This window comes from Variovorax sp. RTB1, assembly GCF_035018765.1.
In the GTDB taxonomy this organism is placed as follows: Bacteria; Pseudomonadota; Gammaproteobacteria; order Burkholderiales; family Burkholderiaceae_C; genus Variovorax.
Genome location: NZ_JASJXG010000004.1, coordinates 168,752 through 223,705 on the forward strand (window position 1 = coordinate 168,752; position 54,954 = coordinate 223,705).

Consider the following 54,954-nt stretch of genomic DNA (forward strand, 5'->3'; position numbering starts at 1 on the left):
ACGGCCGGCGTCTCGGCGCCGCTGGGCAGCTTTTCGATCGGTGCGTATTCGGTCAGTGGCTACACGCTGGTGATCATCGCGGTGGCCGTCGTGCTGTCGCTCGCCATCCGCTTCGTGCTGACGCGCACGCAGTTCGGCCTGATCGCACGCGGCACCATGCAGAAACCCGATATGGCCAACGCACTCGGCATCAGTCCGAGCCGTGTCTACTCCGTCACTTTCGCGGTCGGCGCGGCGCTGTCAGGGCTGGCCGGCGGACTGCTCGCGCCATTGACCGGTGTGGTTCCGACGATGGGCGCCGCCTTCGTGGCCAAAGCCTTCATCACCGTGATCGGCGGCGGACCGGCGATCCTCGCCGGCCTGCTCGGCGCGTCGACGCTGTTCGGCGCCATCAACCAACTCGCCACCTTTGTCACCACGCCGGTGCTGGGCGAGGTGGCGCTGCTGCTGGCCGCCATCGTCATGCTGCGGCTGCTGCCGCAAGGCATCACCGGCCGCTTCTTCAAAGGCTCTTTGTGAACCGTTTCGCCAACTCCTGGGGGAGTGCCGCGTTGTGCCTCGCGATCGGTATCGCGCTGATGTTCGGGTTGCCCGGCGTGATGGACGACTACACGCTGATCGAAGTCACGATCTATGCGGTGATGGCCATCTTGTCGGTGAGCCTGGCCTTCATCTGGGGCTTCGGCGGCATCCTGTGCTTTGGGCAGGCGGCGTTCTTCGGGCTCGGCTCCTACACCTATGCCATCGCGGTGGTGAACATGGGCGATAGCACCGTGCCCTTCTTGCTTGCCATCGTCGTGCCGGCGCTGTTCGCCATGCTGCTCGGCTACGTGATCTTCTACGGTCGGCTGTCGGACGTGTACATGGGCGTGATCACGCTCACCGTCACGCTGATCCTGTTCAACCTGATCAACTCGACGGCCGGTCCGGAGTGGCGAATCGGCAGCGCCCCGCTCGGCGGTTTCAACGGCATTCCTGCGATTCCAACGCTCAATTGGCCCGGACAGCAAGACAACGTGCTGACGCCCAAAGACCTGTTCTACGTCACCTTCACCTGCCTGCTGATGGTTTATCTCTTGTTGCGTGTGCTGATCGCTTCCAAGATCGGGCGCGTCATCGTCGCGGCCAAGGAGAACGAACAACGGGTGCTGCTGCTGGGCTACGACGCACGGGCCTACAAGCTCTTCAGCTTCACGCTCGGCGGCGCCATCGCGGGCCTGGCCGGCTGCCTGTTCGCCAACTGGGGCGCCTTCACCAGCCCCACGATTTTCGGGCTCGCGCAATCGGCGCAGATCATCATTTGGGTCATCGTCGGTGGGCTGGGAACATTGGTGGGCCCGGTAGTCGGCGCGGTCGCGATCCAGTGGCTCACCTCGCAGATCGGCACGCAGCAGGTCTTCAACTCGAACCTGGTGCTGGGCGGCATCCTGGTGGTGTTCGTGCTGCTGGTGCCCAAGGGCATCGTGCCGAGCATCGGCCAGTTGCTCGAGTCCGCGTGGCGTCGCACGCGGCGGCCTGCAGTCACCGCTGCGCAGAAGCCCGCTTCATCGGCTGCGGTCGCAGTCATGACGGCCGAGCCGACCCTCACGCTGACGCCTTCGGAGCAGACGCCATGACGCCGCTGATCGAAACCCGCGGTCTCAACGTGCGCTTCGGCGGCGTGCATGCCACGCGCGACGTCAACTTTTCGTTGGCCGAGAACGAGCTGCGCTGCGTGATCGGTCCCAACGGCGCCGGCAAGAGCACCTTCTTCAAGCTGCTGACCGGCCAGGTCAAGCCGACCTCCGGGCAGATCCTTTTCCGCGGCAAGGACATCTCCAACATGCAGCCGCACGAGCCGGGGCGGCTCGGCATCGGCATCAAGACGCAGGTGCCGAGCCTCTTCAACGGACTCAGCGTGTGGGAGAACGTGTGGCTGTCGGCGCGCCGGCTCAACAGCACCGCGCAGGCCAATCGCATCACCGGCGAAACGTTGGAGCGCGTCGGCATGGCCGCGTACCGCAACGTGCAGGCCGGGTTGCTGGCGCACGGCATGCGACAGTGGGTCGAGATCGGCGTGGTGATCGCGGCCGATCCGCCGCTGATCCTGCTCGACGAGCCCGCTGCCGGCATGAGCGACGCCGAGGTGGCGCGCACGGCCGAACTCATCCTCGAGATCAACCGCCAGCACGCGCTGGTAGTGGTGGAACACGACATGAATTTCATCCGCATGATCGCGCGCAAGGTGACGGTGCTGCACCAGGGCGCAGTGATCATGGAAGACACGCCGGACCGCATCATGAGCGACCCGTTGATCCAGCAGATCTATCTCGGCAAGAAGCCGCACTGAACCGGAGCGACGCAATGCTGGAAGTCTCTGGTCTGCACGCCGGCTACGGCGCTATTCCCGTGCTGCACGACATCTCGCTGCGCATCGCAGCGGGTGAATCGGTCGGCATCCTCGGTCACAACGGCATGGGCAAGACGACCATGCTGCGCACGCTGATCGGCGCACTGCGCGCCACGGCCGGCACGGTCCGCTTCAACGACACCGACGTCACGCGCTACGCACCGCACGCGCGGGCCAAGCTCGGCATGGCCTACGTGCCGCAGGGGCGGGAGATATTTCCGACGCTGAGCGCAATGGACAACCTGCGCATGGGCCTGGTCAAGACCGGCGAGCGCTCGCTCGACACGATCGAGGCATTGCTGCAGGACTTTCCAAGGCTTAAACCGCTGCTCGATCGGCCCGGCGGCTCGCTTTCCGGTGGAGAGCAGCAGTTGCTCGCGTTGGCGCGCGCGCTGGCTGGCAAGCCCACGCTGCTGCTGCTCGATGAGCCGACCGAAGGCATCCAGCCTTCGATCATCGAAGAGATCGCCGAGACATTGGCGTCGCTGCGCGACCGCATGAAACTGACGATCGTGCTGGTCGAGCAGAACCTCGAATTCATCGCCGCAGTGTCGCAACGCGTGCTCGTTATCAAGCGCGGCCAGATCGGCGAGGAGATCCCGCGCGAGCACTTGGGCGATTTCGAAATCATGAGTCAATACACAGGAGTCCACGGATGACCAACGATTTGCATTACCTGGAGCTGGTCGATATCGGCCAGCGCATTCAAAAGAAGGAACTCTCGCCAGTCGAGGTGACGCAGGCGCAACTCGACCGCATCGGCAAAGTCGACGGCGCGCTCAAGAGCTACGTGACCGTGATGGCCGAGCAGGCGATGGCCGACGCGCGCAAGGCCGAGGCCGAGATTGCCAAGGGCGAGATTCGCGGGCCGCTGCACGGCGTGCCGGTGGCGGTCAAGGACTTGTGCTGGACCGAAGGCGTGGCCACGGCCGCCGGCATGACGCTCTACAAGGACTTCGTGCCGACCGAAGACGGCACGGCGGTACGCAAGCTGCGCGAAGCGGGCGCTGTCATTCTCGGCAAGCTGCAGCTCACCGAGAGTGCTTACGCCGACCATCATCCGACCGTCACGCCACCGGTCAACCCATGGAACGCAGCGCACTGGTCGGGCGCCTCGTCGAGTGGCTCGGGCGTGGCCACCGCCGCCGGGCTTTGCTACGGATCGCTCGGCACCGACACGGGTGGATCGATCCGCTTCCCCTCGTCCGCCAACGGGCTCACCGGCCTCAAGCCGACCTGGGGCCGCGTCAGCCGCTACGGCGCGTTCGAGCTCGCCGCCACGCTTGACCACATCGGTCCGATGACTCGCAGCGCAGCCGATGCGGGCGCGATGCTCGGCGCCATCGCCGGGGCCGATCCGAAAGACCCGACCGCCAGCCTGGCGGCCGTGCCCAACTACCTCGCCGGCATGAAGCGTGGCCTGCGTGGCTTGCGCGTGGGCATCGATTCGCGCTGGAACGAGGAGGGCGTCGATGCCGCCACCGCCAAGGTGATGGCCGGCGCGCTGGCTGCCGTGCGCGAGCTTGGCGCCGAGGTGCGCGAGGTCACGTTTCCCGATCCGGCGCAGGTCATCGTCGACTGGTTCCCGCTCTGCGGCATCGAAGCCGCGGTGGTGCACGAGTCGACCTATCCGGCGCGCAAGGAGATGTACGGCCCGGCACTCGCCGGCCTGCTCGACCTGGGCCACGCGCAGACCGGCATGGACTACCAGAAGATCGTGCTCAACCGCCTGGCCTTCACCGGCAAGGTGCGCGCGATGTTCGATGGCATCGACCTGCTACTCATGCCCTCGCAAGGCGTGGCGTCGCCCACGCTCGAACGCATGCTGACCTTCGGCACCGACGCCGAGATGATGTCGGCGATGCTGCGCTACACCTGCCCGCTCGACACCAGCGGCAGCCCGACCATCACGCTGCCCGGTGGCTTCACCGATGCCGGCACGCCGGTCGCTTTCCAGCTCGTTTCGCGCCATTTCGAGGAAGAGTTGCTGGTGCGTGCCGGCTGGGCTTTCCAGCAGGCGACCGACTGGCACCAGCGACACCCGGCACTCTAAGCGTCCGTGCTGGCGAGCCGACCGTCGGCCGACCCGACGCGCAAGGTGCGGCTGCTCGAGGCCGGGCGCGGTGCACTTCGCAACACGGGAGTCGACTGAGCTTTTCGCACCATACCGAAAGCCGGTGCCGCGGCCGGAGCATAGAGTGGCAGCGCGACCGAATTCATCCTGAAAGAAGCACACCGATGACCTGGCTCGACACCTCCATCATGCGAACGCGCGGCGTGGCGCAGGGCCGCGCGCCCGACCTTCACCAGCTGACCGAAGCGACGCAGGGCAAGTACCACTACACCATCGGTCCGTACTCCGACCCGGTGCTGCACGTTCGGCCCGGAGACCGTGTCGTGGTCGAGACGCGCGATGCCTTCGAGGGTGCGATCAAGACCGAGCAGGACCTGCCTTCGCGCGTGCTCACCATGCCCTTCGTGAACCCGCAGAACGGCCCGATCATGGTCGAGGGCGCAGAGAAGGGCGACGTGGTCGCGGTGTACATCGAGTCGATGGCACCGCGTGGTCCCAATCCACGTGGCACCTGCGCAATGATCCCGCACTTCGGTGCGCTCAGCGGCACGGCGTTCACCGCGCTGCTGACCGATCCGCTGCCCGAGATCGTCCGCAAGATCGACCTCGACGAGCAGGGCGTCTACTGGAGCAAGCGCGTCACGCTGCCATACCGGCCGCACATCGGCACGCTCAGTTGCTCGCCCGAAATCGATTCCATCAATACGCTCACGCCCGACCAGCACGGCGGCAACATGGACCTGCCCGACATGGGGCCGGGCAGCATCACTTACCTGCCGGTGCAGAGCCCGGGTGCGCGGCTCTTCATCGGCGACGCGCATGCCTGCCAGGGCGACGGCGAGGTCTGCGGCACTGCCGTCGAGTACCCCAGCACCACCACCATCCAGGTCGATCTCATCAAGGGCTGGCGGCTCGACTGGCCACGGCTCGAGAACGAACGCGTGATCATGGCCATCGGCAGCGCACGTCCGCTCGAAGACGCCACCCGCATCGCGTACCGCGAGCTGGTGCTGTGGATGGAAGCGGAGTACGGATACGACCGCTGGGACGCCTACATGATGCTGAGCCAATGCGGCCAGGTGCGACTCGGCAATTTCGTGGACCCCAAGTACACGGTCGGCGCCGGCATTTCCAAGACCTATCTCGCCCCGGGCTGAAGCCCACAACCAAAGGAATTCACATGGACCTCGGACTCAAGGGACTCAACGCGCTGGTCACCGGTGGCACCAAAGGCATCGGCCGCGCCATTGCGCAGACCTTCGCGGCAGAGGGCACGAACGTGGGCATCTGTGCTCGCAACGCCGACGAGGTGGCGCAGACCGTCGCAGAACTGTCGGCCTACGGCGTCAAGGTGTTCGGCCATGCGGTGGACGTCGGCGACGGGCCCGCGCTCAAGGATTGGGTACTGGCGGCGGGCGACGCGCTGGGCGGCATCGACATCGTGGTCGCGAACGTGAGCGCCCTCGCCATTGCGAACGACGAGGCCGGCTGGCAGCGCGGCTTCGAGGTCGACATGATGGGTACGGTGAGGCTGGTGGACGCCGCGATGCCGCGACTGGAGCACAGCGCGCACGCGGCCATCGTCACCATATCGAGCGTCTCGGGCCGCGAGATCGACTTCGCCGCCGGACCCTATGGCGCCTTCAAGGCCGCGATCGTGCACTACACGCAGGGGCTGGCGCATCAACTGGCGGCCAAGCGCGTCCGCGCTAACTCGGTATCGCCTGGCAACACCTACTTCAAAGGCGGCGTGTGGGACCAGATCGAGCAGGGCAACCCCACGCTCTACGCGCAGGCGCTGGCCCTCAACCCGACCGGACGCATGGGCACGCCACAGGAAATGGCCAACGCTGCAGCGTTTCTCGCGAGCCCGGCGGCGAGTTTCATCACCGGTACCAACCTGGTGGTCGACGGCGCGCTCACGCGCGGCGTTCAGCTTTAGGCGCGACGCCCGTCAATCTCGCGTGGCGCGGCGCTGCACGCAGGCGATATACGCATCGCCATCGGGCGGCCGGCCAGCGCGCTGACTCTCCCACATCATCTGACCGAGGCACTCCATCGCCTCGTGGTGCGCGTCGAGCAACGAGTCGCGCCTTGCCGCCAGCAACTCGACCGCCTGCCGGATGCCGCGCGGCTGGTCGATGGAACATTGCTCGCTGATCGACAGGTGCATCGACAGATGCAGGAAAGGGTTTTCGCGTCCGTTCGCGCCGTCGTAGATGCGCGCCACGGCCGCGTCGGCATCGGCGAGGTCGTCAGCATATTCAGGGTGCGCGTCGATCCAGCCGGCGGCGATGGTTTCGAGCGGCTCCATCGGCAAGCCCTGGCGTTGCTTGGCGTAGACGTCGCAGAAGAAGCGGCGAACTTCTTCCTGAGAGGGATTGAACATGACGCCGAGGCTAGCATTGCCTACCATTCCGCGAACCGATTGCGGTTTTGCAAGGAGACAAGAGCCATGAGACAAACACTATGAAAACGATCAAAGGCCCCGCCATTTTTCTGGCCCAGTTTCTCGGCGATGCCGCGCCGTTCGACACGCTCGAATCGCTCGGCGCCTGGGCTGCCGGGCTGGGTTACAAGGGCGTTCAGATTCCGTGCGATCCACGGCTCATCGACCTCAGGATCGCTGCTGAAAGCAAGACCTATTGCGATGAACTCAAAGGCAAGCTGGCGCGTCACGGCGTCGAGATCACCGAGCTGTCGACGCATCTGCAAGGCCAGTTGGTCGCGGTGCATCCGGCGTACGACGAGCCTTTCGATGCCTTCGCAGCGCCCGAAGTGCGCGGCAATCCGGCGGCGCGCCAGCAGTGGGCGGTGCAGCAACTGATGTACGCGGCGCAGGCCTCGCAGAACCTGGGATTGACCGCGCATGCGACCTTTTCGGGCGCGCTCGCCTGGCCGTACCTGTACTCATGGCCGCCGCGCCCACCGGGACTCATCGAGACCGCGTTCGATGAACTCGCGCGGCGCTGGAAGCCCATCCTCGACCGCTTCGACGATGCCGGTGTCGACGTCTGCTACGAGATTCATCCGGGCGAAGACCTGCACGACGGCGTGACCTACGAGATGTTTTTAGAGCGCGTCGGCAACCATCCGCGCGCCTGCTTGCTCTACGACCCGAGCCACTTCGTGCTGCAGCAGCTCGACTACCTGGCCTACATCGACCACTACCACGAGCGCATCAAGATCTTTCATGTGAAAGACGCCGAGTTCAACCCGACCGGCAAGCAGGGCGTGTACGGCGGCTTTCAGAGCTGGATCAACCGGGCAGGGCGCTTCCGTTCGCTGGGTGACGGGCAGGTCGACTTCGAGGCGATCTTCTCGAAGATGGCGCAATACGACTTTCCGGGCTGGGCCGTGCTGGAGTGGGAGTGCTGCATCAAGCACCCTGAAGACGGCGCGCGGGAAGGCGCGACGTTCATCGCCGAGCACATCATTCGGGTGGCGGACCGAGCCTTCGATGACTTCGCGGCTGGCGATGCAAGTGACAAGTCAAGCAGTGGCGATGGCGCAGGTGCCGCGATGAATCGGCGGATGCTCGGCCTCGGCTGATAGAGCGCGGTGCTGCGATAGAAGCGGCTCAGAGCAAACGCGAAATCTGCTGCGCCGAGGCAAGCAGCGCCGGCAGCATGGTCTCCTGCATCACCTTGGCACTGGTGCGATTGGCCTGCCCGCTGATGTTGAGCGCGGCGACCATGCGGCCAGAGCGATTCACGATGGGCGCGGCGATCGAGATGAGCCCTTCTTCGAGTTCCTGATTGACAAGGCACCAGCGTTGCTTGCGGGCCTGAACCACCTTGGCGAGCAAGGCATCGACATCGGTCACGGTGTGCTTGGTCAGCGCTTCCGGCGGTGCGGCTTCGAGCCGCGCGAGCACTTCGGCATCGTCCAGGTCGGACAGCAGAAGCCGGCCCATCGACGTGCACCAGGCTGGCAGCCGTGAGCCGACGCCCAGGCTGATGCTCATGATCTTTTGCGTGGCCACGCGCATCACGTAGACGATGTCGGTGGCGTCGAGCACGGCGGCCGAGCACGACTCGTGCACCTGCTGCACCAACGCCTCCATCACCGGCTCGGCGCGGTTCCAGATCGGCATCGACGACAGGTAGGCAAAGCCGAGGTCGAGGATGCGCGGCGTCAGCGCGAAGAGCTTGCCGTCGCTCTCGACATAGCCCAAAGTCTGCAGCGTGAGCAGGATGCGTCGTGCGCCGGCTCGCGTGAGCCCGCTGGCCGCGGCGACCTCGCTGAGTGTTTGCCGCGGTGCGCTGGCGTTGAACGACCGAATGACCTCGAGGCCGCGCGCGAACGACTGCACATAGGTATCGCCAGGGCGGGGCGTGTCGGTTTGTTTCGCGGTGGTTGCCATGGCGCAGTGGATCTCCTAAAATTCATTATAAGAACAATTGTTCTATATGCGAACAAGTTGGCAGTCGAACAATGAGCGAACACGCAGACGGATTTCTCGGTAATTTCCCTCACTGTTCCCTAACCCACAGGAGACAAATTCCATGATCAACAAGATCGCCCGCTCCATCGCTGAAGCGATGGCCGGCATCCAGGACGGCTCGACCGTTCTCATCGGCGGCTTCGGCACCGCCGGCATTCCCAACGAACTGATCGACGGCCTGATCGCACAAGGCGCAACAGACCTGACCATCGTCAACAACAACGCCGGCAACGGCGAGGCGGGACTTGCTGCGCTGCTCAAGGCGGGCCGCGTGCGCAAGATCATCTGCAGCTTTCCGCGCCAGGCCGACAGCCAGGTGTTCGATGGCCTGTACCGCACCGGCAAGCTGGAGCTCGAACTGGTACCGCAAGGCAATCTTGCCGAGCGCATTCGCGCAGCAGGTGCTGGCATCGGCGCATTCTTTTGCCCAACCGGCTACGGAACGCAGTTGTCGGGCGACCGCGAAACGCGCGTCATCGATGGCGTTCAGTACGTGCTCGAGTACCCGATTCAAGGCGACGTCGCGCTCATCAAGGCCGAGCGCGGCGACCGCTGGGGCAACCTGGTCTATCGCAAGGCCGCGCGCAACTTCGGCCCGGTGATGGCCATGGCCGCGAAAAAGACAATCGCCACCGTGCACGAGATCGCCGAACTCGGCACGCTCGACCCGGAGACCATCGTCACGCCGGGCATCTTCGTTCACCAGGTCGTCCAGATCGAGCGTGTCGCCACGCAGGCCGGTGGCTTCAAGAAGGCAGCATGATCATGACCACCACAACCGCAACCTACCAACGTCGCACCAAAGACCAGCTCGCTGCCCGCGTTGCACAAGACATCTTCGACGGCGCCGTCGTCAACCTCGGCATCGGCCAGCCGACGCTCGTCGCCAACCACTTGCCTGCGGGGCGCGAAGTCATCCTGCAAAGCGAGAACGGCATCCTCGGCATGGGCCCCGCGCCCGCGGCTGGCGAAGAAGACTACGACCTCATCAACGCCGGCAAGCAGCCCGTCACGCTGCTGCCCGGCGGCTCTTTCTTCCACCATGCCGACAGCTTCGCGATGATGCGCGGCGGCCATCTCGACATCTGCGTGCTCGGGGCTTTCCAGGTGTCGGCCACCGGCGACCTGGCCAATTGGCACACCGGCGAAAAAGACGCGATCCCGGCCGTCGGCGGTGCCATGGACCTTGCCATCGGCGCCAAGCAGACCTGGGTGATGATGGACCTGCTGACCAAGCAGGGTGCGAGCAAGCTGGTCAAGGAATGTACCTATCCGCTGACCGGCATCGGGTGCGTGAAGCGCGTGTATTCCGACCTGGCTACGCTGGAATGCACGCCCGATGGGCTGAAGCTGATCGACAAGGTCGAAGGCCTCGCCCACGATGAATTAGAGAAGCTGGTCGGCCTTCCGATCGCCGCCTGACAACTACCTGAAAGAGACAAGACCATGAGCAAGAACGAAGCCTTTATTTGCGACGCCATCCGCACACCCTTCGGCCGCTACGGCGGTGCTCTCAGCAGCGTTCGCACCGACGACCTTGGCGCCGTGCCGCTGCGCGCCTTGATGGAGCGCAACAAGCAAGTCGACTGGCAAGCCGTCGGCGACGTGCTCTACGGCTGCGCCAACCAGGCCGGCGAAGACAACCGCAACGTGGCGCGCATGTCGTCGTTGCTGGCCGGACTGCCGCTCGAACTCGGCGGCGCCACGATCAACCGGCTCTGCGGTTCGGGGCTCGACGCAGTCGGCTCCGCAGCGCGTGCCATCAAGGCCGGCGAGGCGGGATTGATGATCGCCGGTGGCGTCGAGAGCATGAGCCGCGCACCGTTCGTGATGCCCAAGGCCGAGAGCGCTTTCGGTCGCGCCAACGCGGTGTACGACACGACAATCGGCTGGCGCTTCATCAACAAGAAAATGAAAGAGCTCTATGGCGTGGACTCCATGCCCGAGACCGCCGAGAACGTTGCGACGGACTACAAGATCGAGCGTGAAGCGCAAGACCGCATGGCGCTCGCATCGCAGCAGCGGGCTGTCGCTTCGCAGAAGTCGGGCTTCTTCGACAGCGAGATCGTGCCGGTCACCGTGCCGCAGAAAAAGGGAGAGGCCATCGTTGTGAGCAAGGACGAACATCCGCGCGACACCACGATGGAAGCACTTGCCAAGCTCAAGGGCGTGGTGCGGCCCGATGGCACCGTGACGGCCGGCAACGCCAGCGGCGTGAACGATGGCGCGTGTGCGTTGTTGTTGGCGAGCGAGTCGATGGCGGCCAAGAATGGTCTGATACCCCGTGCGCGTGTCGTCGGCATGGCGACGGCCGGTGTGCCACCCCGCGTGATGGGCATCGGCCCGGCACCTGCCACGCAAAAAGTGTTGGCGCTCACTGGCTTGACGATCGACCAGATGGACGTGATCGAGCTCAACGAAGCCTTTGCGGCGCAGGGCCTCGCGGTGCTGCGGCTGCTCGGCTTGAAGGACGACGACGCACGCGTCAACATCAACGGGGGTGCCATTGCTTTGGGCCATCCGTTGGGCGCCAGCGGCGCGCGGCTTGCAACGACTGCGGTGAACCAGTTGCACAAGGGTGGCGGCCGCTATGCGCTGTGCACGATGTGCATCGGCGTCGGTCAGGGCATCGCGGTCATCCTCGAGCGCGTCTGACCTTTTCGTGTTGTTTTTGTTTCTCGGTGTTATCCCTCGCGCTTTGTGCGGCGTGAAAGGACCATATCGTGTTCTTCACGCCGAGGTTTGAGGCCTTTAGTTTTAATGCGGACGGGCTGCGCCGAAAAGCATACGGGCGAGTTAGCCAAAAGGCGAATAGGAACTCCGCGCGTCACATGTGAGACTCGTTGTTCGACAAATTGCTCATCGGCGTCAGCAACGGAGAAATGACCATGGAACTGTTTACACAAGCGGAGTTTTTCGCAGGGCTTTTCTCTGTCGTCGGCGCCGGAATTTTGATCGTCATAGTGGTCAGCCGGTCGCCCAAGCAATTGGGTGACGAGATGGCGAACCGGGTTCAGGAAACGGTGACGCTGCTGGGCAGGCTCGATGACTCGATAGACACTAACGCGCGCCAGTTCGAAGCGGCCGGCAGCCCGGGGCGCCGAAGCGGATGGACCGGACCGGCCTCGCGCTGAAAAAAGCCACTAACGAAGTCCGCAGCCGCACGATCGCCGAGAGCTGTGGACCGGTGCCGTCCGTGGCACTGTCGGATCCTGAAGCCGCACCCAATGCACCCAGCCTGAGCGACGCATAGCCGAGCGGCGGATTGCCGATCAGCTCGCCGCTGTAACGCGCGCCGGTGGCTTGTGCATGATGGCGCCTTTCCTTTTTCATGCACCGCCGACCCGGAGCTCACCCCATGACCACATCACGTCTCATCATTCTTACCGGTGCCTCGCGCGGCATGGGTCGCGCCATGGCCGGCCGCCTGCTGCAGCCGGGAAACAAGCTGCTGTGCATTTCGCGCCGCAGCGATCCCTCACTCGCGGAGCAGGCGAGCTCACGCGGCACCGGTCTCGAGCAATGGGAGCAAGACCTGGCCGACCCGGTGGCTGCGGCCGAACGCGTGGCGGCGTGGCTCGCGCTGCAAGACGGTCAGGCGTTCGACGAGGTGACGCTCATCAACAACGCAGGCACCATCGGCGATCCGCGTCCGCTGGCCACGGCCGACGTGGCGGTGCTTGCGCAAGCCATGCGCGTCGGCCTCGAGGCACCGTTGCTGCTGACCTCTGTTTTCTTGCATGCGACCAAAGACTGGCGCAGCGTGCGCAAGGTGCTGAACATATCGTCGGGCCTCGGGCGCAACGCGATGGCGAGCCAGGCCTCGTACTGCGCCGCCAAGGCCGGCATGGACCACTTCACGCGCGCCGTGGCGCTCGAAGAAGCCGGAGCGCCGAACGGCGCACGCATCGTGTCGCTGGCACCGGGCGTGATCGACACCGACATGCAGGTGCAGATGCGCGCCACCGATCCTGCCCTCTTCGCAGACCGTGGTCGCTTCGTCGATATGCAGGAGAAAGGGCTGCTCGACTCGCCCGATGCGGCCGCCACCAAGGTGCTGGCTTACCTCGAACGGCCGGATTTCGGCAGCAAGCCGGTGGCCGACGTGCGCGACCCGGCCTGAGACGCGGCCGAGATCGGCGCCGGCGCCCGCTTCAGCCTACAGATAGATTTTCTGTAGCAGCTTGATGAGCGTGTCCCGTTCGCGCGGGGTGAGCCGGGCGCTGGCCTCCAGTTCGAGCTGCACCACGGCCTGCTCGGCTTCGTGCACCAGCTTCTCGCCAGCGGGAGTCAGGTAGAGGCCGACCGCACGGCCATCGCGCGGATGCGGGCGCCGCTCGATCAGCCCGCGGCTGTCCATCGTCGCCACCAGGCTCACCAGGTTCGGCGGCAGGATGTCGAGCGTGCTGCAGAGCTGGCGTGAAGTCGCGCCGGGGTTGTGCCCCAGCAGCGACAGCACTGAAAAATCGACTTGCTTCAGTCCGTACGGCGCCATGCGCTCGGAGAACACCGCGCTGATCATCGACCAGGCGCGACGCGTGTTGTAGCCGACCAGTTCTTCGAGCACCCGGCTGTCGAGGCGATCGGTGCGGTCGTGGCGCGACGCGGCGGCGGCGGCGGCAGCGGGATGCTCGGCTTGCGACATAGCGACCGTTGCTGATTTTTTTCGGGCGGTGGTCATGTGCCGAGCGTAGCGCCGCGATCTGCCTGCGTCACGCGGTCGTCGGAGCGGTCGTCCGCTCGGCCTGCGCCGCGATCACCCCGTCGCACGCGCGCTTGACGATGCCGAGCCGCATGTCGAATTCGGGCAGTACCCAGCGCCGGAATGCCGCTGCAGGTCGCGACCAGCGGCTCGACTCGACATTGGCCACTGCCGCCGCCACGTCGATGCGCGCCCAGGCCCATGCCAGCATCACGATCATGACGACCCGTAGGTAGTCGTCGGCCACCTCGTAAGGCAGGACCGGATCGATGTGGGCGGCCATTGCCAGCGTGGTGGTGAGATAGCGCAACTGGGCGAGACGCCGCTGCACGTCGGCATCGGTTTCGCGCGAGGCCTCGAGCTGGTCACGCATCTCGATCAGCACGCCCGACATGCCCGTGCCGCCGTCGACCAGCACTTTGCGCACCAGCAGATCGATCGCCTGGATCTCGTTGGTGCCTTCGTAGATCATGGTCACGCGCGAATCGCGCACCACCTGTTCGATGCCCCACTCGCGTACGTAGCCATGGCCGCCAAAGACCTGCAGGCATTCGCTCGCGCCGCTGAAGGCTTGCTGTGTACAGGCGGCTTTCATCACCGGCGTGACGAGGGCGCACCAGCGCTGCGCGCGGTCGCGCGTCTTGACGTCCGACGCGTGCTTTGCAACGTCGAGTTGAATGGCGGTGCGGTAGGCGATGGCGCGGGCGCCGTCGATCCAGGCGCGTTGCGTATCGAGGATGCGGCGCATCGCTGGGTGCTCGGCGATAAGGTCAGCCGATTCAGCGCCGCGCGATGCTGGCGCTGCGACGTTCGCTTGCACCGGCGCGCGCATCTGTCGCCGCTCGCTGGCATACGCATCGGCCTTTTGCCAGGCGGCGTCGAGCAGGCCGATGCCCTGCATCGCGCAGTGCAGCCGGGCCGAATTCATCATGACGAACATGGCGGCCAAACCGTGGTTCGGCTCGCCGATCAGCCAGCCTTCCGCGCCGTCGAAACGCATGCTGCACGTCGAGCTGCCATGCAGGCCCATCTTCTCTTCGATGCGGTCGCACTGCACCGCGTTGCGTCGGCCGTCGGGCAACACCTTCGGGATCAGGACCAGAGACAACCCTTTGGGCCCTGCGGGTGCATCCGGCAGCCGGCACAACACCAGGTGAACGATGTTGGTCGTCAGGTCGTGCTCGCCGCCGGAGATGAAAATCTTGGCGCCGCTGACGCGATAGCTGCCGTCGAGTTGCGGCTCGGCGCGCGTGCGCACCTGGCCCAGGTCGCTGCCGGCATGCGCTTCGGTCAGGCACATCGTGGCGAGCCACTCGCCGGTCGCGATCTTCGTCAGATAGCGTTGCTTCAGTTCAGCGCTGGCATGGTGCCTCAGGCATTCATAGGCACCGTGCAGCAAGCCCGGCGCCATCGTCAGGCCGTGGTTGGCACCGCTCAACCACTCGAACACGATCGCTTCCAGCACGCCCGGCAGGCCTTGTCCGCCGTCTTCGATCGCAGCTGACAGGGCTGGCCATCCGCCTTGCTGAAAGCCTGCGTAGGCCTCACGAAAACCGGGCGGCGTGATGACTTCGCCATCGACCAGGCGGCAGCCGATTTCATCGCCCGCACGGTTCACCGGCGCAACGACTTCGGCGACGAACTTCGCGGCTTCGTCGAGTACCTGAATCTGCAGGTCGTCGTCGATCTCGGCGAATGGTGCAAGGGCACGGAGTTGCGGCGTCGCGTCGAGCACGGCGTGCAGGACGAAGCGGACGTCTTCGGGGTTGGGTTGGTAGTTCATGTGATCGCGCTTGCGCTCAGGCCCGCGCAGCGCCCAGATAGGTATCGATGACCCGCGAATCCCCTGCCAAATCGCGCGCCGCGCCTTCGAGGCTCACGCTGCCCATCTCCAGCACATACCCGTGGTCGGCCACTTCGAGCGCAGCGCGTGCGTTCTGCTCGACCAGCAAGATGGTCACGCCGGTGGCACGCAGCGCACTCACCGTGCGGAAGATCTCCTGCACCACCAGCGGCGCCAGCCCCAGGCTCGGCTCGTCGAGCATCAGGAGCGATGGCCGCGACATCAGCGCGCGGCCCACCGCCAGCATCTGCCGCTCGCCACCCGACAGCGTGCCTGCCAATTGCGTGCGTCGCTCCTTGAGGCGGGGAAACAGCGTGTAGACCTGGTCGATCTGGTCGCGCCATTGCCGGTTGCCGATGCGCACCTGCCGGAACGCGCCCAGCACCAGGTTGTCTTCCACCGGCATGGTGCCGAAGAGCTCGCGCTTTTCGGGCACCAGCGCGATGCCGAGCATCACCCGCTCTTCGAGCGACAGCGCGGCGATCGACTGCCCGCGGTACTCGATGACCCCCTTGGCCGGCAGCACCCCCATGAGCGCGTTGAGCAAGGTCGACTTGCCCGCGCCGTTGGGGCCGATCACCGTCACGACGCTGCCCGCGCCGGCTTGCAGGTCGATGCCGTGCAGCACCTCGGCGCGGCCATAGCCGGCATGCAGGTCTCGGATCTGGAGAAGAGGTGTCGTCATCAGTGTTCCGTGCCCAGATAAGCCGCGCGCACCTTGTCGCTGCGCTGCACTTCGCCGGGCGTGCCTTCCATCAAATGCGTGCCGAACTCCATCACCACGATGTGGTCGCAGATGTCCATCACCAGGCCCATGTCGTGTTCGACCAGCAGGATGCTCATGCCGCCTGCACGCAGACCGCGCAGCACCTCGGCCAGCGCCTGCTTCTCCTTGTGGCGCAGGCCGGCGGCGGGTTCGTCGAGCAGCAGCAAGGCGGGGTCGGCGCAGAGTGCGCGGGCGATCTCCAGCAGCCGCTGCTGGCCCATCGCGAGGTTGCCGGCCAGTTCGTTCGTCATGTCGCCCATGCCGACGCGCTGCAGCTGGCGCTCGGCTTCGCGAAACAGCGCGCGTTCTTCACCGCGGTCGGTGCGCAGCATCGCGGCGATGGCGCCCTTGCGGCCGCGCAGATGCGCGCCGAGTGCGACGTTCTCCAGCACCGTCATGTCGGGCACCATCTTCACGTGCTGGAAAGTGCGTGCTACGCCGCGCTCGGCGATCTTGCGGGATGGCAGGCCGCTGATGCGCTCACCGCGGAACTTGACCGTGCCGCCGGACAACCCGAGCACGCCGGTAACCAGGTTGAACGTGGTCGACTTGCCCGCACCGTTCGGCCCGATCAGCCCGACGACTTGCCCGGCGCGCGTCTGAAAACTGATGTCGTTGACGGCCACCAGTCCGCCGAAGGTCTTGTGGATCGCCTGCACGTCGAGCACCAATTCGCCGGCGGCCGGCCGGGTGCGTGTGGGCAACTCGGTAACGTTAGCGCCGTCACCCCAGTCTCGCGCCCGGTGCGGTCGCGGCAGGCGCCGGTCGACGAAGGCCCAAACGCCGTCCGGCAGGTACTTGAGCACCAGCACGATCATGATGCCGAAGACGATGAGTTCGTAGTTGCCGCTGGTGCCGATCAGCCGCGGCAGCAGCACCTGCAACTGGTCTTCCAGCAGCTTGACGATGCCGGCGCCGGCGATTGCGCCCCACACGTGCGCCGCGCCGCCCAGCACGGCCATGAAGAGGTACTCGATGCCCATCTTCAGACCGAACGGCGAAGGGTTCACCGTCCGCTGGAAGTGCGCATAGAGCCAGCCCGACACCGACGCGAACAGCGCCGCCAGCACGAAGATGCCGATCTTGAAGCGCAGCGTGTTGACGCCCATCGCCTCGGCCATCTGCGAGCCGCCGGCCAGCGCGCGGATGGCGCGGCCGCTGCGTGAATCGAGCAGCCGTATGACGGCGAAGGAAGCGATCAGCACCAGCGCCCATACCAGCGCGTAGAAGATCCGCTGCTTGCCGAACTCGAAGCCGAACAGCGACAGGCCCTTGACGCCCAGGATGCCGTCGTATTTGCCGAGCGCATCGAGGTTGCCCATGAGGTAATAAAGCGCCAGCGCCCAGGCGATGGTCGCCAGCGGCAGGTAGTGGCCCGACATGCGCAGGGTGATGACGCCGATGAAGGCCGCACTGAGAGCGGTCAGGCCCAGGCCAATGAAGAGCGTCAACCACGGCGACATGTCCAGGTTCACCGTCAAATAGGCTGTGGTGTATGCGCCGATGCCGACGAAGGCGGCTTGCCCGAAGGAGGTCAGGCCGCCGACGCCGGTGAGCAGCACCAGGCCGAGTACGGGCAACGCGTAGATGCCGATGTAGTTGAGCTGGAGGATCCAGAAGTCGGGCAGCGGCAGCAGGGGCAGCGCGACCAGGACGAGGATGGCGAGCAGCGGCCCCCAGGCCCGCACAACGTTCCTGCGTGCCGGCCCGGTGGGCAGTGAATCGAGAGTGGAATCAAGTGTCATGTCAGTGCTCCTCGTCCGATCCACCGCTCGCCAGCGAGCGCCACAGCAGCACCGGCAAGATGATGGTGAACACGATTACTTCCTTGAAAGCACTGGCCCAGAACGAGCCGAACGATTCGATGATGCCGACCGCCAGCGCACCAAGGAGCGCGCCGGGATAGCTCGACAGGCCGGCGATCACGCCCGCCACGAAACCCTTGAGGCCGATCAGAAAACCGGAGTCGTAGAAGATCGTCGTGGTCGGCCCGATGAGCAGGCCCGACAGTGCGCCGATGAGGCCGGCCATCGCGAAGGTGAGCTGTCCCGCGTTCTGCGTCGAGATGCCCATGAGCCGCGCGCCGAGCCGGTTGACCGCGGTCGCGCGCAGCGCCTTGCCATACAGACTGCGCTCGAAGAAGAGCCACAGCAGCACGATCAACGCCGCCGCCGCGCCGAAGATGATGATCGTCTGCCCACTCAGGTTGAGCGGGCCGAGCGCAAAGCGCACATCCCAGAACGACGGATTGCGAAAGCCTTCGGCGCCGAAGAACAAGAGTCCAAGTCCGGTCATCGCGAAGTGCACGCCGACCGAGACGATCAGCAGAACCAGCGAGCTCGATCCGGCCAGCGATTGATATGCCACGCGGTACACCAGCGGACCGAAGGCGGTCACGATGCAGATCGTGAGTAATCCCTGCACCGCCAGCGGCAAATTGCGCGGGCCGGCCCAGGCCGACACCGCGCAGATCACCGCCGGAATGACGAAGGTCTTGAGTGCCGCCTTGAGGGCGGGCGCTGCGGCTGCAGCGTTGCCGCCACGGTGCCGCCACGTCGTGACCAGCTCCATCAGCGCCGCGACCGCCGCCAGGATGATCAGCAGCCACACCGTGCCCGGCACCTTTCCGGTTTGAAAGATCGCCAGGGTCAGTGCACCGTACGCAACGAACTCGCCCTGGGGAATGAAGATGACGCGTGTGACGGTGAACACGAGCACGATGCCCATGCCCAACAGCGCGTAGATCGCGCCGTTGGTGAGCCCGTCCAGCGTCAGGATGCTGGCGATCGAAAAATCCATAACGTGACGGGCCGGCTTTCTGCGTGTGTGTGTTTACTGCTCGACCTTGAACTTGCCGTCGACGACTTTCAGCATCACGCCGGTTTCGTTGGTGTAGCCCCAATGGTCTGTCGGCGACCAGTTGATGACGCCGTGCGCCAGCACCGTACGGCCCATGGTTTCGAGCGCATCGCGCAGTGCAGCGCGAAACTCCGGCGTGCCGGGCTTGCCCTTCTTAAGCGCGATCGGTACCGCTTTTTCGAGCACGACGAGCGCGTCCGATCCGTGGCCGGCGAACTGGTTGCGCGAGCCCGGCCCGTAAGCCTTCTCGTAGGTTTCGACGAAGGCGATCGCCATCTTCTTCGAAGGATGGCTGTCGGGCAGTTGCTCGGCGATGACGGCCGGGCCGGACACCACGTAGGCGCCATCGGCATCCTTGCCTGCGGTGCGCATCAGGTCTTGCGTGGCGGCGGCGTGCGTCTGGTAGACCTTGCCCTTGAAGCCGCGCTCCATGATGGCCTTTTGCGGCATGCCCGCACCGCTGCCCGAGGCGACGATCAGGATGGCGTCGGGGTTGGCCGAGGTGAGCTTGAGCGCTTGCGCGGTCACGCCGGTGTCGGCGCGGGCGAAGCGTTCGGTGCCGACGATCTTGATGCCGTTCTTCTCGGCTTCTGCCGTGAAGTCTTTCAGCCAGCCTTCGCCGTAGGCATCGGTGTAGCCCAGGAACCCAACCGTCTTCACGCCCATCTTCTTCATGTGGCCGACGACCGCGACCGCCATCACCGCGTTCGATTGCGGCAGGCGGAACATCCACTTGTCCTTGCCGGGCGGCAGCGATGCGGGTGCGGTCGAGATTTGCGGCGTGCCGGATTCGGCAGCCACTTCGGCCATCGGAATCGCTACCGGCGTGGCGGTCGAGCCGACCAGCACGTCGACCTTGTCTTCGGTGATGAGGCGTTGCGTCGCCTTGACGCCGGCCGTCGGGTCGCTCGCGTCGTCGAGCACGATGACCTTGAGGGTTTCACCGGCAATGGTCTTGGGCCAGAGGGCGACCGCGTTCTTGACGGGGATACCGAGGCCCGAGGCCGGGCCGGTCAGGGGTTGCACCACGCCGATGGTGAGGTCGGCGTGCGCGGCCATGGTCATCAGTGCGAACGCGGTAGCGAGGATGGTTTTGGTGAACTTCATCTGACTGTCTCTAAGGGAGCGAATTGGAATGAGAAGCGGGTGGCCGCAATCTCAGCGCGGCGCCATTCGCAACGCACCGTCGAGGCGAATCACTTCGCCGTTCAGGTGGCCGTTGGTGACGATGTGACAGGCGAGCTCGGCGAACTCCGAAGGCTTGCCGAGCCGCGGCGGAAACGGGATCGATGCAGCCAGCGATTTTTGCACTGGTTCGGGCAGTTCCATCAGCAACGGCGTTGCGAACAAGCCCGGCGCGATGGTGCACACGCGGATGGCGTGCTGCGCCAGGTCGCGCGCCATCGGCAAGGTCATGCCGACCAGCCCACCTTTCGATGCGCTGTAAGCCTGCTGGCCGACCTGGCCATCGAAGGCGGCGACGGAAGCGGTGAAGAGCATCACCCCGCGCTCGCCGTTGTCGAGTGGATCGAGCTTGGCGCAGGCCGCGGCGAAGAGCCGCGCCATGTTGTAGCCGCCGATCAGGTTGATATTGACCACGCGCACGAAGTCTTCGAGTGACGCCGGATTGCCGTCCTTGCCGACGATGCGTTTCGCACTGCCGATGCCCGCGACGTTCATCAGGATGCGCGCCGGGCCGTGCGCGGCAGCGGCCTTGTCCAGCGCGGCGGTCACGCTCGCGGTGTCGGTGATGTCGCAGGCGCACGCCACGGCGCAGCCTTCTCCAAATTCTTTGTCGATCTCGGCCGCGACCCTCGCTGCGAGTTCAGCGTTGCGGTCGAGCACGGCGACTTTGGCGCGCAGGCGCGCGAGCTCGCGTGCGGTCGCTTCGCCCAGGCCCGATGCGCCGCCCGTGACCAGTGCGGCTTGTCCTTCGATCTTCATTGCTTGTCTCCTCGGGGTGTCGGTCGCAAGGTGTACGGCAGCGCGCCGGTGTGCAGCGCCTCGATCTCCACAGCGCGATGCTTCAACACCGAGCGCTGGTTGATGGATCCCTTGTCGGTCACTTCGCCCTTGTCGATCGAGGGCGGCACGGACACGAGGTGCGCCCGCGCGATGCGATTGGCACTGCCGGTCGCGTGTTGCGCGAGCGTGTCGACCACGTCTTGAAAGTAGGTCTGCACCGGCGTGCTCTGCAGCACGTCTTGCATCGGCGTATCGGCGGGCAAGCCGGCGAGTTTGCGCACGGCTTGCGTCGGGAAGATCAGCGCGCCTACTTCCTTCAGGTTGATGCCGGTCAGCACCACATCCTGGATGTACGGCGCGCCGGCCGCGATGATCTTCGCGCGCAGCGGGCCGACGCTCACGAAGGTACCCGTCGCCAGCTTGAAGTCTTCGGCGATGCGGCCGTCGAAGCGCAGGCCCTTGTGGATGTCGTCAGGGTCGATCCAGGTCACCGCGTCGCCGGTGCAGAAGAAGCCTTCTTCATCGAAGGCTTCGGCGGTGGCTTCGGGCGCGCGCCAGTAGCCAGGCGTGATGTTCGGCCCGCGGTAGCGCACCTCGGTCTTGCCGTCGACCTCGACGAGCTTCAAGTCGATGCCGGGTGCCGGCAAACCCAGATCGCCGGACGACACCTGCGGACTGGTGATGTAGAGCGCGAAGGGCGACGACTCGGTCATGCCGAGCCCGGTGCCCATCACGATGCGCTCGCCGACTTCGGCTTCCTGCGTGCGATGCAGGCTGTCCCAGATCGGCTGCGACAGCGCGGCGCCGGCATAGAAAAACATTTTCACACGCGAGAGCAGGTTCTTGCGCAGGACGGTGTCGGTTTCCATCGCGTTGGCGATGGCTTCGAAACCGGTCGGCACGTTGAAGTACATCGTCGGCGCGATCTCGCGCAGGTTGCGCAGCGTCTCGGCCATGCCCGACGGCGTCGGCTTGCCGTCGTCGATGTAGAGCGTGCCGCCGTTGGCCAGCACGATGCCGACGTTGTGGTTGCCGCCGAAGGTATGGTTCCACGGCAGCCAGTCGATCAGCACCGGCGGCTCGTCTTCCAGCGCCGGAATCGACTGGCGCAACTGCTGCTGGTTGGCGCACCACATGCGGTGCGTGTTGATGACCGCTTTCGGCAGCTTGGTCGAGCCCGAGGTGAAGAGGAACTTGACGATCGTGTCGGGCCCGGTGGCGCGCATCGCGGCATCGACCGCCGGCGTTGCGACGGTGGCATCGAGCTCGGCGAAAGACAGCGCAGCGCGCCCTTCGATCGAGCCTTCGCCCAGCACGACTTCGGTGTCGGCCGGTACCGCTGCGGTGATGGCGCGGCCGAAGCGTGCCGCATCGCTCGCGAACACCAGGCCGGGCGTCAGCGTGTCGAGCACGTGGCGCAGTTTTTCAAAGTCCTGACTGACGACGGAGTAGGGCGGCGACACCGAGCAGTGCGGCACGCCGACGTAGAGCGCACCCAGCGCGAGGAGTGCGTGTTCGATGCCGTTCTCGCTCAGGATGGCGAGCGGCCGATCGGCGCTCAACCCACGGTCGAGCAGCGCCTGCCCGATGCGCCGCGCATGCTGCAGCGCCTCCGCAAAGGTCACATGACGCCATGCGCCGGTGCTGCCATCGGCCTTGCGCTCCCGGCGCGCGACAAAGGTGCGATCGGGCGCGACTTCGGCCCAATGGACGAGTCGGTCGGTCATGCGTTCTGCGCTTGCCACCAACGGTGCTTCGGCGCTCAGGTAACGCGTACCCGATGCGCCTTCGCGCAGCACCCCGCGCGTGACGCCGAAGGCGAGCGAACGATATCTGGGGGCTGCGCCCGTGCTCATGACTTGGCGACCTTGGCAGCGCGGCCTTCGAGGAAGTCGCGCACGCGTTCCTTGGCTTCGGGTGCGCTCTGTGCAATGCCGGCGATCAGCGCTTCGGTGAAGAAGCCCTGGTCGGCCGGTTGTTCGGCGATACGCGGCAGCGCGTGCATCAGCGCGTAGTTGGTGAGCGGCGCGTTCTTGGCCACGCGCCTGGCGAGTTCGAGCGCCTTGTCGAATGCGGTGCCTTCGGGCACCAGGTACTGCGCGAAGCCGACGCGCTCGCCGTCTTCGGCGTTGTAGACGCGGCCCGTGAGCATCATGTCGGTCATGCGGGCCACGCCGATGAGCTTGGGGATGCGCACCGAGCCGCCGCCGCCGACAAAAATGCCGCGCGAGCCTTCGGGCAGCGCATAGAAGGTCGAGGTGTCGGCCACGCGGATGTGGCAGGCGCTGGCCAGCTCGAGCCCACCGCCGACCACCGCGCCGTGCAGTGCCGCGATGACGGGAACCGGCCCGTATTGCACGCGCTCGAGAGCGGCGTGCCACATGCGCGAATGCTTCATACCCTGGCCGGCATCGCGCTCTTTCAGCTCGCTCAAATCGAGGCCGGCGCAGAAGTGCGGACCTTCGCCGTCGACGACTGCGGCGCGTACCGTGTCGGGCAGGCTCTCGAAGGCGTCGCGCAAGGCCAGGATGAGGCCGTCGGACAGCGCGTTGCGCTTGGCGATGCGTGTGAGGCGAACCACGGCGACGTCGTCGAGGATTTCTAGCTGGAGATCGGGGTGAGTCATGATTGCAATCCGTGTTGGCTTCGATTATGGTTATGCAAGATAACCAATTCAAGGCGCAAAGTCGACCTCGACATTGGGACTTACCCTCAGCCCGACCACAAATAGGAGACAGCGCCATGGACCACGCCAACCTCGTTGCCATCGACACCCATACGCACGCCGAAATCAGCTGCTGGAACCCGTTCGACAACTACGGCGAGGAGTACGACCGCGCCGCAGACAAGTACTTCAAGGCGGGCAAGCGGCCGACCATCCAGGAGAGCATCGACCACTACCGCGAACGCAAGATCGGGCTGGTGATGTTCATGGTCGACGCCGAGTCCAACACCGGTCGCCGGCGCATCCCGAATGAAGAGATCGCCGAGGCTGCGCAGAAGAACAGCGACATCATGATTGCCTTCGCCAGCATCGATCCGCACAAGGGAAAAATGGGCGCGCGCGAGGCACGCCGACTGATCGAAGACTATGGTGTGAAGGGCTTCAAGTTTCACCCGACGATGCAAGCGTTTCACCCGTACGACAAGATGGCGTGGCCGCTGTACGAAATCATTGCTGAGTACGGCTTGCCCGCCGTTTTTCACACCGGTCACAGCGGCATCGGCTCGGGCATGCGTTGCGGTGGCGGACTGCGCCTGGAGTACAGCAACCCGATGCATCTGGACGATGTGGCCATCGACTTTCCGGACATGCAGATCGTCATGGCGCACCCAAGTTTTCCGTGGCAAGACGAAGCATTGAGCGTGGCGACGCACAAGCCCAACGTGTGGATCGACCTGTCTGGCTGGAGCCCGAAGTATTTTCCCAAGCAGTTGGTGCAATACGCCAACACGCTGCTCAAAGACCGGATTCTTTTTGCCAGCGACTACCCGCTCATCACCCCCGACAAGTGGCTGAAAGACTTCGAAGGGGCGGGGTTCAAGCCGGAAGTGGTGCCGGGGATCTTGAAGGGGAATGCGGTGCGGTTGTTGAGGCTGGATCAGGCGGTTGCCAGCTGAGGGCCCCTGTGCGCTGATCGGTCCGCGCAGTCCCGGATCCCTCAGGGCAAGCTCTGCTCTTCCTCCGATTCCAGCTTGCCCCAGTCGACTCCCGACCGCTTCTGCCGCTCCTCGCGTTCCTTCGTCATCTGTTCTTCGAACTGCTGACGGCCTTCCTTGGCCACGGCGATCACCTTGGCCCGGTCCTTGTAGTGCGGATAGGTCGCGTCCATCAGTTTGATGTTCCGGGCGCGAAACCGCATTGCCGTTTCGCGTGCTTCGTACGCCGGCCAGCCGAGCCCTTCAAGAGTGGCGCGCGCGCTGCGCAGGGATGACTCGAACACTTCGCGCTCGATGTGTTCCACGCCGCGATCGCGCAATTGGTACAAGTGCCTGAGGTTGCGTGCGCGGGCCACCACACGGGCTTGGGGAAAGTGCTCGCGCAACAAGTCGACGATGGTGAGCGACTGTTCGATGTCGTCGACCGCCACGACCACCACCCGCGCCGTGGCGGCGCCAGCTGTGCGCAACAGGTCGAGCCGCGTGGCGTCGCCGTAGAACACCCTGAAACCGAACTCACGAAGGCCTTCGACCGTGTCCGAATCGTGATCGAGCACGGTGAGCGGCAGGCCTTGCGACCACAGCATGCGGCCAATGATCTGGCCGTAGCGGCCGAACCCGAGGATCAGCACTTTGGGCTCCTGCTGCTCGGAAATTTCGTCGATCTTCGGCCCTGCGTTCTTCGCGTATTCGTTGTAACGGGGTAGCACCCACTTGTCGATTGCGACCAGCAGCAATGGAGACAACAACATCGACAACGCGACCGCGCCGATGAGGAGCGACGTCACTTCCGGTGGCAACACGTTGGGCCCGGCCGCCTGGAACACCACGAAGGCGAACTCGCCGCCCTGCGCCAGCAGCAACGTGAACACGGGTCGCTGCTGGTACGGGATACCCATCGCCTTGGCGAGCGCGTAGATCACCACCAGCTTGACGACCATGAAGCCGACGACCAGCAAAGCCATCATCAGCGGCTGCGCGATCAACACGCCGAAGTTGATCGACATACCCACTGCGATGAAGAAGAGTCCGAGCAGCAAGCCTTTGAAGGGCTCGATGTCGGTCTCGAGCTCGCGTCGGTATTCGCTTTCTGCCAGCAGCACGCCGGCCAAGAAGGCGCCGAGGGCCATCGACAGGTGGACGAACTGCATCAGCGCCGCGATGGCGACGACCAACAGCAGCGCGGTGGCAGTAAAGATTTCGGGCGTTTTGCTGCGGGCGATCCAGCGCAGCAAGGGGCGCAACGCGAGCCGGCCGCCCAACACGATGCCGGCGATCACGCCGACGATCTTCAGGCCTTCGAAGAGCCGGTCGAGGCCTGTCACTTGCTGTGCACCAGCGGCAGCGCCGGCCAGCAACGGCAGCAGCGCGAGGATCGGAATGGCGGCCACGTCCTGGAACAGCAGGATCGAAAAGCCGGCCTGGCCGCTGCTGGTCTTCAGCAGGTTGCGCTCGCCGAAAACCTGCAAGGCGATGGCGGTGGACGACAACGCGAGCCCCAGCGCGGCGACCAGCGCGACACGCCATTCGGCGCCGGCCAACCAGCCGATACCGAAGAGCACGACGGCGCAGCTCGCGACCTGCGCCAGGCCCCAGCCGAAGATCGGTCGTCGCAAGTTCCAGAGCCGCTTGGGCTCCAGTTCGAGCCCAACCAGAAAGAGCATCAACACGACGCCGAATTCGGCAAAGTGCAGCACGTCCTCGACGCTCGACACCAGTCCGAGTCCCCAGGGGCCGATGGCAATGCCCGCCACCAGGTAGCCGATGATCGAACCGAGGCCCAGCGCTTTGGAAAGCGGCACCACCAATACGGCGGCGCCCAGATAGATGAGGCTGCTCGTCAGCCAGACCGGTGCGTGTTCCATGCTCAGGCGCTTTCTGCCGTGCCGGACATGGCAGCGGGAACATTGCTCAGCGCCTTGCCGAATTCGCGCGACATCGCCGCTGCATCCTCATCCTCTTGCGGCCGGTCGGTCGGCGGTACCACGCAGGTTGGGCAATCGCCGAGCGCGTCGATCTCGGGCCAGTTCGGAAAGCTGCCCAGTCGCTCGGAGAAAGTCTGGACATGCGACTGGACCTCGTCGTCGCTTGCGCTGCGGGCGCCGTGCAATATGAGCGGCGGCAAAAAGCGCATGCCGCAGAGGACGCCGGTCTGCTCATAGGGCGGCAAAAACGCGTCGAAGAAATAGCGGTTGTAGCTCTGCGGGTGGTAGCTCTCTTCAGGGCCGCCGGTGGTGGCGACCAGCCACAAGTCCTTGCCAACCAGCGCGGTGCCTCCGGTGCCATAAGCCCAGCCGTAGCTCAAGACCTCGTCGAGCCAGAGCTTCTGAAGCGGCGGCATCGAATACCAGTGGATCGGATGCATGAGCACGACCAGATCGGCGCGAGCGAGCTTGGCTTGCTCGGCTTCGACGTCGATCGCATAGTCGGGATAGCTGTCGTAGAGGTCGTTGACTTCGACTCCTTCGACGCCGCGGGCGGCTCGCACCAGCTGCCGATTGACGCGCGAGTCGCGCCAGTGCGGATGCGCCGCCAGCAAATAAATGGTGGGCGACTTCGAAGCCGTTGCGGTGGTTGAGCTCATCTCGCGAACATAGCGCAATCGGGGCAAGCCCTGTCACGCTTCAGACAGCCGCGCCGACCGACGCGGCGCTAGAGTGCCGCCATGAAAACATTCCAGACCCTTCAGGATCTTGCCGACTGCGTTGGCCAGGAGGTCGCGGTGAGCGACTGGATCACCGTGACGCAGGAGCAGGTGAATCGGTTCGCTGACGCGACGGGCGACCATCAGTGGATTCACGTCGATGTTGAGCGCGCCAAGGCTGGACCTTTCGGCGGGCCGATCGCGCACGGCTTTCTCACGCTGTCGATGTTGCCGAAGTTCTACGAAGCGGCTTTCGAAGTGACCGAGTCGCGCATGGGCGTGAACTACGGTTTGAATCGCGTCCGCTTCATGGCGCCTGTGCCTGTCGGCGGTCGGCTGCGCGGGCGCATGAAGCTTCTGACATCGGAGCCGATTGCCAACGACGGTCTGCAGATGACCTGGGAAACGACGATCGAGCTGGAAGGCTCGCCCAAGCCGGCGTGCGTGGCCGAGTCGGTGGTGCGTCGCTACAAGTAATGCAGCGCAGATCGGGTTATCTGAACCCGATCTGTCGCCAGGCTTCGAACACGGTCACTGCCACCGCGTTCGATAAGTTCAGGCTGCGCTGGCCTTCTCGCATCGGCAGCCGCAGTCGCTGCGCTTGGGGGAATGACTCGCGCAATCCGGGGTCGAGTCCCTTGGTTTCCGAACCGAACACCAGCCAGTCGCCGTCTGCAAATGCCACCTCATGGACCGGACGGCTGCCGCGCGTCGTGAGCGCGAACATGCGATCGGGCGGTGGTGATTCGCTGTCGAGCAATTGCTGCCAGCCGGCGTAGCGGCGCACTTCGGCGTACTCGTGATAGTCCAGTCCGGCACGGCGCAGCAGCCGGTCATCCATGGAAAACCCCAGCGGCTCGACCAGATGCAGCATGCAGCCGGTGTTGGCGGCAAGGCGAATCACATTGCCGGTGTTGGGTGGAATCTCGGGCTCGACCAGGACGATATGAAACATCCACGCATTGTCGCAACGGGCGCGACACCCGAAGGTCTGCCGATCAGCTAGGCGGATCGGTGCGCGCCAGCACGACGGCCGTGATGTGCGCCGCGCCGGCCGTTCGCAGAACCTGCGCCGCCGAGAACATCGATGCGCCACTGGTCATCACATCGTCGACGAGCACGATGCGCTTGCCTTGCACCGCCGTCGCGCGCAGGGGCTCCAACGCGAAAGCGCCTTGAAGGTTGCGCAGCCGCTCGGCGCGCGTCAGTCCGCTCTGCGCCGTCGTTTCACGCGTGCGTAGCAGCAAGGTCGCGTCGCATTTCCTTTTGGGCGCCAGGCGACAGGCCAGTTCGTACGCCTGATTGAAACCGCGCTCGCGCAGCCGTTCGCGCGACAGCGGCATCGGCAGCACCAGGTCGCACGCATCGAGCGCCGGCTCGACCCAAGGTGTGCTGCGCATCAAGGTCGCGAGCGGAGCAGCCCAGCCGGCGTCTCCTCTGAACTTGAACTGCGCGATGCATTCCGGCCAGGGCCAGACGTAGGCGCACGCAGCCATGCAAGCATCGAGCGGCGGGGCCTGCTTTACGCAGTCGCCGCACTGCGAAAGGCCATCGGGCAGCGGCGACGCACAGGTCCGGCAACGCAGCGTCGGCGGCGCGAAGCGCATCACGCAGTCATCGCACATGCGACGCGACGGCCACGCGCGGCACACCGCGCACTGGCTCGGCAGATGCTCGAGCCAGGCAGGACGCAATGAAGAGATCGGCCGCAAAAGGCCTGCGAGCCAAGGGCCGGACATCGCTCAATATACTGGCCGACCCATGTCCACTGCTCCCGAACGACGCCCGCCGACCATCGACCCCGCGGCGGCAGCACGCTGGTTGCGCTGGGTTCCCGCAGAAGGATCGCCCTGGCTGCATGAAGAAATCGGTCGACGCATGGAGGACCGATTGCAGTGGATCAAGGCGCAGCCCGCGACGTGGGCCGACTGGTCGCCGCTGCACGGTGGGCTCGAGGCGCACGCACTGGTGTCGAAGCGCTATCCCAAGGCGGCTTCCTATGTCGTGGAGCAGGAGCGCGGGCTGGTCGAGCGAACCGCCGCGGCCGTGTCGGTCCCCTGGTGGAACGCGCGCCGCTGGCAGGGCGGCGCCGCGCGATTCGATAGCTTGCCTGAGACTGGCGTCGATTTGCTATGGGCCAACATGGCGCTGCATATGGCGGCCGATCCGCAAGCGCTCATCGGCGAATGGCATCGTTCGGTCGCCACCAACGGCTTCCTCATGTTTTCGTGTTTCGGCCCCGACACGGTGCATGAGCTTCGTGCCCTCTATGCACGCCATGGCTGGCCGCCAGCCGGCCATGAGTTCACCGACATGCACGACTGGGGTGACATGCTGGTCGGCGCTGGATTTGCCGAGCCTGTCATGGACATGGAGCGCATCGTGCTGACTTGGGCCACACCGGAGGCGGCGCTGGCCGAACTTCGCACGCTCGGGCGCAACCTGCATCCTGCGCGGTTTGCACAATTGCGCGGCAAAGGCTGGCGCAGGCGGCTGGGCGATGCTTTAAGCGAATTGCATGGCATCGCCGAAAACGAAGGGCGCATCACGCTGACCTTCGAGATCATCTACGGCCATGCCTTCAAGCCGACTCCACGCGTTTCGCTTTCGTCCGAAAGCGCGGTTTCGTTGCGCGAGATGCGCACCATGCTGCAGCGCGGACGGCCGGGCTGATGGGATTAGCGCACAAACCACCCGCTACAATCCGCCGATGCGTGAACTCGCGGGAATTGGCCCGTGATCGAGGCTAATCGGACATCGGTCTGACAGTCGCGGCGCACCGATTTGCCGAACTCGCCCCTTGACGAATTCCGTGTTTCGATTTGCCACTGTTTCAGGCCAGAGCATCCACTGGTTTTTGAAGCGCAATTGCTCGGTCACGCCGAGCCAGCTCGGCTGGCTCTATGCGTCGCTGTGCGTAATTTCGCTCGGCATCGGCACGGTGTTTTGGGTCAACGGGGCGCCTCTGGTGTTGCCGTTCGCGTGGCTCGAACTGACAGCGGTCGGCGTTGCTTTCATGCTGTATGCGCGGCATGCGACCGACGGAGAAAAGATTGCCTTGCAGGGTGGCCGGCTGGTGGTCGAACTGGAGAACGGCGGCCACTATGAGCGGGCAGAATTTTTGCCGCATCAAGTACGGATCGAGCCGCAGGCGGGCGACCGCTCGCTGATCGAAGTTTCAGGACAAGGTCGTTCGGTCAGGGTGGGGCGCTATGTGCGCCCCGAGCTGCGCGCGGCGCTGGCGCGCGAGATTCGCATGGCATTGCGCAGCGCCTGAATAGGCAGGCGTGCGCAAGCGGGCATCGACATGCGGTCACAGGGTTAACTGGTTTTCAAGAAGTGAACACGATGAAGAGCAATTGGCGCAAAAAGTACAAGCCGGCGAATCTGCTGCTGGCGGCCGGCGCGGCGTTCAGCGGCGCGGCACATGCAGTCAGCGATCTGGCTGGCGGCCCTTCCGTTCGCCAGCTCAATTTGCCGGTCGGCGTGACCAAGATCGCCCAGGAACAGTACTTTCTGCACAACGCAATGATGGTGCTGTGCACCGTCATCTTCGTGGCCGTTTTCGCGATCATGTTCTATTCGATCTGGAAGCACCGGAAAGCGGCAGGACACAAGGCGGCCAACTTTCATGAGTCGGTGGTGGTCGAAGTCATCTGGACTATCGTTCCTTTCCTCATCGTGATCGTAATGGCACTGCCCGCCACCAAAGTGCTTGTCGCCCAGAAAGACACGACCAACGCCGATCTCACGATCAAGACGACCGGCTACCAGTGGAAGTGGGGCTACGACTACATCAAGGGGGAGGGCGAAGGCCTCGCCTTCATCTCGACGCTAGACAGTTCGCACCGTGCCATGTCCAACAACGGCGCCAAGGGCCCGAACGGGGAAGCGCCGCCGGCCGACTATCTGCTGAAAGTCGACAACCCGCTGGTCGTTCCGGTCGACAAGAAGGTCCGGATCATCACGACGGCGGAGGACGTGATCCACGCGTTCGCAGTGCAGTCGCTCGGAATCCAGCAGGACGCAATTCCGGGCTTCGTGCGGGATACGTGGTTTCGTGCGCAAGAGGTGGGCGACTACTACGGGCAGTGTGCCAAGCTCTGTGGCAAAGAGCACTCGTACATGCCCATTCATGTGAAAGTGGTCTCGGCAGCGGACTACTCCACCTGGGTTGCCGGCAAGAAGAAAGAAGCGGCGGCCAAGCTCGACGATCCGACCAAGGTCTGGACCTTGCCCGACATGCTGGCGCGCGGCGAAAAGGTCTACGCGGGCAACTGTGCTGCTTGCCATCAGGCCAATGGCAAAGGCGCCGGCCCGATCAAGGCGCTCGACGGCGACGAAAAGGTGCTGAATCCTGATCACGCGATTCAGATTCAAGTATTGCTGAAGGGTCAGAACAACGGCGCGATGCCGTCATGGGCCAAGCTGAGCGACACCGACATCGCCTCCGTCATCACATACACCAAGAACACCTGGTCGAACAAGACAGGGCAGTTGGTCCAGCCGGCCGAAGTGCTGGCGCAGCGCGGCAAGTAAGCCGGCCGATCCCCGAATTGCCAAGGAAGATTTCATGAGCGCAGTCCTCGATCCCCACGGCCACGCGGCCGGCCACGACGACCATGGGCACGACGAACATCACGGAGCGCCAGTCGGCTGGCGCCGCTGGGTGTTTGCCACCAACCACAAGGACATCGGGACGCTGTACCTGTTGTTCAGCCTGACGATGTTCATGATCGGCGGCGTGCTCGCGCTGCTGATCCGCGCTGAGCTGTTTCAGCCTGGACTGCAGTTCCTTAATCCGGAATTGTTCAATCAGTTCACGACCATGCACGGTCTGATCATGGTTTTCGGCGCGATCATGCCGGCGTTCGTGGGGTTCGCCAACTGGATGGTGCCACTGCAGATCGGCGCTTCGGACATGGCCTTCGCGCGCATGAACAATTTCAGCTTCTGGCTGCTGATCCCTGCCTCGCTCATGCTGGTCAGTTCCTTTTTCATGCCGGGTGGAGCGCCGTCGACCGGTTGGACTCTGTACGCGCCACTGACGTTGCAGATGGGCCCATCGATGGACGCCGGCATCTTCGCGATGCACATCATGGGTGCCTCTTCGATCATGGGATCGATCAACATCATCGTGACGATTCTCAACATGCGCGCCCCCGGCATGACGCTGATGAAGATGCCGATGTTCTGCTGGACGTGGCTCATCACGGCCTACCTGCTGATCGCCGTAATGCCTGTGCTGGCCGGCGCGATCACCATGACGTTGACCGATCGGCACTTCGGGACAAGCTTCTTCAACCCCGCTGGCGGCGGTGATCCGGTGATGTACCAGCACATCTTCTGGTTCTTCGGTCACCCCGAGGTCTACATCATGATCTTGCCGGCCTTCGGCATCGTCAGCCAGATAGTGCCGGCTTTTGCCCGCAAGCGGCTCTTCGGTTACGCCTCGATGGTGTACGCGACCTCGTCGATCGCCATCCTGTCGTTTATCGTGTGGGCGCACCACATGTTCACTTCGGGCATGCCGTTGACAGGGCAGTTGTTCTTCATGTACGCGACGATGTTGATCGCGGTGCCGACAGCGGTCAAGGTGTTCAACTGGATCGCGACCATGTGGCAGGGCTCGATGAGCTTCGAGACACCGATGTTGTTCGCGGTCGGCTTCATCTTCGTCTTCACGATGGGCGGTTTCAGTGGGCTGATCCTCGCGGTCGCCCCCATCGACATCCAGCTTCACGATACGTACTACGTCGTTGCGCATTTCCACTACGTTCTCGTGGCCGGCTCCTTGTACGCCATGTTCGCCGGCTTCTATTACTGGAGCCCGAAATGGACAGGCGTGATGTACAGCGAGACGCGCGGCAAGATCCACTTCTGGTGGTCGCTGATCTCGTTCAACGTTACCTTCTTCCCGATGCATTTTCTCGGTCTCGCGGGCATGCCTCGACGCTATGCTGACTACCCGATGCAATTCGCTGATTTCAATGCTGTGGCGTCGGTCGGTGCATTCTTCTTCGGTTTTGCGCAGGTCTACTTCTTCTTCTTCGTCGTGCTGCCTGTCATGCGCGGCAAAGGCGAGAAGGCCACGCAAAAACCGTGGGAAGGCGCTGAAGGACTCGAGTGGGAAGTGCCTTCTCCTGCGCCATTCCATACCTTCGAAACGCCTCCGCGGCTTGATCCGACCGCCACCCGCATCTTGGCCTGATCTGTCCGCACCATGACGCCTGAACAAAAGAAGAACAACCGCAGGATGGGCCTGACCCTGGCCTCCATCGCGGTGCTTTTCTTCGTGGGTTTCATCGTTCGCATGGTGTGGTTCAGCCGCTGAAGGACGTATGGGCTTGCCGCTACGCACCCGCCGCGAAAATGCACGTATGGTCGGCAAGCTGGCCGTGATCGCAGTTGGCATGTTCGCGTTCGGCTATGCACTGGTGCCTTTGTACCGAACGATCTGTGAGGTCACGGGAATCAACGTGCTGGCAGTCGCCGAACTCAGGGTTCCCGGTGGCGCCACTGGAGGCGCCGACGTACGCTTGCCCGACAATACGCAGGTCGACAAAAGCCGCACCATCACGGTCGAGTTCGACGCCAACGCGCGAGGACTGTGGGAATTCAAGCCCGCACTCAATTCACTGGTGGTCCATCCGGGTGAATTGAACACTGTGATGTACGAGTTCCAGAATTCGCAAAACCGGCGTATGGCTGCGCAGGCTATTCCAAGCTATGCGCCACAGCAAGCGGCCCAGTATTTCAACAAGCTCGAATGCTTTTGCTTCAATCAGTACACGTTGGAGCCGGGCGAAAAAAAGCAATGGCCAGTCGCTTTCGTTATCGATCCGAAGATCTCGAAGGACGTGAAGACGATCACGTTGTCCTATACCTTCTTCGAAGTGGGTGGCAAGACGCCACCTGCACCGGTGGCTACGGCCCCCATTTCGCTGGGGCCCAATTCGTGAAAGCACCGCCGCAGCCGCGTAAAGGTTCACTCCTGGGCACCATCAAGGCGGTGGGTTGGTCATTCTTCGGCGTTCGGAAGAACAGTGCCTACCAGGAAGATTTGGCCAAGCTGAACCCCTTGCACATCATCGTCGTGGCCTTTGCGGGCGTGATCGTCTTTGTCGGCGGCCTGATCTTGGTGGTGCGCTTCGTGGTCGCGCCCTGAGGCGCCACTTTCATAAGAATTTGAATCGAGAGAAAAAGCCAGGACCTGATATGAGCTCAACCACGCACGGCACCACGCCCTACTATTTCGTGCCCGGGCCTTCGGGCTATCCGGTCATGGCCTCACTCGGCCTGCTGTTCGTGATCTTCGGCGCGACGCAATGGATCAACAGCCATGAGTGGGGCGCTTACGTCCTCGCCATGGGCATGGTGATCTGGTTGGCCACGCTGTTCGTCTGGTTTCGCGAATCCATCGCGGAGAGCGAAAGCGGCCAGTACGGCCACAAGGTTGACTTGTCCTTCCGCTGGAGCATGAGCTGGTTCATTTTTTCGGAAGTGATGTTCTTCGGCGCTTTCTTTACGGCGCTGTGGTGGGCGCGCACGCACGCGCTTCCGGCGCTGGGCAGCTTGGACAATGCGCTGCTGTGGCCTGACTTCAAAGCGGTGTGGCCCAGCATGGCTGCGGGCGCAACCGGCGCTCCTGCCGATCTCGTCGAGCCTTTTCAGACTGTCGGGCCGTTCTGGCTGCCCACGATCAACACCGCGCTGCTGCTGACTTCCGGCGTGACCCTCACCATCGCCCACCATGCGTTGCGCGCCGGTCATCGCGCCCAATGCATCCGCTTCATGTGGGTAACGGTGCTGCTCGGGGTGCTGTTCCTGGGCGTGCAAGGCTACGAGTACCACCATCTGTATACCGAGCTGAACCTCAAGCTGAGTTCCGGCGCCTATGGCTCGACTTTCTTCATGTTGACCGGTTTTCACGGGCTGCATGTTTTCATCGGCATGTTGATGCTGCTGTTCATCACGCTGCGCCTTCGCTCAGGGCATTTCACGCCAGAGCGCCATTTCGGCTTCGAGGGCGCCGCTTGGTACTGGCATTTCGTGGACGTTGTCTGGCTGGGCCTCTACACGTTGGTCTATTGGCTTTGACGGGTAACGACGGCACAGCAAAAAAGCGCCGCAAGGCGCTTTTTTCATGGGCGTGGTGTATCAACAGCGGCGATGCTCGCCGGCAAGACCTACTTGCCGACCGGCAGTCCCCCTGGCTGGATGTACCCGAGTTTCCAGGCAATCAGAATGCACAGGAACAAAACCACCGAGAGGCCGATCCGAACAGTCAGGGCGCGCACCATGCCGCCCCCCTTGGCTCTGCCGTCGCGACCGTCCTTCAGCATGAAGAACAGCGCAAATCCCAAGCTCGCCAGGATGCCCACGAACGCCAAGGCGATGACATATTTCATGACTCACATTATCGGCCGACCAGCCCTTCTCCCGTGCTGAACGGCGATCCAGACCACGATGCCGATATGCGCGGGCAGACTAGCGGTCGCGCTGCCCCCACCCGCTCCAGCGAGGAGTGGAAAGGCGCACGGAGAGGCCGTTTCTGGGTCATCGCCATCGCAGCCATCCTGACCATTGCCGCGACGGCGTCGCTCGGGCGCTGGCAACTGTCGCGCGCAGCGCAAAAAGAAGCGATGCAGGCCGAAAGCGAGGCGCAGAGCCGGCGCCCAGAGCTCGATCAACAGACGTTTCTGTCGACCGACAAGGGTTCTGACGAGATGCTGCGGCCCGTGCGGTTGCGCGGCCTGTGGCTCGGAGCCCAAACCGTCTATCTCGACAACCGGCAGATGCACGGCGTGCCTGGCTTCTATGTGCTGACACCTTTTGCATTGGAGGGCAGCAATCAGACAGTCATGGTGCAGCGCGGCTGGATCCAGCGCAACTTCCAGAACCGTACGCAACTGCAGCCAGTGCAAACGCCTGCCGGCCTGGTGGAAGTGGTCGGGCGCATCGCGCCGCCGCCGTCGCATTTACTGGAACTTGGCAAGAGCGCTGTTGTGGTGCCACCTGATGCGGCCGCTTCGTCTGCTGCGGCCAGTTCAAGCGCTTCCGGTACCGCATCGGCTGTCGCCTCCCCATCGGTTGCCGCCGCTGCCATGGCAGCGCCCGAAGGGTCTTATGCGATCCGGCAGAATCTAGATCTTGAAGCGTTTCGCGTCGAAACCGGGTTGCCGCTCCGCACCGATCTCTCGCTGCAGCAGTCCGGGTCGGCTTCCGAAGGATTGCAGCGCGATTGGCCGGCGCCGGCGCTGGGAATCGAACGGCACTACGGCTACGCATTTCAGTGGTTCGCCCTTTCGGCCCTTGTCGCACTTCTCTATGTCTGGTTTCAACTCATCGCCCCCTGGCGCAAAACCAGTCGTGCACCGCATGGCTGACGAACCGTTGTCGCTCACCGTGCATTCGATGCCTTCGCCGCAGCAGCCGGAAGGCGACGGCGCGCGCCGCACGGTCAAGGGGCGCTGGAAGATGATCGCAGTCATGCTGTGCTGTGCCGCACCGATCGTCGCGTCTTACTTCACTTATTACGTGGTCCGGCCGGAAGGCCGTAGCGTTTACGGCGAACTGATCGATCCGCAGCAGCCGCTGCCTGCATTCAGTGCAACCGGGCGTGACGGTGCGCGCGTCGACCTGCAGACTCTCAAGGGGCAGTGGTTGCTCGTTGCCGTGGCTGATGCAGCGTGCAATTCTTTGTGCGAGCAGCAGCTCTACTTGCAACGCCAGATGCGCGAAGGCCTTGGTCGCGAAAAAGACCGCCTCGACCGGGTTTGGCTCGTGAGCGATACGGCGCCGATTCCAGAGCGTCTCGACAATGGACTCCGCGGCGCGACGGTTCTTCGCTTGCCCGCCGCCGAGCTGGCGCAATGGCTGGTACCGGGTGCCGGGCATGGCTTGAGCGAGCATCTTTACGTAGTCGATCCGATGGGCAACTGGATGATGCGTTTTCCGGCGAGCATGGATACGCAAGGCGCCACGCGTGCCAAGCGCGATCTCGATCGGTTGCTTCGCGCCTCTGCTTCCTGGGATGAACCCAACCGCTGACGTGATGACGTCGATGCCATGAACACCCAAGCGCTCTACGACCTCACACCGATCGTCTGGCTGATAGTGGCCGGCGCGCTGCTTGCGTTGGGTCCCTTGCTGTGGATTTGGCGTCGCAACGCCAGCGCGGGCGCAGCGCGGCGGTTGCACGCGCTCACCGTCCTCACGCTGTTTCTCACCTTCGATCTGACGCTGTTCGGTGCGTTCACCCGATTGACCGATTCCGGCCTGGGGTGCCCCGACTGGCCCGGTTGCTACGGCAATGCCAGCCCGGTCGGTGCGCGACATGACATCGCAGCAGCGCAGGCTGCGCAACCCACCGGACCGGTCACGCACGGCAAGGCGTGGGTCGAGATGATTCATCGCTACGGTGCCACAGGCGTGGGAGCGCTGATCGTCGCTTTGGCCTTGGCGACATTGATGGCGCGCAGGCGCCAGCGTCTTTCGCTGCGTGTCACGCGGGCATCGGAGGCCACGATGCCGTTGCACGAAACTGCTCCGCTCAGCACCGTCTGGCCGGCGGTCACAGTGGTATGGGTCTGCATGCAGGGCGCGTTCGGGGCCCTGACCGTGACCTGGAAGCTCTACCCGGCCATCGTCACACTGCATTTGCTCGGGGCCATCGGGTTGCTTGCCATGTTGTGCGTGCAGGCTGTGCGCTACCAGCAAATCGCTTCCGGGCGCACGCCGACAGCCCTTGGTCGAACGCTCCGCATCGGGTTGATTGCGACGACCGCCCTGCTGGTGCTGCAGATTGCGCTCGGCGGCTGGGTTAGCACCAACTATGCAGTGGTCGCCTGTCTGCAGTTCCCTACCTGCCAAGACAGTTGGTGGCCCGCGATGAATTTTGCGCAGGGCTTTGAAATCTGGCGTCACCTCGGCATGACATCGGACGGGGTGCCGATCGAATTCGCCGCGCTCACGGCCATTCATTACGTGCACCGCCTGATGGCTTACGTGGTCTTCGGTGCGATCGGCATTCTGGCGTGGCGCCTGAATCGCATCCCCGCGCTGCGGCCACAAGGCCGTTGGCTGGCGGGGCTCGCGCTGCTGCAGTTGGCGACCGGGCTTGGCAATGTGCTGCTGGGCTGGCCATTGGCAGCCGCCGTGCTGCACACCGGCGGTGCGGCCGCGCTGGCGGTCGTCCTGACATGGACATTGTGTGAAAGCAAGCCCGAAACGGCTACCGCGCCTGCGCGTTCCGATGCGGACCTGCACCCTCAGCCGCGGGTATCGAACAACGGCCCAGACTGGGAGGCTGCATGAGCACCCCATTGCCCCTGGAGCAGACCAGCACTGCCAACGTGTTCCGCCAGTTTTACGCGCTGACCAAGCCGCGGGTGGTGCAACTCATCGTTTTCTGCGCGCTGATCGGCATGGTGCTGGCGGTTCCCGGTGTGCCGGGCTGGGGCGATCTGCAGCGCGGCGTGCTGGCGTGTGTCGGCATCTGGCTGGTGGCCGGTGCGGCCGCGGCCTTCAACTGTCTGGTTGAAAAGGGCATCGATGCCAAGATGAAACGCACCGCATGGCGCCCGACGGCTCGCGGTCAGCTCAGCGACCGGCAGGCGCTGATCTTTTCGGCGGTGTTGTGTGCAGCGGGCTCTGCAGTACTGTGGTTTGCCATCAATCCGCTGACCATGTGGCTGACCTTCGCCACCTTCGTCGGCTATGCCGTGATCTACACGCTCATCTTGAAACCGCTGACGCCTCAAAACATCGTGATCGGTGGTGCCTCGGGCGCGATGCCGCCGGTGCTGGGCTGGGCTGCGATGACCGGCGAAGTCAGCGCCGATGCGCTCATTCTTTTTCTGATTATTTTCTTGTGGACGCCGCCGCACTTCTGGGCGCTCGCGCTCTATCGCGTCGAGGACTATCGCAAGGCCGGTCTGCCGATGCTGCCCGTGACGCACGGCAACGAGTTCACGCGGCTGCAGGTCCTGCTCTATACCTGCGTGTTGTTCGCCGCCTGTCTCATGCCGTTCATCTACGGCATGAGCGGCTGGCTTTATCTTGCGGTGGCCATTGCGGTCAGCATCGGTTTCACTGGCTATGCCTTCGCGCTGTGGCGCAACTATTCGGATGCGTTGGCGCGCAAGACATTCCGCTTTTCGTTGATCCACTTGAGCGTGCTGTTTGCGGCGCTGCTGGTCGATCACTACCTGATTTAAACGGACCCTTTTCATGAACAAGCGCAACGCGCTCAAAGCGATCGCACTGGCCGCGGCGTGGACCGGTGTGACGATGGCTGCAGGCGTTGGCATTTCAGGTTGCACCGAGGAAGCCAAGCAGACATTCAATGCGGTCGACATGACCGGCGCTGACTATGCCAAGGACTTTTCGCTGACCGACGCGGATGGCAAGGTGCGCACGTTGGCCGACTTCAAGGGCAAGGTTGTCGTGCTGTTCTTTGGTTATGCGCAGTGCCCCGACGTCTGCCCGACGACCATGACCGAGATGGCGCAGGTGAAGCAAGCGCTCGGTGCCGATGCCGACAAGTTGCAAGTGCTCTTCATCACGGTCGATCCGGCGCGTGACACGCCGACCGTCATGAAGGCGTACATGGGCGCGTTCGATCCAAGCTTCGTCGCGCTGATTCCTACTCCCGAGCAGCTCGCCGTGACGGCAAAAGACTTCAAGGCTTATTACAAGAAGGTCGACGGAACCACGCCGACCAGCTATTCGATGGACCACTCGGCTGCGAGCTACCTGTACGACCCGCAGGGCCGGCTGCGCCTCTATGCGCGCTACGGCTCGGGTGTTCCGGCGATGGTGGCCGACGTGAAGGCTTTGCTGAAATCGTCTTGAGCCTGTCGGGTTGCTCTCATGGCCGCCCCCGATTGAAAGCCAAAAAAAAGCCCGACACCGTCGGGCTTTTTGCTTTGTGAGGGCAAGAAGATCAGGCGTAAGCCACCAACGACTTCTTCATCTTTTTCATCGCCGCCACTTCGATCTGGCGAATGCGCTCGGCGCTGACACCGTACACCGCAGCCAAGTCATGCAGCGTCATGCCGCCAGAACCGTCGTCGTTGACCTTGAGCCAGCGCTCCTCCACGATACGTCGGCTGCGTTCGTCCAGCGCTTCGAGCGCGGTCGAGATGCCGTCGCTCGACAGCCGGTCGCGAGCCCGCGATTCGAGCTGCGCCGTCGGTTCCTGTGTCGCGTCGGCCAAATAGGCGATCGGGCCGAACTGGTCTTCGCCATCGTCCGACGGACTCGGGTCGAGCAACACGTCGCCGCCCGAGAGACGCATTTCCATCTCGAGCACTTCTTCGCGCTTGACGTTCAGCTTCTCGGCCATTTGCGTGACCTGGCTTTCAGTTAGCGTCGCGCGATGTGTGTCGCCATTGGCGGCTGCATCGTTGGCCTTGTAGGCCTGCTTCATCGAGCGCAAGTTGAAGAACAGCTTTCGCTGGGCCTTGGTCGTCGCGACCTTGACCATGCGCCAGTTCTTCAGGATGTACTCGTGAATCTCGGCCTTGATCCAGTGCATGGCATAGCTCACCAGCCGCACACCTTGGTCAGGGTCGAAGCGCTTCACCGCTTTCATCAAGCCGACGTTCCCTTCCTGGATCAGGTCGCCGTGAGGCAAACCGTAGCCGAGGTATTGGCGGGAAATAGACACGACCAAGCGCAGATGCGAAAGAATCAAGGCACCGGCCGCCTCGAGGTCGTTGTTGTCGCGCAGCTTGCGCGCGAATCCCTGCTCTTCCTCGAGTGTGAGCAGCGGCAGCCGGTTGGCTGTAGAAATGTAGGCGTCCAGGTTACCCAGCGGGGGCACCATCGACCATGGGTTGGCGACGGCGAGCTGGTTTGCTGCAGAGGCTCCAGACAGTGTTGTCATTTGGGGAAACTCCTTCGTAAAAACCATATTAGCACTCGGTTAGAGCGAGTGCTAACGTAAGGGTTCCCACTAGTTTCTACCTCCCTTATGGCGTCTGGCTGTCGGGTAACAGGCCGTCTTGGCCGTGGGCCAGGGCACGGACGCATTTCTTGTCCATCAGCTTTTGGGGCTCCCGCTGTTCGACCGAACCGACGACCGATTTATTTCACGTTCGAGTCAAATGGTTGAGCAGCGTTCGGTAAAAACGCCGTCCTCGTCGAATTTGCACTTTTGTACTAAGGTCGGCAGCGTCACATTAGCCCTGCCAGCCAACGCGCTGAGCATGCTCAACAACCAACGAGGGCGAAACGATGGCCAAGGTGATCCTGATCACGAGCGACGGACGTGCGAGACAAATCGAGCTGGAATCGCCGCAGATCACGGTCGGCCGGTCGGACCAAAGCGACATCGTGCTGCAGGGCACTCAGGTCAGCCGTGCGCATGCGCTGCTGTCCTATGATCACGGAGTTTTCTCTGTCCGCGACCTGGAAAGCAGTAATGGCACGTTCGTCAACGGGCTCAAGGTGCAGCGCCAAAAGTTACGCCATCAGGATGTGATCCGCATCGGCGACTACGAACTGCGATTTCTCGAACGCGACGTGACCGCCTTCAGTGGCCAGGTCTTGTCGCTCACTACCGACTGAGACAGCTGACTCAGCGGCTGCTAACCGAGCAAAGCCTGCGCGAATTCGCGGGCGTCGAACGTTTCAAGATCTTCCAGTTTTTCGCCAACGCCGATGAAATAGACCGGAATCGGCCGCTCCCGCGCAATGGCACACAGCACGCCGCCTTTGGCCGTGCCATCGAGCTTGGTCACGATCAAGCCCGTCAAACCGAGTATTTCGTCGAAAGCCCTCACCTGCGCCAGAGCGTTCTGGCCCGTGTTGCCGTCGATCACCAGCAGGACCTCGTGCGGTGCCGTCGCATCGGCTTTGCTCACGACGCGTTTGATCTTTTTTAACTCGTCCATCAGGTGCAGTTGGGTCGGCAACCGGCCTGCGGTATCGACCAGCACCACGTCTTTGCCCCGCGCCTTGCCCGCTTTGACGGCATCGAAGCTCACGGCGGACGGATCGCCGCCCGCGTTACTGACGATCTCGACCGTGTTGCGATCGGCCCATACCAGCAATTGTTCGCGCGCCGCGGCCCGAAAGGTATCCGCCGCAGCCAGCAAGACGGACGCGCCTTCGCTGGCAAGGTGCTTGGTCAGCTTGCCGATCGACGTCGTCTTGCCGGCGCCATTGACGCCCGCCACCATGATCACCGTGGGTGTGTGCTGCCCGATGACCAACGGCTTTTCGAGTGGCTTCAGCAGGTCGGCGATAGCGTCGGCCAGCAGCACTTTGACTTGCGCTGCATTGCTTGGCATGGAGCTTCTCACCCGGCGGCGCAAGTCTTCCAGAAGATATTCTGTGGCTTTGACGCCGGTGTCGGCCATCAGGAGTGCCGACTCCAGTTCCTCGTACAAGGCGTCGTCGATCTGCGCATTGACGAAGGTCGCGGCGATGCTGGTGCCCGTCTTGCGGAGGCCGGACTTGAGCTTGTCCATCCAGCCGGCGCGGGAGGCGGGAGCGGCGGGGAGCGCTACCGTTGCCGCTAGAGCGGAGACGGGCGTTGGCGCTACCACCGGCTGAGGCGCAGGAGCGACCACCGGTGGTGTCGTGGGCACGGCAACCGGCGGCGGCGCCACCGGAACTTCTAACGCCGTCTCGCCCTTGAACCATGTCGAGGGCGCAAAAACCGAGCGCGCCGGCGCTGCTTGAGCAGGCGATTCGGCAGGCTTTTCCAGCGCGGGAGGGGCAATGGGTGCCGCAGGACTTTCGACCGCAGGCTTTTTCTTGAAGAAACTGAACATTCGGGAGGTTTTTACAATCCGACCCATTCTATGAAACACCCCTCGCCACGCCGTGCTGCGTCCGGTGCGGTGCTGACGATGGCGCTCATGGCGCTGTGGACGGCACCTGCACAGGCTCAAACCCAGCCCTCACCCTCTGTTCCCACCGCGACCGCCACCCCCGCATCAACGTCGACGCAGCCTCAGCAATTCACCCTCTCCAACGGCATGACGCTGATCGTGCAGCCCGACCGGCGCGCGCCGACGGCGGTACAGATGGTCTGGGTGCGGGTCGGGTCGATCGACGAAGTCGACGGCACTTCGGGCGTGGCCCATGCGCTCGAACACATGATGTTCAAGGGCACCAAGACGCTCAAGCCCGGCGAATTTTCACGCCGCGTGGCAGCCCTCGGTGGCCGCGAAAACGCCTTCACCACGCGCGATTACACCGGCTACTACCAGCAGATCCCTGAAGGCAAGCTCGAAGACGTGATGAAGATCGAGTCCGACCGCTTCGCCAACAGCCAGTGGGTCGACGACGAGTTCAAGCGCGAGATCGAAGTGGTGAAAGAGGAGCGGCGGCTTCGCACCGACGACCAGCCGCGTGCCTTGCTCGGCGAACAACAAAACGCCGCCATCTGGACCGCGTCGCCGTACCACCGCCCGATCGTCGGCTGGATGAGCGATCTCGAAGCGATGACGCCCGATGACGTGCGCAATTTTCATCAGCGTTGGTACGTGCCCGCTAACGCGGCCATCGTGATCGCCGGCGATGTCGACGTGGCCCGTGTTCGTGCATTGGCCGAGAAGTACTACGGCAGCATTCCGGCGCGCGCCGTGCCAGTGCGCAAGCCTCGCACCGAGCCCGAACAAAAGGGCGTTCGCCGCGTCGAGTTCAAGGCACCCGCCGAGCAGTCTTACGTGTCGCTCGCGTTTCGTTCGCCACAAATCACCAGCCTGGACGCCGAAAGCGACGTGTGGGCGCTGGTCGTGCTGTCGGCCGTGCTCGACGGCTACTCCGGCTCGCGTCTCGACCGCGCGCTCACGCAAGGCCCCGATCGCGTCGCGGACTCGGCCGGTGCATCGGCCGGCTTTGTCGGTCGCGGTCCGCAGGTCTTCATGCTCGACGGTGTTCCGGCAGCCGGCAAGACACCCGAGCAGGTCGAGGCCGCGTTGCGCGCCGAAATTGCGCGCGTGGCACGCGATGGCGTGGGCGCCGCCGAGCTGGCGCGCGTCAAGACGCAATGGGTCGCCAGCGAAACCTACAAGCTCGATTCGGTGATGGCGCAAGCGCGTGAGCTGGGCAGCAACTGGGTCGAGGGACTGCCGCTCGATGCCAGCGAAAAGATCATCGCGCGTCTGCAGGCGGTCGCGCCGGCGCAGGTGCAGGCGGTCGCCGCCAAATACTTCGGCGACGACCAACTCACGGTCGCGACGCTCCGGCCGCTGCCGGTCGACAAGAACCGGCGCCCGCGTGCGCCCGCCGTGCCTGCGGGCGAACTGCGCTGAAAGAAATGCAACCCATGTTGACCTTCAAGAAGATCGCGGCTGTGGCCGCCATGACCGCATTGACCGCCGCTGCGACGCTTTCCGTTTCGAGTGCACAGGCCGCCATTCCGATCCAGCACTGGACTTTGCCAAACGGCGCCAAGGTGTACCTCGGCGCCGTCAGCACCTTGCCCATCGTCGATGTGCAGCTCGACTTCGATGCAGGCAGCCGCCGCGACCCGGATGCGCAAGCGGGCCTGGCCGGCGTTACTGCAGACATGGTCGAAAAGGGCATTCGTGCCGTGGACGGTGCACCTGCCATGGACCAGAACGCGCTGGGCGAAGCCTGGGCCGATCTGGGCGCCGAGTTCAACGTCGGCGCCGGCGGCGAGCGCACGAGCTTCGCGCTGCGCAGCCTCTCCGATCCCAAGTTGCTCGACAAGGCCGTTGCGCTGGCGGCACGCGTCATAGGCGAGCCGGCGTTCCCCGACGACGTCTGGCAGCGGGAGCGAGAGCGCCTCAGCGCGGCCATCAAGGAGGCGAACACCAAGCCCGGCGTTGTCGCGGCACGCAACTTCGCGCATGCGGTGTATGGGTCCAATCCGTTGGGCCAGGAGACCGACGAGACCACGCTGGCGCGCATCGACGTGGCGACCATGCGCGCGCGATACGCGGCGCTCATGCAGCCGTGCCGCGCCAAGCTGAGCATTGTCGGCGCAGTGACGCGAGCGCAGGCGGACGCCATTGCGACCGCATTGCTGGCTCGCTTGCCGCAAACGGCGACGTGCGCCGCACTGCCGATCATTCCGCAAGTCGCTGCGCTCACGGCACCGAAAGTGGAGCGCATCCCGTTCGAGTCCGCGCAGGCGCAGGTCGTTATTGGCCAGCCGGGCTACCGGCGCGACGATCCCGATCACTTCGCGTTGAACCTCGGCAACTACGTGCTGGGCGGCGGCGGCTTCGTCTCGCGTTTGACGGAGCAGGTGCGCGAGAAGCGTGGCCTGACTTACAGCATCTACAGCGGCTTTGCGCCGGGGCTGGAGGCCGGCGCTTTTCGCATCGGCTTCCAGACGCGGCCCGACCAAGCAGACGAAGCTGTGAAGGTGTCCCGCGAGGTACTGGCGAGGTTCGTCGCCGACGGTCCGACAGACGCCGAACTCAAGGCCGCCAAGGACAACGTGATCGGCGGTTTCCCCTTGCTGCTCGACAGCAACAAGAAACTGCTCGGCAACATCGCCAACATTGCCTGGTACGACCTGCCTTTCGACTACCTCGACACCTGGACCGCGCGCATGAACGCGATCACTGCGGCCGACATCAAGGCCGCGTTTGCCCGCAAATTGCAGCCAGAGCGCATGGTCACGGTTATCGTCGGCGCCAAGCCATGAAAAAACCAGACAAGACCAAAGCACGCGTTCAGCCGACTGGCCGCGCCGACAAACGACCGCATGAGGTCCGCATCATCGGCGGCCAGTGGAAGCGCACGCGCCTCGCCGTCGCCGACAAACCGGGGCTGCGTCCGACGCCCGACCGGGTTCGCGAGACGTTGTTCAACTGGCTCGCCAGCCTTGCGGGCGCTTCATCCGGCGCTACCGGCGGCGCTCTGCCCGGCTGGCACTGCATCGATGCGTTTGCCGGCACCGGAGCGCTTGGGCTCGAAGCGGCGTCGCGCGGTGCCGTCAGCGTGCTGCTGGTCGATCAGGAATCTGCTCTCGTCGACCAGTTGCTCAAGCTCAAGACCAAGCTTGCGGCCGAGGCGGTGCGCATCGAGCGCGGCAACGGCGTCACGGCACTCGAGCGCACGACGGCCAACTCAATGCACGCGGTGTTTCTCGACCCGCCTTTCGAAAGCCCGGCGCTGTACGAGCCGGCGTTGCGTGCCGCGGCGCGTGCGGTACACGACGATGGCGCGGTCTATCTCGAAGCCGCACGTCTCTGGAACGACGAAGAGCTGGCGCCGCTCGGTCTTCATGTCTACCGCCACCTGAAGGCCGGCGCGGTGCACGCCCATCTGCTGCGAAAGGGCCCGGCCAGCGCTGCATAATCCGCCGACCCGGCCGCAAAGGCCGAAGGAGTGGAGCCCATGACCAGCAACGTGATCGCGGTTTACCCCGGCACCTTCGACCCCATCACTCTCGGCCACGAAGACGTGGTTCGACGTGCCACCCAGCTTTTTTCGAAGGTGATCGTCGCGGTTGCTGCCGGCCATCACAAAAAGGCGCTGTTCTCGCTGCAAGAGCGCATCCAGATGGCGCAACAGGCCGTCGAGCCCTACAGCGACCAGGTGACCGTGGAAAGTTTTTCGGGCCTGTTGCGCGACTTCGTGGTGGCGCGCGGCGGCAAGGCAATGGTGCGCGGCCTGCGCGCCGTCACCGACTTCGACTACGAGTTCCAGCTCGCAGGCATGAACCGCTCCCTCATGCCCAACGTCGAGACCGTGTTCCTCACGCCGAGTGACAAATACCAGTTCATCTCCAGCACCTTCGTGCGCGAGATTGCGATGCTCGGCGGTGAAGTCGACAAGTTCGTTTCGCCCAGCGTGCAGACCGAACTCATCGCCAAAGTCCGCAGCCTGGGCCGCGAATAGATCGTGATGTCGGCCGAGCCGCCCCGCCTGCACGCGCTCGGCGATGCAGCCTTGCTCTGCGAGCTACCCGCGCCGGCCACGCTGGCGCAGCAACAGAAAATCTGGGCGCTGGCCAGCGAAGCATCGCGCTGGCGCGGTGTGCATGAAGTGCTGCCGGGCATGAACAATCTGACCCTGCTGTTCGACCCACTCGAGATCGAGGCTTCCGAGCTCGAGATACAGGTCTTCGCTGCGTGGCCGCAACTCACCGCCACGGCCATCGAAGGCCGGCAGATCGAGATTCCGGTGCGCTATGGCGGCGAAGACGGTCCCGACCTGGCCGACGTCGCAGCTCACACGGGCCTCACGCCGGCCGAGGTGGTGCAGCGCCATGCGGCTGCCGACTACATCGTTTACTTCCTCGGGTTTTTGCCCGGCTTCGCATTCATGGGCGGCCTGCCGACATCGCTTGCAACGCCGCGTCGCGCAGAGCCGCGGACCGCGGTGCCGGCACGCTCGGTCGGCATCGGCGGCGAGCAGACCGGCATCTATCCGCTGGTGTCGCCCGGCGGTTGGCAGCTGATCGGCCGCACGTCGCTCGAGCTGTTCGACCCGAAGAACGAACCGCCGACCTTGCTGCGTCCCGGTGATCGCGTGCGCTTCGTCGCCGAAAGCGTGCAACCATGATCGTCGTCGTGCGGCCCGGCATGCTGTCGTCGGTGCAGGATTTGGGGCGCTACGGTCATAGGCAGTTCGGCATCTGCCCGGGCGGTGCGCTCGATGCGCTGGCGTTGACGCTGGCCAACCGGCTGGTCGGCAACGACGACAACGCGGCCGGGCTCGAATTGACGATGGGGCGTTGCGAATTTCGTTTCGAGACCGGCACACGCATCGCACTGGCGGGTGACGATTTCGGTGCGACGCTCGATGGCGTTCCGCTCTGGCCGAACTGGAGCGTGCCGGTGTCCGCCGGGCAGACCTTGGTGCTCGCCGGCGCCAACGCCAAGAGCGCCAAGCAGGGCCTGCGCAGCTGGCTCGCAGTGGCCGGTGGCATCGACGTGGTGCAGATACTCGGCTCGCGCAGCACCGATCTCAAGGCCGGGTTCGGTGGTCATCAGGGCCGCGCATTGAAGAAGGGCGACCGCTTGCCGATCGGCGTTTCGACGTTGACCCCGGCGTTGTTGAGGCGTCGCGCTTTTGGGTTGCGCGCGCCGGGCTGGGGTATCGACGGCCATCACGTGAGCGCCAATGCGCCGATCCCGTTGCGCGTGATGCCCGGCCCCGAGTTCGATCAGTTCACCGTCGCTTCGCGCGAGTTGCTATGGAGCGCGACATGGCGCGTGACGCCGCAGAGCAACCGCATGGGCAGCCGGCTCGATGGACCCGAACTCAGGCGCAAGCGCAACGTCGACATGCTGTCGGCGGGCGTGATTCCGGGGACTATTCAGGTGCCCCCGTCGGGCAAGCCGATCATCCTGATGGGCGATGCGCAAACCACTGGCGGCTATCCGCGCGTCGGCGTGGTGATTCGCGCGGACCTGTGGAAGCTGGCGCAGGCGCCGCTCAACGGCCAACTGCAGATGGTGCGAGTCGATGCCACCGAAGCGCTGGCGGCGTGGGATGGACAGCAACGCTATCTGGCGCAGGTCGATCAAGGCCTCGCTTCTGCAGGCTGGCCGGTGTCGTCCCAGAATGCGGTGGTCGAACCATTGCCCCGAGAGGTGATCGAAGGAACAAGCCATGCAGATTGATTTGAACGCCGACCTTGGCGAAGGCGCCGGCAGCGATGAAGCGCTTCTCGCGCTGGTGAGTTCGGCCAACATCGCATGCGGCTGGCATGCTGGCGACGCAAAGACCATGCAGCAATGCGTGCGCTGGGCCATCCGGCACGGCGTCGCGATCGGCGCGCATCCGAGCTTCCCCGATCGAGAGAACTTCGGCCGCAGCACCATGCACTTGCCGCCAGACGAGATCACCGCTGGCGTGCTGTATCAGATCGGCGCGCTGGCTGCGATCGTCAAGGCCGAGGGCGGCACGCTGGCCCACGTCAAGCCGCACGGCCAGCTCTACAACCAGGCGGCGAAAGAGCCCGAACTCGCCGCCGCCATTTGCGAGGCGGTGCGCCGCTTCGATCCTTCGCTCAAGTTCTTCGGGCTGGCGGGCAGCGGGATGATCGATGCGGCGCGAAAGGCCGGCCTGACGCCGGTCGAAGAAGTCTTTGCCGACCGCGGCTACCAGCCCGATGGCAGCTTGGTGCCGCGCAGCCAGCCCGGCGCGCTCATCGAAGACGAAGCACAGTCGTTGGCGCAGACCCTTTCGCTGGTGCGCGACCACCAGGTGACGGCCATCGACGGCAGCATCGTCGCGGTCAATGCGCAGACCGTGTGCCTGCACGGCGATGGCGCGCATGCGCTGGCGTTTGCCAAACGCATCCGCGAGCGGCTGCTCGAAGAAGGCATTGCCGTGCACGCCTGATGGCGTGTTCAGGCTGCGCTGACGCGTTCGAGCCAGTCGACCAGGGCGGCGTTGACCAGCGCCGGCTTTTCCATCGTCAGCATGTGGCCGCATTGCGGCACCCAAACCACCTCTGCTTGCGGCACCAACGCGGCGATTTCGCGTGAGCAGGCAGGCGGCGTCAAGGTGTCGCTGTCACCGCACATCACCAGCACCGGGCAGCGCAACGAAGGAAGGTGCGTGCGCGCATCGGGCCGCTGCATCACGGCGCGGTTCTGGCGGATGAGTTGCACGGCGCCCGCGTCCAGCACGATTTGCAGGTACCGCTGCGTGAGTTCGCGGTCGGTCGCCTGTGCCCGATGAAAAGCGAACACGATGTTCGGCTCGATCACGTCGCGCACGTCGCCGCGCTCGAACAGTTCGATGGCCGCTTCGCGCAATGCATAGGTTTCAGCGCCTTCAGGTTGTGCGTTGGTGCCGAGCAATGCCAGCCCGACGACGCGCTCGGGCGCTTGTCGCGCGGCTTCCATGGCGATCATTCCGCCCATCGAGGCACCGCACAAAATGAGCAGGCCGGCGTTCTCGCGGAGCACTGCGGCGGCCATCGAGGGGATGGTGCCGTATCGCGTCGCGGCATCGCTGACCTTTGTTTCGAGCGCCGCCGGCAACGCGGGAAGTTGATCGCGCCACAAGCGCGCATCGCAGGCAAGACCGGGAAGAAGAACAAGGCGAACGGGGCGGGTGAGCGAGGTCATCAGACGATTTTCGGTGAAGCGGCGGCGTGCCATTGGCGGTCGATAGAGCATGCCGATGAAAGTCGTCGAAGTCCTCGGAGAGGCGCAACACGGTCGTCGCAGTTGCAAGGGAAAATAGACGTCCATGCCAACGCCCATCACCGCATCTTCTTCCGCCACCGAAATAATCCTCATCCGCCACGGCGAGACCGACTGGAATCGTGAGTTGCGATTCCAGGGTCATATCGACGTGCCGTTGAACGACATGGGGCACGAGCAGGCGCGTCGTCTCGGCCTGCGACTGGCAGGCGAGACGGTGCAGCATCTGCTCAGCAGCGACCTCATGCGAGCGCAGCAAACGGCTGCGCCCGCCGCTCAGCAACTGAGCCTGCCCGTCGTGACGCGTGTCTCGCTGCGGGAGCAGAACTTCGGCCTAGTCGAGGGCATGCGTGCCGATGAAATCCAGAACCTGCATCCGCGTGCATGGGAGCAGTGGCTGGAGTTTCGCGAGGACCACGCAATGCCCGAAGGCGAGAATGCGCGCGATTTTCATGCGCGCATCATGGGCGCGCTTGGTGACATCGCGGCGCTCCATGCGGGCCAGCGCGTGCTGGTCGTGACCCACGGTGGCGTGCTCGACATGGTGTGGCGCACCGCCAATGGCCTGAGCCTGAGCGGGCCGCGTCGCAGCGATATTCCGAATGCCGGGTTCAATCGTGTTCGCATCGCCGATGCGGCGGTGCCGACAAGCATCGAGATTCTCGACTGGGCCGACACGCGTCACCTCGACGATCTGCCGGCGCAGCCGACATACGACCAGACGCGGCACCTGCCCAAGCGCTAGCAGCACCAGGACTCGCTAGCTGTCCGGTGCGGTGACCATCGTGTCCAGGCCGAGGCGCCCGTACACCACCGCTGTCTGCCGGCGCAACCGGAGCGATTCGGGTTGTCCATTGAGCTGCTGTTGCAGCACGCCTTGCGCACCTGTCAGCGTGGCCTCGGTGCCGCAACACACCAGTGCGTCGAGATAAACCTGTTCGAACAGATCGCGCTGCGCATGGCTGCCGCCGATCTCGATCAGTCGCGGCAAAGCCTGGCCGAGTTCTTCGATGGCCGTCACGAAGTCGCCGCGTGCGTGCGCCATCAAGCCCATGGCGGCCGGCACGCACACGCGTTGCCATGCTGAGCGCGTCGACGCCGGCGCGTGTGGTGCAAAGGCTTCGATGTTGCGCAGCAGCGTGTCGGCTTCGGGGCGATCGGCGCGTGCCAGGCCGTACAGGTATTGCAGGTCCAGAAACGGCAGCACGTGGTCGTCGAGCCGGCGCGGCAGGTAGCCGGCCACATCGTTCCACCGATGGCCGACGTCGATGCCCGCGAGTTCGAAGCGGGCCAGCAGGGACACCGCACCGATCTGGTCCTGCGAGTAGTCCTTGGCTACCCCCCACACTTGCCGGTCGTAGATATCCAGTGCCTCGGCATCACGGCCGAGATCGATGAGGAACAGCGCCACGTGCCACCAGTTGTGCGTGACCATGAACGAGTTGAGACCGGTCCAGGTGTCGCTCACGTCCTGCATGAACGCCAGCCCTTCGGTGAGCCGGCCCTCGGTCAGCATGACGTGCCCCAGCGCGTGATGTGCCCAAGGCTCCTTGCGGCACATGGCGATGGCTCGGCGCGCACTCGCCTCGGCCTCCCGCATCAGGTGGCACTGCTCGTAGCCGAAAGCGGCCATGCCGTGCATGTACGGAATATCGGCCGCAACGGGCAGGGCAGCCAGTGCCAGCCGCAGCATGCCGGGGCCGTCGCCGGTGTTGAAGCAGTGGTATTGGCCGAGCTTGAGCGACACGAGGTCGCGTGGATGCTCGCGCGCCTGCTCGGTGTGCAGCGCGATGGCGCGTGCGATGTCGCCGGCAGCCCATGCTTCGACGGCTGCGATGTAGCGGCGCTCGCGCGGTGTGGCGCGTGCATTGTCGATCGCACCCGCCTTCGCCCGGTCGAGGTACGGCGTCGCGTTGGCGACCGCATCGCGCGACTCCGCGAACAGATGCAGCGTCGCCGCATACGCCTGCACGATCGGGCTCAGGTCGGCGTTGGCGATGGTCAGCAAGTTGACGGCGCGGCCCTCGGTCGAGATGAAGCCCATGACGAAGTCGTCGACCGAGGCCCGGCTGGCCTCGTCGTCGAGGGTCAACGGGTTGCCGAGACTGTCTGTCGTGAGCATGTGCGTGCGAGTCGCGGAATCGACCGGTTCTCAGTTTTTAGGCGGTTGCGGCCATGCGCGTTGCGGCTCGCGAATCAGCTCGAAAGCGCGCGACACCTTGAGCACGCCCAGGTCGTCGAAGCGTTGTCCGGCAATCTGCAGCCCGATGGGCAAACCCGCCGCGCTGTAGCCGCAGTTGATCGATGACGCCGGCTGCTCCGACATGTTGTACGGCACCGTGAAGCCGATGTGCTCCAGCGGCCGCAACGGATCGTTGGTCGGCGATGCATGGTCGGCAGGGGCCGGCATGTTGGGCGAAACGGGCGAGATCACGTAGTCGTACTTCGCACAGGCATCCACCGTTGCCACGCGGGTCGCATGGAACTGACTGAGGGCACGGAACACATGTTCGCCGCTGAACCCGGCGGCGCTCTCGGCCCACTGGAGAATGTACGGTAGCACCTTGGCGCGTCGCTCAGGCGGCAGCGTCTTCATGTCCACAAGCGAGCGCATGCGCCACAGGTGATCCATACCGTCGAGCATGGCCTGCGACATGAAGGGCTGCATCGGCTCGACGATGGCGCCGGCTTGTTCGAAGAGACGTGCTGCATTTTCGATGGCCGCCTTGATCTCGGGCTCGACCGCCAGGCCGCAGCCGGCATCGAGCAGCAGGCCGATGCGAAGTCCCTTCAAGTAGTCGACAGCGACTTCGCTGGAAGACCATGCGATGTCTTGCGCCGGCAAGCTCATGCTGTCGCGTGCGTCGGGCAGCGCCAGCACTTCCATCATCAACGCCGCATCACCGACGGTGCGCGTCATGGGACCGGCCGAGCGACCCATGTACGGCGGGTCGATCGGAATACGGCCCAGACTCGGCTTGAGCGTGAAGATGCCGCACCAGCCGGCCGGCAGGCGCAACGATCCGCCGATGTCGGTGCCAACGTGAAGCGGTCCGTAGCCAGCGGCTGCGGCAGCACCTGCGCCGGCGCTTGAGCCGCCCGGCGTCTTGCTCAAGTCCCATGGGTTGCGCGCCAGCGTATGAAAGCTCGACAGGCCCGACGACAACATGCCGTAGTCGGGCATCGTCGTTTTCGAGACGATGACTGCGCCGCTTTCTTTCAGGCGGGCCGAGGGAGGCGCGTCTGCGGGGGCGGGGCGCAGCTCGACAGCCGCCGTGCCGGCCGGCAGCGGATCACCGCGCGTCGCGATGTTTTCCTTGATCGTGGTCGGCACACCGTCGAGCGGGCCGAGCGGTGAACCGTTGCGCCAGCGCGTTTCCGATGCACGCGCCTGCTCGAGCGCGGACTCGGGACGCAGCAGGTACGTCGCCTGCAGGTGCGGCTCCCAACGCTCGACGTGCGCGAGCACCGCCTGCGTCACCTCGACCGGCGAAAGCGCGCGATCGCGATAGGCGTCGACCAGCTCGCGCGCAGTCAGTTCGTTGAGTGCCTGGCTCACGACCAGCTCAGTGCCGACAGATCGTTGACGGAAATCGGCATTTCTTTCCACAGTCCCTTCACGCCCTTCTTGGCGATGGTGGGGAACTGCGGCTGGTACATGAAGCCGTTGGCGGCATCGGTCGCCAGCATCTTTTGCGCTTCGCCCAGAAGCTTGAGGCGCTCGGCCGCGTTGCCGGTGCTCTTGATCTTGTCGAACAGCGTGTCGAAAGCCTTCGACTGGTAGCCCCAGTAATAGTCTGGCTTGGCGTAGTTGCCGATGTCGAACGGTTCGACGTGCGAAATGATCGACAGGTCGTAGTTGTGCGGGCCGCCGTAGGTGTTGCTGAGCCACTGCGCCCACTCGACGTTCTGCACCTTGACGACGATACCGATCTTGGCGAGCTGAGCCACGACCACTTCTCCGCCCTGCCGCGCATAGGGCGGTGGCGGCAAGGTCATCGTCAGTTCGAGCGGCGTCTTGACGCCGGCTTCGGCCAGCAGTTTCTTGGCCTTTTCGATGTCGAACGGGTTGATGCCAGTGGTGTCGATGTAGCCCGCCGCGCCCGGCACGTAGTGGCTTCCGATCGGCACGCCAAAGCCATCGGCGGCGCCTTCGATAAAGGCTTTGCGGTCGAGCGCAGCCAGGATGGCGCGGCGCACGCGCACGTCGTCCAGCGGCTTCTTCTTGTTGTTGATGGCGACGATGGTCTTGGCGCGCGAGCCGCCGAGGATCACCTGGAATTGCGGGTTGCTCTTGAACTGCGGAACGATGCGTGTGCCGGCGCGCGGGAACGCATCGACGTCGCCGGCCAAAAGCGACGCCGCCTGCGCGGCGGTGTCGGCGATGAAGCGGAACGTGACCTTGTTGATCTTGGCGTTGCCGGGGCTGCGAAAGCCTTCCCACTTGGTCAGAACGAGCGACGAGCCCTTGGCCCAGCTCTCCAGTTTGTAGGGGCC

At 64.3% G+C, this 54,954-nt stretch carries 59 protein-coding genes (2 of these 59 only partly in view); 37 read left to right on the forward strand and 22 right to left on the reverse strand.

Going from position 1 to position 54,954, the window contains the following annotated elements:
* The 7 genes from QN397_RS04685 to QN397_RS04715 form a co-directional block, all read left to right on the forward strand.
* Positions 1–519: the 3' portion of a branched-chain amino acid ABC transporter permease gene (locus QN397_RS04685; protein WP_323495670.1), read on the forward strand. Its footprint begins 348 nt before the window's first position; the window shows 519 of its 867 coding nt (coding positions 349–867); its start codon lies off the left edge, out of view; its stop codon occupies positions 517–519.
* Positions 516–1,616, forward strand: coding sequence for a branched-chain amino acid ABC transporter permease (locus QN397_RS04690; RefSeq protein ID WP_323500199.1), 1,101 nt, complete (start codon positions 516–518; stop codon positions 1,614–1,616). Before QN397_RS04685 ends, QN397_RS04690 begins: the two co-directional genes overlap by 4 nt.
* Positions 1,613–2,329, forward strand: a complete 717-nt coding sequence (locus QN397_RS04695; RefSeq protein ID WP_323495668.1) for an ATP-binding cassette domain-containing protein — start codon at positions 1,613–1,615, stop codon at positions 2,327–2,329. Before QN397_RS04690 ends, QN397_RS04695 begins: the two co-directional genes overlap by 4 nt.
* Before the next feature lie 14 nt (positions 2,330–2,343).
* Positions 2,344–3,048 (forward strand): ABC transporter ATP-binding protein, encoded by a 705-nt coding sequence (locus QN397_RS04700; RefSeq protein WP_323495667.1) that lies wholly within the window; start codon positions 2,344–2,346, stop codon positions 3,046–3,048.
* The gene (locus QN397_RS04705; protein WP_323500200.1) at positions 3,045–4,442 is read left to right on the forward strand and encodes an amidase; all 1,398 of its coding nucleotides are present in this window, start codon (positions 3,045–3,047) and stop codon (positions 4,440–4,442) included. The genes QN397_RS04700 and QN397_RS04705 overlap by 4 nt, the downstream gene beginning before the upstream one ends.
* A gap of 185 nt (positions 4,443–4,627) precedes the next feature.
* On the forward strand, positions 4,628–5,620 hold the full coding sequence (locus tag QN397_RS04710) for an acetamidase/formamidase family protein (RefSeq protein ID WP_323500201.1): 993 nt from the start codon (positions 4,628–4,630) through the stop codon (positions 5,618–5,620).
* A gap of 23 nt (positions 5,621–5,643) precedes the next feature.
* Positions 5,644–6,405 (forward strand): SDR family NAD(P)-dependent oxidoreductase, encoded by a 762-nt coding sequence (locus tag QN397_RS04715; protein ID WP_323500202.1) that lies wholly within the window; start codon positions 5,644–5,646, stop codon positions 6,403–6,405.
* Positions 6,406–6,417: 12 nt separating this feature from the next.
* On the opposite strand, the gene QN397_RS04720 is transcribed toward QN397_RS04715, so the two are convergent.
* The gene (locus QN397_RS04720; protein WP_323500203.1) at positions 6,418–6,852 is read right to left on the reverse strand and encodes a DUF1841 family protein; all 435 of its coding nucleotides are present in this window, start codon (positions 6,850–6,852) and stop codon (positions 6,418–6,420) included.
* Between the two features lie 80 nt (positions 6,853–6,932).
* Between QN397_RS04720 and QN397_RS04725 the strand changes: the two genes are divergently transcribed.
* A complete protein-coding gene (locus QN397_RS04725) occupies positions 6,933–8,015 on the forward strand; it encodes a sugar phosphate isomerase/epimerase (RefSeq protein WP_323500204.1) in 1,083 nt (360 codons plus the stop codon).
* Positions 8,016–8,043: 28 nt separating this feature from the next.
* Here QN397_RS04725 and QN397_RS04730 read toward each other — a convergent pair whose 3' ends face one another.
* Positions 8,044–8,829, reverse strand: coding sequence for an IclR family transcriptional regulator domain-containing protein (locus tag QN397_RS04730; protein ID WP_323500205.1), 786 nt, complete (start codon positions 8,827–8,829; stop codon positions 8,044–8,046).
* A 142-nt stretch (positions 8,830–8,971) separates the two neighbouring features.
* On the opposite strand from QN397_RS04730, the gene QN397_RS04735 reads away from it, so the two are divergent.
* The 5 genes from QN397_RS04735 to QN397_RS04755 all read left to right on the forward strand — a co-directional run bounded on the left by QN397_RS04735 (position 8,972) and on the right by QN397_RS04755 (position 13,033).
* Positions 8,972–9,673 carry a 3-oxoacid CoA-transferase subunit A gene (locus QN397_RS04735; protein ID WP_323495660.1) on the forward strand — a complete coding sequence of 234 codons (702 nt, stop codon included), beginning with the start codon at positions 8,972–8,974 and terminating at the stop codon, positions 9,671–9,673.
* A gap of 2 nt (positions 9,674–9,675) precedes the next feature.
* Entirely contained in the window at positions 9,676–10,332 is a 657-nt protein-coding gene (locus QN397_RS04740) for a 3-oxoacid CoA-transferase subunit B (RefSeq protein ID WP_187053029.1), read from the forward strand.
* A gap of 24 nt (positions 10,333–10,356) precedes the next feature.
* A complete protein-coding gene (pcaF, locus tag QN397_RS04745) occupies positions 10,357–11,565 on the forward strand; it encodes a 3-oxoadipyl-CoA thiolase (protein WP_323500206.1) in 1,209 nt (402 codons plus the stop codon).
* Positions 11,566–11,765: 200 nt separating this feature from the next.
* Entirely contained in the window at positions 11,766–12,044 is a 279-nt protein-coding gene (locus QN397_RS04750) for a hypothetical protein (protein ID WP_323500207.1), read from the forward strand.
* A gap of 224 nt (positions 12,045–12,268) precedes the next feature.
* Positions 12,269–13,033: an SDR family NAD(P)-dependent oxidoreductase gene (locus QN397_RS04755; RefSeq protein WP_323500208.1), complete on the forward strand. Its 765-nt coding sequence runs from the start codon at positions 12,269–12,271 to the stop codon at positions 13,031–13,033.
* A gap of 36 nt (positions 13,034–13,069) precedes the next feature.
* Here the strand turns inward: QN397_RS04755 and QN397_RS04760 are convergent, their stop codons facing one another.
* The 9 genes from QN397_RS04760 to QN397_RS04800 form a co-directional block, all read right to left on the reverse strand.
* On the reverse strand, positions 13,070–13,555 hold the full coding sequence (locus QN397_RS04760) for a MarR family winged helix-turn-helix transcriptional regulator (RefSeq protein WP_323500246.1): 486 nt from the start codon (positions 13,553–13,555) through the stop codon (positions 13,070–13,072).
* Positions 13,556–13,622: 67 nt separating this feature from the next.
* A complete protein-coding gene (locus QN397_RS04765) occupies positions 13,623–15,395 on the reverse strand; it encodes an acyl-CoA dehydrogenase family protein (RefSeq protein WP_323500209.1) in 1,773 nt (590 codons plus the stop codon).
* Between the two features lie 16 nt (positions 15,396–15,411).
* Positions 15,412–16,140, reverse strand: coding sequence for an ABC transporter ATP-binding protein (locus QN397_RS04770; protein ID WP_323500210.1), 729 nt, complete (start codon positions 16,138–16,140; stop codon positions 15,412–15,414).
* The gene (locus QN397_RS04775) at positions 16,140–17,966 is read right to left on the reverse strand and encodes a branched-chain amino acid ABC transporter ATP-binding protein/permease (protein WP_323500211.1); all 1,827 of its coding nucleotides are present in this window, start codon (positions 17,964–17,966) and stop codon (positions 16,140–16,142) included. Before QN397_RS04775 ends, QN397_RS04770 begins: the two co-directional genes overlap by 1 nt.
* A 1-nt stretch (position 17,967) precedes the next feature.
* Positions 17,968–19,020 carry a branched-chain amino acid ABC transporter permease gene (locus QN397_RS04780; RefSeq protein ID WP_323500212.1) on the reverse strand — a complete coding sequence of 351 codons (1,053 nt, stop codon included), beginning with the start codon at positions 19,018–19,020 and terminating at the stop codon, positions 17,968–17,970.
* 33 nt (positions 19,021–19,053) lie between these two features.
* The gene (locus QN397_RS04785; RefSeq protein WP_323500213.1) at positions 19,054–20,187 is read right to left on the reverse strand and encodes an ABC transporter substrate-binding protein; all 1,134 of its coding nucleotides are present in this window, start codon (positions 20,185–20,187) and stop codon (positions 19,054–19,056) included.
* Between the two features lie 51 nt (positions 20,188–20,238).
* The gene (locus QN397_RS04790) at positions 20,239–21,024 is read right to left on the reverse strand and encodes an SDR family NAD(P)-dependent oxidoreductase (protein WP_323500214.1); all 786 of its coding nucleotides are present in this window, start codon (positions 21,022–21,024) and stop codon (positions 20,239–20,241) included.
* Complete coding sequence (locus QN397_RS04795) at positions 21,021–22,901, reverse strand: feruloyl-CoA synthase (RefSeq protein ID WP_323500215.1); 1,881 nt, start codon at positions 22,899–22,901, stop codon at positions 21,021–21,023. The genes QN397_RS04790 and QN397_RS04795 overlap by 4 nt, the downstream gene beginning before the upstream one ends.
* Positions 22,898–23,671: a crotonase/enoyl-CoA hydratase family protein gene (locus tag QN397_RS04800; RefSeq protein ID WP_323495648.1), complete on the reverse strand. Its 774-nt coding sequence runs from the start codon at positions 23,669–23,671 to the stop codon at positions 22,898–22,900. The genes QN397_RS04795 and QN397_RS04800 overlap by 4 nt, the downstream gene beginning before the upstream one ends.
* Positions 23,672–23,787: 116 nt before the next feature.
* Between QN397_RS04800 and QN397_RS04805 the strand changes: the two genes are divergently transcribed.
* A complete protein-coding gene (locus tag QN397_RS04805) occupies positions 23,788–24,666 on the forward strand; it encodes an amidohydrolase family protein (RefSeq protein WP_323495647.1) in 879 nt (292 codons plus the stop codon).
* A gap of 41 nt (positions 24,667–24,707) precedes the next feature.
* On the opposite strand, the gene kefC is transcribed toward QN397_RS04805, so the two are convergent.
* The gene (kefC, locus tag QN397_RS04810; protein WP_323495646.1) at positions 24,708–26,570 is read right to left on the reverse strand and encodes a glutathione-regulated potassium-efflux system protein KefC; all 1,863 of its coding nucleotides are present in this window, start codon (positions 26,568–26,570) and stop codon (positions 24,708–24,710) included.
* 2 nt (positions 26,571–26,572) lie between these two features.
* On the reverse strand, positions 26,573–27,289 hold the full coding sequence (locus QN397_RS04815) for an NAD(P)H-dependent oxidoreductase (RefSeq protein ID WP_187053014.1): 717 nt from the start codon (positions 27,287–27,289) through the stop codon (positions 26,573–26,575).
* 81 nt (positions 27,290–27,370) lie between these two features.
* Here QN397_RS04815 and QN397_RS04820 point away from each other — a divergent pair, with 81 nt between their 5' ends.
* Complete coding sequence (locus QN397_RS04820; protein WP_323495645.1) at positions 27,371–27,826, forward strand: MaoC family dehydratase; 456 nt, start codon at positions 27,371–27,373, stop codon at positions 27,824–27,826.
* A gap of 16 nt (positions 27,827–27,842) precedes the next feature.
* On the opposite strand, the gene QN397_RS04825 is transcribed toward QN397_RS04820, so the two are convergent.
* Both QN397_RS04825 and QN397_RS04830 read right to left on the reverse strand, forming a co-directional pair.
* Positions 27,843–28,304: a tRNA (cytidine(34)-2'-O)-methyltransferase gene (locus tag QN397_RS04825; protein ID WP_323495644.1), complete on the reverse strand. Its 462-nt coding sequence runs from the start codon at positions 28,302–28,304 to the stop codon at positions 27,843–27,845.
* Between the two features lie 43 nt (positions 28,305–28,347).
* The gene (locus tag QN397_RS04830) at positions 28,348–29,088 is read right to left on the reverse strand and encodes a ComF family protein (RefSeq protein WP_323495643.1); all 741 of its coding nucleotides are present in this window, start codon (positions 29,086–29,088) and stop codon (positions 28,348–28,350) included.
* Between the two features lie 22 nt (positions 29,089–29,110).
* Between QN397_RS04830 and QN397_RS04835 the strand changes: the two genes are divergently transcribed.
* From QN397_RS04835 to QN397_RS04870, 8 genes are all read left to right on the forward strand, one after another.
* Positions 29,111–30,022, forward strand: a complete 912-nt coding sequence (locus QN397_RS04835; RefSeq protein ID WP_323495642.1) for a biotin synthase — start codon at positions 29,111–29,113, stop codon at positions 30,020–30,022.
* 127 nt (positions 30,023–30,149) lie between these two features.
* Complete coding sequence (locus QN397_RS04840) at positions 30,150–30,626, forward strand: DUF2244 domain-containing protein (RefSeq protein WP_187053009.1); 477 nt, start codon at positions 30,150–30,152, stop codon at positions 30,624–30,626.
* A gap of 71 nt (positions 30,627–30,697) precedes the next feature.
* Positions 30,698–31,888, forward strand: a complete 1,191-nt coding sequence (coxB, locus tag QN397_RS04845; RefSeq protein ID WP_323495641.1) for a cytochrome c oxidase subunit II — start codon at positions 30,698–30,700, stop codon at positions 31,886–31,888.
* A gap of 34 nt (positions 31,889–31,922) precedes the next feature.
* Complete coding sequence (ctaD, locus tag QN397_RS04850; RefSeq protein WP_187053007.1) at positions 31,923–33,560, forward strand: cytochrome c oxidase subunit I; 1,638 nt, start codon at positions 31,923–31,925, stop codon at positions 33,558–33,560.
* Between the two features lie 12 nt (positions 33,561–33,572).
* Positions 33,573–33,683 carry a cytochrome oxidase small assembly protein gene (locus tag QN397_RS04855; RefSeq protein WP_222620422.1) on the forward strand — a complete coding sequence of 37 codons (111 nt, stop codon included), beginning with the start codon at positions 33,573–33,575 and terminating at the stop codon, positions 33,681–33,683.
* Between the two features lie 7 nt (positions 33,684–33,690).
* Positions 33,691–34,311 carry a cytochrome c oxidase assembly protein gene (locus QN397_RS04860; protein ID WP_416352143.1) on the forward strand — a complete coding sequence of 207 codons (621 nt, stop codon included), beginning with the start codon at positions 33,691–33,693 and terminating at the stop codon, positions 34,309–34,311.
* Positions 34,308–34,517, forward strand: coding sequence for a DUF2970 domain-containing protein (locus QN397_RS04865; protein WP_323495639.1), 210 nt, complete (start codon positions 34,308–34,310; stop codon positions 34,515–34,517). Before QN397_RS04860 ends, QN397_RS04865 begins: the two co-directional genes overlap by 4 nt.
* A gap of 50 nt (positions 34,518–34,567) precedes the next feature.
* Positions 34,568–35,449: a cytochrome c oxidase subunit 3 gene (locus QN397_RS04870; protein WP_323495638.1), complete on the forward strand. Its 882-nt coding sequence runs from the start codon at positions 34,568–34,570 to the stop codon at positions 35,447–35,449.
* An 89-nt stretch (positions 35,450–35,538) separates the two neighbouring features.
* Here QN397_RS04870 and QN397_RS04875 read toward each other — a convergent pair whose 3' ends face one another.
* Positions 35,539–35,760, reverse strand: coding sequence for a twin transmembrane helix small protein (locus QN397_RS04875; RefSeq protein WP_323495637.1), 222 nt, complete (start codon positions 35,758–35,760; stop codon positions 35,539–35,541).
* Between the two features lie 66 nt (positions 35,761–35,826).
* Here QN397_RS04875 and QN397_RS04880 point away from each other — a divergent pair, with 66 nt between their 5' ends.
* The 5 genes from QN397_RS04880 to QN397_RS04900 are packed head-to-tail and all read left to right on the forward strand — an operon-like array spanning position 35,827 to position 40,207.
* The gene (locus QN397_RS04880) at positions 35,827–36,738 is read left to right on the forward strand and encodes an SURF1 family protein (RefSeq protein ID WP_416352304.1); all 912 of its coding nucleotides are present in this window, start codon (positions 35,827–35,829) and stop codon (positions 36,736–36,738) included.
* The gene (locus QN397_RS04885) at positions 36,731–37,402 is read left to right on the forward strand and encodes an SCO family protein (RefSeq protein ID WP_187053002.1); all 672 of its coding nucleotides are present in this window, start codon (positions 36,731–36,733) and stop codon (positions 37,400–37,402) included. Before QN397_RS04880 ends, QN397_RS04885 begins: the two co-directional genes overlap by 8 nt.
* 18 nt (positions 37,403–37,420) lie before the next feature.
* Positions 37,421–38,668, forward strand: coding sequence for a COX15/CtaA family protein (locus tag QN397_RS04890; RefSeq protein WP_323500216.1), 1,248 nt, complete (start codon positions 37,421–37,423; stop codon positions 38,666–38,668).
* The gene (cyoE, locus tag QN397_RS04895) at positions 38,665–39,570 is read left to right on the forward strand and encodes a heme o synthase (RefSeq protein ID WP_323495635.1); all 906 of its coding nucleotides are present in this window, start codon (positions 38,665–38,667) and stop codon (positions 39,568–39,570) included. Before QN397_RS04890 ends, cyoE begins: the two co-directional genes overlap by 4 nt.
* 13 nt (positions 39,571–39,583) lie before the next feature.
* Positions 39,584–40,207, forward strand: a complete 624-nt coding sequence (locus QN397_RS04900) for an SCO family protein (RefSeq protein WP_323500217.1) — start codon at positions 39,584–39,586, stop codon at positions 40,205–40,207.
* A 91-nt stretch (positions 40,208–40,298) separates the two neighbouring features.
* Here QN397_RS04900 and rpoH read toward each other — a convergent pair whose 3' ends face one another.
* Complete coding sequence (rpoH, locus tag QN397_RS04905; RefSeq protein ID WP_323500218.1) at positions 40,299–41,243, reverse strand: RNA polymerase sigma factor RpoH; 945 nt, start codon at positions 41,241–41,243, stop codon at positions 40,299–40,301.
* A gap of 350 nt (positions 41,244–41,593) precedes the next feature.
* On the opposite strand from rpoH, the gene QN397_RS04910 reads away from it, so the two are divergent.
* Entirely contained in the window at positions 41,594–41,926 is a 333-nt protein-coding gene (locus QN397_RS04910) for an FHA domain-containing protein (RefSeq protein ID WP_323500219.1), read from the forward strand.
* 20 nt (positions 41,927–41,946) lie between these two features.
* Here QN397_RS04910 and ftsY read toward each other — a convergent pair whose 3' ends face one another.
* On the reverse strand, positions 41,947–43,137 hold the full coding sequence (gene ftsY / locus QN397_RS04915; RefSeq protein ID WP_323500220.1) for a signal recognition particle-docking protein FtsY: 1,191 nt from the start codon (positions 43,135–43,137) through the stop codon (positions 41,947–41,949).
* 30 nt (positions 43,138–43,167) lie between these two features.
* Here ftsY and QN397_RS04920 point away from each other — a divergent pair, with 30 nt between their 5' ends.
* From QN397_RS04920 to pxpA, 7 genes are read left to right on the forward strand one after another with little or no spacing between them, the layout of a single operon-like run.
* Positions 43,168–44,625 (forward strand): pitrilysin family protein, encoded by a 1,458-nt coding sequence (locus QN397_RS04920; protein WP_323500221.1) that lies wholly within the window; start codon positions 43,168–43,170, stop codon positions 44,623–44,625.
* A 5-nt stretch (positions 44,626–44,630) separates the two neighbouring features.
* Positions 44,631–45,992 (forward strand): M16 family metallopeptidase, encoded by a 1,362-nt coding sequence (locus QN397_RS04925; protein ID WP_416352305.1) that lies wholly within the window; start codon positions 44,631–44,633, stop codon positions 45,990–45,992.
* The gene (locus QN397_RS04930) at positions 45,989–46,648 is read left to right on the forward strand and encodes an RsmD family RNA methyltransferase (protein WP_323500222.1); all 660 of its coding nucleotides are present in this window, start codon (positions 45,989–45,991) and stop codon (positions 46,646–46,648) included. Before QN397_RS04925 ends, QN397_RS04930 begins: the two co-directional genes overlap by 4 nt.
* A gap of 39 nt (positions 46,649–46,687) precedes the next feature.
* Positions 46,688–47,191 carry a pantetheine-phosphate adenylyltransferase gene (gene coaD / locus QN397_RS04935; RefSeq protein WP_187052993.1) on the forward strand — a complete coding sequence of 168 codons (504 nt, stop codon included), beginning with the start codon at positions 46,688–46,690 and terminating at the stop codon, positions 47,189–47,191.
* Positions 47,192–47,197: 6 nt separating this feature from the next.
* Entirely contained in the window at positions 47,198–47,857 is a 660-nt protein-coding gene (gene pxpB / locus QN397_RS04940) for a 5-oxoprolinase subunit PxpB (protein WP_323500223.1), read from the forward strand.
* On the forward strand, positions 47,854–48,921 hold the full coding sequence (locus tag QN397_RS04945; RefSeq protein ID WP_323500224.1) for a biotin-dependent carboxyltransferase family protein: 1,068 nt from the start codon (positions 47,854–47,856) through the stop codon (positions 48,919–48,921). The genes pxpB and QN397_RS04945 overlap by 4 nt, the downstream gene beginning before the upstream one ends.
* Positions 48,911–49,645 carry a 5-oxoprolinase subunit PxpA gene (gene pxpA, locus QN397_RS04950; RefSeq protein WP_323500225.1) on the forward strand — a complete coding sequence of 245 codons (735 nt, stop codon included), beginning with the start codon at positions 48,911–48,913 and terminating at the stop codon, positions 49,643–49,645. The genes QN397_RS04945 and pxpA overlap by 11 nt, the downstream gene beginning before the upstream one ends.
* An 8-nt stretch (positions 49,646–49,653) precedes the next feature.
* Here pxpA and QN397_RS04955 read toward each other — a convergent pair whose 3' ends face one another.
* Positions 49,654–50,379 carry an alpha/beta fold hydrolase gene (locus tag QN397_RS04955; RefSeq protein ID WP_323495624.1) on the reverse strand — a complete coding sequence of 242 codons (726 nt, stop codon included), beginning with the start codon at positions 50,377–50,379 and terminating at the stop codon, positions 49,654–49,656.
* 124 nt (positions 50,380–50,503) lie between these two features.
* Here QN397_RS04955 and QN397_RS04960 point away from each other — a divergent pair, with 124 nt between their 5' ends.
* Positions 50,504–51,202, forward strand: coding sequence for a histidine phosphatase family protein (locus QN397_RS04960; protein ID WP_323500226.1), 699 nt, complete (start codon positions 50,504–50,506; stop codon positions 51,200–51,202).
* A 15-nt stretch (positions 51,203–51,217) separates the two neighbouring features.
* On the opposite strand, the gene QN397_RS04965 is transcribed toward QN397_RS04960, so the two are convergent.
* The 3 genes in view from QN397_RS04965 to QN397_RS04975 are tightly spaced (at most 30 nt apart) and all read right to left on the reverse strand, a layout consistent with a single transcriptional unit that may run on beyond the window.
* On the reverse strand, positions 51,218–52,579 hold the full coding sequence (locus QN397_RS04965; protein ID WP_323500227.1) for a tetratricopeptide repeat protein: 1,362 nt from the start codon (positions 52,577–52,579) through the stop codon (positions 51,218–51,220).
* Between the two features lie 30 nt (positions 52,580–52,609).
* Positions 52,610–54,016: an amidase gene (locus QN397_RS04970; RefSeq protein ID WP_323500228.1), complete on the reverse strand. Its 1,407-nt coding sequence runs from the start codon at positions 54,014–54,016 to the stop codon at positions 52,610–52,612.
* On the reverse strand, positions 54,013–54,954 hold the 3' portion of the coding sequence (locus QN397_RS04975) for an ABC transporter substrate-binding protein (RefSeq protein WP_323500229.1). It continues 552 nt past the right edge of the window; the window shows 942 of its 1,494 coding nt (coding positions 553–1,494); its start codon lies off the right edge, out of view; its stop codon occupies positions 54,013–54,015. Before QN397_RS04975 ends, QN397_RS04970 begins: the two co-directional genes overlap by 4 nt.

Coding starts and splice junctions, on each gene's coding strand:
- coaD (WP_187052993.1), top strand. CDS start 46,688: ATGACCAGCAACGTGATCGCGGTTTACCCCGGCACCTTCGACCCCATC.
- ftsY (WP_323500220.1), bottom strand. CDS start 43,137: ATGTTCAGTTTCTTCAAGAAAAAGCCTGCGGTCGAAAGTCCTGCGGCA.
- QN397_RS04795 (WP_323500215.1), bottom strand. CDS start 22,901: ATGAGCACGGGCGCAGCCCCCAGATATCGTTCGCTCGCCTTCGGCGTC.
- QN397_RS04725 (WP_323500204.1), top strand. CDS start 6,933: ATGAAAACGATCAAAGGCCCCGCCATTTTTCTGGCCCAGTTTCTCGGC.
- coxB (WP_323495641.1), top strand. CDS start 30,698: ATGAAGAGCAATTGGCGCAAAAAGTACAAGCCGGCGAATCTGCTGCTG.
- QN397_RS04780 (WP_323500212.1), bottom strand. CDS start 19,020: ATGGATTTTTCGATCGCCAGCATCCTGACGCTGGACGGGCTCACCAAC.
- QN397_RS04835 (WP_323495642.1), top strand. CDS start 29,111: ATGTCCACTGCTCCCGAACGACGCCCGCCGACCATCGACCCCGCGGCG.
- QN397_RS04735 (WP_323495660.1), top strand. CDS start 8,972: ATGATCAACAAGATCGCCCGCTCCATCGCTGAAGCGATGGCCGGCATC.
- QN397_RS04955 (WP_323495624.1), bottom strand. CDS start 50,379: ATGACCTCGCTCACCCGCCCCGTTCGCCTTGTTCTTCTTCCCGGTCTT.
- QN397_RS04755 (WP_323500208.1), top strand. CDS start 12,269: ATGACCACATCACGTCTCATCATTCTTACCGGTGCCTCGCGCGGCATG.
- QN397_RS04815 (WP_187053014.1), bottom strand. CDS start 27,289: ATGAGCTCAACCACCGCAACGGCTTCGAAGTCGCCCACCATTTATTTG.
- QN397_RS04770 (WP_323500210.1), bottom strand. CDS start 16,140: ATGACGACACCTCTTCTCCAGATCCGAGACCTGCATGCCGGCTATGGC.
- rpoH (WP_323500218.1), bottom strand. CDS start 41,243: ATGACAACACTGTCTGGAGCCTCTGCAGCAAACCAGCTCGCCGTCGCC.
- QN397_RS04825 (WP_323495644.1), bottom strand. CDS start 28,304: ATGTTTCATATCGTCCTGGTCGAGCCCGAGATTCCACCCAACACCGGC.
- QN397_RS04900 (WP_323500217.1), top strand. CDS start 39,584: ATGAACAAGCGCAACGCGCTCAAAGCGATCGCACTGGCCGCGGCGTGG.
- QN397_RS04760 (WP_323500246.1), bottom strand. CDS start 13,555: ATGTCGCAAGCCGAGCATCCCGCTGCCGCCGCCGCCGCCGCGTCGCGC.
- QN397_RS04920 (WP_323500221.1), top strand. CDS start 43,168: ATGAAACACCCCTCGCCACGCCGTGCTGCGTCCGGTGCGGTGCTGACG.
- QN397_RS04730 (WP_323500205.1), bottom strand. CDS start 8,829: ATGGCAACCACCGCGAAACAAACCGACACGCCCCGCCCTGGCGATACC.
- QN397_RS04695 (WP_323495668.1), top strand. CDS start 1,613: ATGACGCCGCTGATCGAAACCCGCGGTCTCAACGTGCGCTTCGGCGGC.
- QN397_RS04855 (WP_222620422.1), top strand. CDS start 33,573: ATGACGCCTGAACAAAAGAAGAACAACCGCAGGATGGGCCTGACCCTG.
- QN397_RS04910 (WP_323500219.1), top strand. CDS start 41,594: ATGGCCAAGGTGATCCTGATCACGAGCGACGGACGTGCGAGACAAATC.
- QN397_RS04880 (WP_416352304.1), top strand. CDS start 35,827: ATGCGCGGGCAGACTAGCGGTCGCGCTGCCCCCACCCGCTCCAGCGAG.
- cyoE (WP_323495635.1), top strand. CDS start 38,665: ATGAGCACCCCATTGCCCCTGGAGCAGACCAGCACTGCCAACGTGTTC.
- QN397_RS04775 (WP_323500211.1), bottom strand. CDS start 17,966: ATGACACTTGATTCCACTCTCGATTCACTGCCCACCGGGCCGGCACGC.
- QN397_RS04890 (WP_323500216.1), top strand. CDS start 37,421: ATGAACACCCAAGCGCTCTACGACCTCACACCGATCGTCTGGCTGATA.
- QN397_RS04965 (WP_323500227.1), bottom strand. CDS start 52,579: ATGCTCACGACAGACAGTCTCGGCAACCCGTTGACCCTCGACGACGAG.
- QN397_RS04800 (WP_323495648.1), bottom strand. CDS start 23,671: ATGACTCACCCCGATCTCCAGCTAGAAATCCTCGACGACGTCGCCGTG.
- QN397_RS04860 (WP_416352143.1), top strand. CDS start 33,691: ATGGGCTTGCCGCTACGCACCCGCCGCGAAAATGCACGTATGGTCGGC.
- QN397_RS04715 (WP_323500202.1), top strand. CDS start 5,644: ATGGACCTCGGACTCAAGGGACTCAACGCGCTGGTCACCGGTGGCACC.
- kefC (WP_323495646.1), bottom strand. CDS start 26,570: ATGGAACACGCACCGGTCTGGCTGACGAGCAGCCTCATCTATCTGGGC.
- pxpB (WP_323500223.1), top strand. CDS start 47,198: ATGTCGGCCGAGCCGCCCCGCCTGCACGCGCTCGGCGATGCAGCCTTG.
- QN397_RS04785 (WP_323500213.1), bottom strand. CDS start 20,187: ATGAAGTTCACCAAAACCATCCTCGCTACCGCGTTCGCACTGATGACC.
- QN397_RS04930 (WP_323500222.1), top strand. CDS start 45,989: ATGAAAAAACCAGACAAGACCAAAGCACGCGTTCAGCCGACTGGCCGC.
- QN397_RS04820 (WP_323495645.1), top strand. CDS start 27,371: ATGAAAACATTCCAGACCCTTCAGGATCTTGCCGACTGCGTTGGCCAG.
- QN397_RS04790 (WP_323500214.1), bottom strand. CDS start 21,024: ATGAAGATCGAAGGACAAGCCGCACTGGTCACGGGCGGCGCATCGGGC.
- QN397_RS04870 (WP_323495638.1), top strand. CDS start 34,568: ATGAGCTCAACCACGCACGGCACCACGCCCTACTATTTCGTGCCCGGG.
- QN397_RS04945 (WP_323500224.1), top strand. CDS start 47,854: ATGATCGTCGTCGTGCGGCCCGGCATGCTGTCGTCGGTGCAGGATTTG.
- QN397_RS04700 (WP_323495667.1), top strand. CDS start 2,344: ATGCTGGAAGTCTCTGGTCTGCACGCCGGCTACGGCGCTATTCCCGTG.
- QN397_RS04705 (WP_323500200.1), top strand. CDS start 3,045: ATGACCAACGATTTGCATTACCTGGAGCTGGTCGATATCGGCCAGCGC.
- QN397_RS04875 (WP_323495637.1), bottom strand. CDS start 35,760: ATGAAATATGTCATCGCCTTGGCGTTCGTGGGCATCCTGGCGAGCTTG.
- QN397_RS04925 (WP_416352305.1), top strand. CDS start 44,631: ATGCAACCCATGTTGACCTTCAAGAAGATCGCGGCTGTGGCCGCCATG.
- QN397_RS04885 (WP_187053002.1), top strand. CDS start 36,731: ATGGCTGACGAACCGTTGTCGCTCACCGTGCATTCGATGCCTTCGCCG.
- QN397_RS04765 (WP_323500209.1), bottom strand. CDS start 15,395: ATGAACTACCAACCCAACCCCGAAGACGTCCGCTTCGTCCTGCACGCC.
- QN397_RS04960 (WP_323500226.1), top strand. CDS start 50,504: ATGCCAACGCCCATCACCGCATCTTCTTCCGCCACCGAAATAATCCTC.
- QN397_RS04720 (WP_323500203.1), bottom strand. CDS start 6,852: ATGTTCAATCCCTCTCAGGAAGAAGTTCGCCGCTTCTTCTGCGACGTC.
- pxpA (WP_323500225.1), top strand. CDS start 48,911: ATGCAGATTGATTTGAACGCCGACCTTGGCGAAGGCGCCGGCAGCGAT.
- QN397_RS04805 (WP_323495647.1), top strand. CDS start 23,788: ATGGACCACGCCAACCTCGTTGCCATCGACACCCATACGCACGCCGAA.
- QN397_RS04830 (WP_323495643.1), bottom strand. CDS start 29,088: ATGTCCGGCCCTTGGCTCGCAGGCCTTTTGCGGCCGATCTCTTCATTG.
- pcaF (WP_323500206.1), top strand. CDS start 10,357: ATGAGCAAGAACGAAGCCTTTATTTGCGACGCCATCCGCACACCCTTC.
- ctaD (WP_187053007.1), top strand. CDS start 31,923: ATGAGCGCAGTCCTCGATCCCCACGGCCACGCGGCCGGCCACGACGAC.
- QN397_RS04740 (WP_187053029.1), top strand. CDS start 9,676: ATGACCACCACAACCGCAACCTACCAACGTCGCACCAAAGACCAGCTC.
- QN397_RS04710 (WP_323500201.1), top strand. CDS start 4,628: ATGACCTGGCTCGACACCTCCATCATGCGAACGCGCGGCGTGGCGCAG.